45 protein-coding genes and 9 pseudogenes (2 of these 54 cut by a window edge) are annotated in these 57,671 nt (G+C 31.8%); 43 read left to right on the top strand and 11 right to left on the bottom strand.

Going from position 1 to position 57,671, the window contains the following annotated elements; translation table 11 throughout:
* The 4 genes from deoB to DYE57_RS00255 form a co-directional block, all read right to left on the bottom strand.
* Positions 1-363, bottom strand: the 5' end (the start) of a protein-coding gene (deoB, locus tag DYE57_RS00240; protein WP_115312466.1) for a phosphopentomutase. The gene continues 816 nt to the left of window position 1, outside the view; 363 of the gene's 1,179 nt are visible here — the first part of the coding sequence; its start codon is at positions 361-363; the stop codon falls past the left edge of the window.
* A gap of 29 nt (positions 364-392) precedes the next feature.
* Positions 393-1,787 (bottom strand): MFS transporter, encoded by a 1,395-nt coding sequence (locus DYE57_RS00245; protein WP_115314097.1) that lies wholly within the window; start codon positions 1,785-1,787, stop codon positions 393-395.
* Between the two features lie 6 nt (positions 1,788-1,793).
* Positions 1,794-2,501, bottom strand: a complete 708-nt coding sequence (gene deoD, locus DYE57_RS00250) for a purine-nucleoside phosphorylase (protein ID WP_115312467.1) — start codon at positions 2,499-2,501, stop codon at positions 1,794-1,796.
* A gap of 241 nt (positions 2,502-2,742) precedes the next feature.
* Positions 2,743-3,486 (bottom strand): GntR family transcriptional regulator, encoded by a 744-nt coding sequence (locus DYE57_RS00255; protein WP_232619746.1) that lies wholly within the window; start codon positions 3,484-3,486, stop codon positions 2,743-2,745.
* Between the two features lie 469 nt (positions 3,487-3,955).
* Between DYE57_RS00255 and DYE57_RS11945 the strand changes: the two genes are divergently transcribed.
* From DYE57_RS11945 to DYE57_RS00295, 11 genes and pseudogenes are all read left to right on the top strand, one after another.
* Positions 3,956-4,678: a hypothetical protein gene (locus DYE57_RS11945; protein ID WP_232619745.1), complete on the top strand. Its 723-nt coding sequence runs from the start codon at positions 3,956-3,958 to the stop codon at positions 4,676-4,678.
* The gene (locus DYE57_RS12570; RefSeq protein ID WP_256728372.1) at positions 4,627-4,761 is read left to right on the top strand and encodes a hypothetical protein; all 135 of its coding nucleotides are present in this window, start codon (positions 4,627-4,629) and stop codon (positions 4,759-4,761) included. The genes DYE57_RS11945 and DYE57_RS12570 overlap by 52 nt, the downstream gene beginning before the upstream one ends.
* A 133-nt stretch (positions 4,762-4,894) precedes the next feature.
* Positions 4,895-5,248: a hypothetical protein gene (locus DYE57_RS11950; protein WP_232619744.1), complete on the top strand. Its 354-nt coding sequence runs from the start codon at positions 4,895-4,897 to the stop codon at positions 5,246-5,248.
* A gap of 487 nt (positions 5,249-5,735) precedes the next feature.
* Positions 5,736-5,882, top strand: a complete 147-nt coding sequence (locus tag DYE57_RS11765) for a hypothetical protein (protein ID WP_165417846.1) — start codon at positions 5,736-5,738, stop codon at positions 5,880-5,882.
* Positions 5,883-6,158: 276 nt separating this feature from the next.
* Positions 6,159-7,115: a phosphotransferase gene (locus tag DYE57_RS00265; protein ID WP_115312469.1), complete on the top strand. Its 957-nt coding sequence runs from the start codon at positions 6,159-6,161 to the stop codon at positions 7,113-7,115.
* Positions 7,116-7,131: 16 nt separating this feature from the next.
* Positions 7,132-8,007, top strand: coding sequence for a T3SS effector HopA1 family protein (locus DYE57_RS00270; protein ID WP_115312470.1), 876 nt, complete (start codon positions 7,132-7,134; stop codon positions 8,005-8,007).
* Positions 8,008-8,270: 263 nt separating this feature from the next.
* Positions 8,271-9,389: a quinone oxidoreductase family protein gene (locus DYE57_RS00275; RefSeq protein ID WP_115312471.1), complete on the top strand. Its 1,119-nt coding sequence runs from the start codon at positions 8,271-8,273 to the stop codon at positions 9,387-9,389.
* Between the two features lie 216 nt (positions 9,390-9,605).
* The gene (gene bioD, locus DYE57_RS00280) at positions 9,606-10,298 is read left to right on the top strand and encodes a dethiobiotin synthase (protein ID WP_115312472.1); all 693 of its coding nucleotides are present in this window, start codon (positions 9,606-9,608) and stop codon (positions 10,296-10,298) included.
* Positions 10,270-11,625: an adenosylmethionine--8-amino-7-oxononanoate transaminase gene (bioA, locus tag DYE57_RS00285; protein ID WP_115312473.1), complete on the top strand. Its 1,356-nt coding sequence runs from the start codon at positions 10,270-10,272 to the stop codon at positions 11,623-11,625. The genes bioD and bioA overlap by 29 nt, the downstream gene beginning before the upstream one ends.
* Positions 11,626-11,638: 13 nt before the next feature.
* A pseudogene (locus DYE57_RS00290) lies at positions 11,639-12,767 on the top strand (aminotransferase class I/II-fold pyridoxal phosphate-dependent enzyme).
* Positions 12,760-13,458: a 6-carboxyhexanoate--CoA ligase gene (locus DYE57_RS00295; RefSeq protein WP_115312474.1), complete on the top strand. Its 699-nt coding sequence runs from the start codon at positions 12,760-12,762 to the stop codon at positions 13,456-13,458. Before DYE57_RS00290 ends, DYE57_RS00295 begins: the two are co-directional and overlap by 8 nt.
* A gap of 115 nt (positions 13,459-13,573) precedes the next feature.
* Here the strand turns inward: DYE57_RS00295 and DYE57_RS00300 are convergent, their stop codons facing one another.
* On the bottom strand, positions 13,574-13,891 hold the full coding sequence (locus DYE57_RS00300; protein WP_165417845.1) for a staphostatin A: 318 nt from the start codon (positions 13,889-13,891) through the stop codon (positions 13,574-13,576).
* Between the two features lie 17 nt (positions 13,892-13,908).
* Positions 13,909-15,096: pseudogene (locus DYE57_RS00305) on the bottom strand (cysteine protease staphopain).
* A gap of 490 nt (positions 15,097-15,586) precedes the next feature.
* On the opposite strand from DYE57_RS00305, the pseudogene lip reads away from it, so the two are divergent.
* From lip to DYE57_RS00405, 27 genes and pseudogenes are all read left to right on the top strand, one after another.
* Positions 15,587-17,620: pseudogene (gene lip / locus DYE57_RS12760) on the top strand (YSIRK-targeted triacylglycerol lipase).
* A gap of 251 nt (positions 17,621-17,871) precedes the next feature.
* Complete coding sequence (locus tag DYE57_RS00330; RefSeq protein ID WP_232619743.1) at positions 17,872-18,621, top strand: thioesterase II family protein; 750 nt, start codon at positions 17,872-17,874, stop codon at positions 18,619-18,621.
* Between the two features lie 319 nt (positions 18,622-18,940).
* On the top strand, positions 18,941-19,300 hold the full coding sequence (locus DYE57_RS11770; RefSeq protein WP_165417843.1) for a 4'-phosphopantetheinyl transferase family protein: 360 nt from the start codon (positions 18,941-18,943) through the stop codon (positions 19,298-19,300).
* Positions 19,293-20,876: an AMP-binding protein gene (locus DYE57_RS00340; protein ID WP_115312481.1), complete on the top strand. Its 1,584-nt coding sequence runs from the start codon at positions 19,293-19,295 to the stop codon at positions 20,874-20,876. Before DYE57_RS11770 ends, DYE57_RS00340 begins: the two co-directional genes overlap by 8 nt.
* 17 nt (positions 20,877-20,893) lie before the next feature.
* Entirely contained in the window at positions 20,894-21,157 is a 264-nt protein-coding gene (locus DYE57_RS11955; RefSeq protein WP_232619742.1) for a phosphopantetheine-binding protein, read from the top strand.
* Positions 21,138-22,052 carry a condensation domain-containing protein gene (locus tag DYE57_RS11960; RefSeq protein WP_232619741.1) on the top strand — a complete coding sequence of 305 codons (915 nt, stop codon included), beginning with the start codon at positions 21,138-21,140 and terminating at the stop codon, positions 22,050-22,052. The genes DYE57_RS11955 and DYE57_RS11960 overlap by 20 nt, the downstream gene beginning before the upstream one ends.
* Entirely contained in the window at positions 22,052-23,875 is a 1,824-nt protein-coding gene (locus DYE57_RS11965) for an amino acid adenylation domain-containing protein (RefSeq protein WP_232619740.1), read from the top strand. Before DYE57_RS11960 ends, DYE57_RS11965 begins: the two co-directional genes overlap by 1 nt.
* 39 nt (positions 23,876-23,914) lie before the next feature.
* Positions 23,915-25,309 (top strand): phosphopantetheine-binding protein, encoded by a 1,395-nt coding sequence (locus DYE57_RS11970; RefSeq protein ID WP_232619739.1) that lies wholly within the window; start codon positions 23,915-23,917, stop codon positions 25,307-25,309.
* A 212-nt stretch (positions 25,310-25,521) separates the two neighbouring features.
* The gene (locus tag DYE57_RS11975; protein WP_238994477.1) at positions 25,522-26,349 is read left to right on the top strand and encodes a condensation domain-containing protein; all 828 of its coding nucleotides are present in this window, start codon (positions 25,522-25,524) and stop codon (positions 26,347-26,349) included.
* A 51-nt stretch (positions 26,350-26,400) separates the two neighbouring features.
* The gene (locus tag DYE57_RS11980) at positions 26,401-26,799 is read left to right on the top strand and encodes an acyl carrier protein (RefSeq protein ID WP_232619737.1); all 399 of its coding nucleotides are present in this window, start codon (positions 26,401-26,403) and stop codon (positions 26,797-26,799) included.
* Between the two features lie 2 nt (positions 26,800-26,801).
* Positions 26,802-27,956, top strand: a complete 1,155-nt coding sequence (locus DYE57_RS11985; protein ID WP_232619736.1) for a Gfo/Idh/MocA family oxidoreductase — start codon at positions 26,802-26,804, stop codon at positions 27,954-27,956.
* A 146-nt stretch (positions 27,957-28,102) separates the two neighbouring features.
* Positions 28,103-28,915 (top strand): class I SAM-dependent methyltransferase, encoded by an 813-nt coding sequence (locus DYE57_RS11990; RefSeq protein ID WP_232619735.1) that lies wholly within the window; start codon positions 28,103-28,105, stop codon positions 28,913-28,915.
* Positions 28,916-28,963: 48 nt separating this feature from the next.
* Positions 28,964-29,611, top strand: a complete 648-nt coding sequence (locus DYE57_RS00355; protein WP_232619734.1) for a hypothetical protein — start codon at positions 28,964-28,966, stop codon at positions 29,609-29,611.
* A 5-nt stretch (positions 29,612-29,616) separates the two neighbouring features.
* Positions 29,617-30,114 carry a TubC N-terminal docking domain-related protein gene (locus DYE57_RS11995; RefSeq protein ID WP_238394100.1) on the top strand — a complete coding sequence of 166 codons (498 nt, stop codon included), beginning with the start codon at positions 29,617-29,619 and terminating at the stop codon, positions 30,112-30,114.
* 51 nt (positions 30,115-30,165) lie between these two features.
* On the top strand, positions 30,166-31,737 hold the full coding sequence (locus DYE57_RS12000) for a condensation domain-containing protein (protein ID WP_232619732.1): 1,572 nt from the start codon (positions 30,166-30,168) through the stop codon (positions 31,735-31,737).
* A gap of 17 nt (positions 31,738-31,754) precedes the next feature.
* Entirely contained in the window at positions 31,755-32,384 is a 630-nt protein-coding gene (locus tag DYE57_RS12005; protein ID WP_232619731.1) for a hypothetical protein, read from the top strand.
* Positions 32,385-32,460: 76 nt separating this feature from the next.
* Complete coding sequence (locus DYE57_RS12010; protein WP_232619766.1) at positions 32,461-32,787, top strand: MptD family putative ECF transporter S component; 327 nt, start codon at positions 32,461-32,463, stop codon at positions 32,785-32,787.
* Complete coding sequence (locus DYE57_RS12015; protein ID WP_232619730.1) at positions 32,768-32,971, top strand: MptD family putative ECF transporter S component; 204 nt, start codon at positions 32,768-32,770, stop codon at positions 32,969-32,971. The genes DYE57_RS12010 and DYE57_RS12015 overlap by 20 nt, the downstream gene beginning before the upstream one ends.
* Positions 32,968-33,699 carry an energy-coupling factor transporter transmembrane component T gene (locus DYE57_RS00370; RefSeq protein ID WP_115312482.1) on the top strand — a complete coding sequence of 244 codons (732 nt, stop codon included), beginning with the start codon at positions 32,968-32,970 and terminating at the stop codon, positions 33,697-33,699. Before DYE57_RS12015 ends, DYE57_RS00370 begins: the two co-directional genes overlap by 4 nt.
* Positions 33,692-34,291, top strand: coding sequence for an ABC transporter ATP-binding protein (locus DYE57_RS12020; protein ID WP_232619729.1), 600 nt, complete (start codon positions 33,692-33,694; stop codon positions 34,289-34,291). The genes DYE57_RS00370 and DYE57_RS12020 overlap by 8 nt, the downstream gene beginning before the upstream one ends.
* Before the next feature lie 39 nt (positions 34,292-34,330).
* Positions 34,331-35,146 carry an ATP-binding cassette domain-containing protein gene (locus DYE57_RS12025; protein WP_232619728.1) on the top strand — a complete coding sequence of 272 codons (816 nt, stop codon included), beginning with the start codon at positions 34,331-34,333 and terminating at the stop codon, positions 35,144-35,146.
* Between the two features lie 30 nt (positions 35,147-35,176).
* Complete coding sequence (locus tag DYE57_RS00380) at positions 35,177-36,931, top strand: ABC transporter ATP-binding protein (protein ID WP_115312483.1); 1,755 nt, start codon at positions 35,177-35,179, stop codon at positions 36,929-36,931.
* Positions 36,932-36,965: 34 nt separating this feature from the next.
* Positions 36,966-38,700: pseudogene (locus DYE57_RS00385) on the top strand (ABC transporter ATP-binding protein).
* The gene (locus tag DYE57_RS00390; RefSeq protein WP_115312484.1) at positions 38,700-39,455 is read left to right on the top strand and encodes a saccharopine dehydrogenase NADP-binding domain-containing protein; all 756 of its coding nucleotides are present in this window, start codon (positions 38,700-38,702) and stop codon (positions 39,453-39,455) included. The pseudogene DYE57_RS00385 and the gene DYE57_RS00390 overlap by 1 nt, the downstream one beginning before the upstream one ends.
* A gap of 78 nt (positions 39,456-39,533) precedes the next feature.
* A complete protein-coding gene (locus tag DYE57_RS00395) occupies positions 39,534-41,093 on the top strand; it encodes a salicylate synthase (RefSeq protein WP_232619727.1) in 1,560 nt (519 codons plus the stop codon).
* A gap of 232 nt (positions 41,094-41,325) precedes the next feature.
* A complete protein-coding gene (locus DYE57_RS00400) occupies positions 41,326-41,478 on the top strand; it encodes a beta-class phenol-soluble modulin (RefSeq protein WP_115314099.1) in 153 nt (50 codons plus the stop codon).
* 559 nt (positions 41,479-42,037) lie between these two features.
* Positions 42,038-43,331: pseudogene (locus DYE57_RS00405) on the top strand (type I restriction-modification system subunit M).
* A gap of 286 nt (positions 43,332-43,617) precedes the next feature.
* On the opposite strand, the gene DYE57_RS00410 reads toward DYE57_RS00405, so the two are convergent.
* Positions 43,618-44,013 carry a GNAT family N-acetyltransferase gene (locus DYE57_RS00410; RefSeq protein WP_306171760.1) on the bottom strand — a complete coding sequence of 132 codons (396 nt, stop codon included), beginning with the start codon at positions 44,011-44,013 and terminating at the stop codon, positions 43,618-43,620.
* A gap of 651 nt (positions 44,014-44,664) precedes the next feature.
* Between DYE57_RS00410 and DYE57_RS00415 the strand changes: the two genes are divergently transcribed.
* A complete protein-coding gene (locus tag DYE57_RS00415; protein WP_115312485.1) occupies positions 44,665-47,064 on the top strand; it encodes a polysaccharide lyase 8 family protein in 2,400 nt (799 codons plus the stop codon).
* A 343-nt stretch (positions 47,065-47,407) separates the two neighbouring features.
* Here the strand turns inward: DYE57_RS00415 and DYE57_RS00420 are convergent.
* The 3 pseudogenes from DYE57_RS00420 to DYE57_RS00430 form a co-directional block, all read right to left on the bottom strand.
* A pseudogene (locus DYE57_RS00420) lies at positions 47,408-48,004 on the bottom strand (GTP-binding protein); the annotation flags it as partial.
* Between the two features lie 3 nt (positions 48,005-48,007).
* A pseudogene (locus tag DYE57_RS00425) lies at positions 48,008-49,386 on the bottom strand (nucleoside recognition domain-containing protein).
* A pseudogene (locus DYE57_RS00430) lies at positions 49,380-50,485 on the bottom strand (NAD(P)/FAD-dependent oxidoreductase). The pseudogenes DYE57_RS00425 and DYE57_RS00430 overlap by 7 nt, the downstream one beginning before the upstream one ends.
* Positions 50,486-50,774: 289 nt before the next feature.
* Between DYE57_RS00430 and DYE57_RS00435 the strand changes: the two are divergent.
* The gene (locus DYE57_RS00435) at positions 50,775-51,731 is read left to right on the top strand and encodes a metal ABC transporter solute-binding protein, Zn/Mn family (RefSeq protein ID WP_115312487.1); all 957 of its coding nucleotides are present in this window, start codon (positions 50,775-50,777) and stop codon (positions 51,729-51,731) included.
* 150 nt (positions 51,732-51,881) lie between these two features.
* Here the strand turns inward: DYE57_RS00435 and DYE57_RS00440 are convergent, their stop codons facing one another.
* A complete protein-coding gene (locus DYE57_RS00440) occupies positions 51,882-52,877 on the bottom strand; it encodes a YeiH family protein (RefSeq protein ID WP_115312488.1) in 996 nt (331 codons plus the stop codon).
* Between the two features lie 121 nt (positions 52,878-52,998).
* On the opposite strand from DYE57_RS00440, the gene DYE57_RS00445 reads away from it, so the two are divergent.
* The 3 genes and pseudogenes from DYE57_RS00445 to DYE57_RS00455 form a co-directional block, all read left to right on the top strand.
* Entirely contained in the window at positions 52,999-53,832 is an 834-nt protein-coding gene (locus DYE57_RS00445) for a LysR substrate-binding domain-containing protein (RefSeq protein ID WP_115312489.1), read from the top strand.
* Positions 53,833-54,078: 246 nt separating this feature from the next.
* Positions 54,079-54,996 carry an FAD:protein FMN transferase gene (locus DYE57_RS00450; protein ID WP_185802521.1) on the top strand — a complete coding sequence of 306 codons (918 nt, stop codon included), beginning with the start codon at positions 54,079-54,081 and terminating at the stop codon, positions 54,994-54,996.
* A gap of 81 nt (positions 54,997-55,077) precedes the next feature.
* Positions 55,078-57,671, top strand: a pseudogene (locus DYE57_RS00455) (flavocytochrome c) (it continues 435 nt past the right edge of the window).

Raw genomic sequence — 57,671 nt, forward strand, 5'->3', positions numbered from 1 at the left:
TCGTCCAGTGATTTCTTCTATTTCATGAACAAGCTTTTCTGGAAAACCATTTGGATATACTTTAAAAGGCTGCGTAATATTTAATCCCATCATTTCCCAATGACCTGTCATCGTATCTTTACCTACTGACGCTTCACTGAGTTTTGTATAAAAGCCTTCCGGGTGCTTAACTTCAGCTATCACTGGTAACGGGGTAATATTACCTAGTCCCAATCGCTCTAAGTTCGGTAAATCTTGTTGAAATCCTTCTAATGTATGCTTTAATGTATGGCTACCTTCATCATTGAAAGCTTTGGCATCTGGTGCTTCACCTATACCTACTGAATCCATGACAATGAGATGAATACGGTTAAATGTTGTCATTTGAATCACTCCTTATTTTAATCAAATCATCATTCAGGCACTTTGATTGAGTTAGGTTCACTTGATTGGCTGTTTGATTCTGATTGAGTCCATTTATTTAAAATGATAAACAAAATAAGTCCTAAAATACTCATGATTCCAAGAATCATTAGAATTACTCCGAAATGTGTTGCAACTGAATGGTGTCCAGGTAAATTAAGTGATTTATGATCAATGAGTACTGCTGCAACGGCGATTCCTACTGATACTGCCACATTGATAATTAAGTTATAAAATCCGATAGCAACACCAGTAAGTTTAGTGTCGATAGTACGAATAGTTTCATTTAATAGTGGAGCATACATAAGTGCAAAACTTCCTGCAAATAAAATCATTGAAATGACAAAGATTGAAACATGTGTCCCTACTGTTAATGACGATAACAATAAACTGAATGCAATTAATACAATCGCCGTAATAATCGCTTGCTTAGAAGAAAGGAAATGTCCAATTTTTCCACTTAATGCGCCTATAACTACTGCAACTAAATAACCTGGAATTAATAATAGAGACGTTGTATCAAGTTTAAAGTGATAAATTTGCTGCATAATAAACGGAAATGTGAAAATATAGCCTAACTGTATTGCATACATTACAAATACAATAAACAAGTAAGACGCATAACGTTTATTTTGAAAACATGATTTATCCACGAGGGGATGCTTAGCATTTTTAATGTAAAATGTAAAGATTGCTATGACTACTAATGCAGCTACCATGTATAACCAATTGAAGTTAGTGATAAATAACATGATAGTTGTAGCGATAGTAGCGATTAAAATTAATCCAATAAAATCTAGATGTGTTCTATTTACGAAATCTTCTTTAGGTAAAAGTTTAAATAAAAATGGTAACGTAAACACTACAATTAATGCGAGTAAAAACATATTCGTCCAGTGTAAATACGTTGATATAAATCCACCTGATAATGTTCCGATGACAAGGGATAAAGAATAACTGCTTGTACTTAAACCGAGATATGTTTTTTGATCGTCTTTAGATAAATATTTTGCGACATAAATCACATATAATGTTTCGGCAGCCGCAAGTCCTGCTGTTTGAATAATACGAGCTGCTAATATGACTGCAAATTGATGTTGAAAGATATAACCAATTACAGAACCGATGATAATTAAGCACACACCATAGATGAATAGTGTACGGATACTAATAGCGTCTGATAGGGAAGAATAAACGACAGCACCTATACCAATAACTAATCCAGCTAAAGTTGTTTGCCAGCTTACCGTAGTCACTGAGATGTTTAAATCATCCGCAATGGCTACTGAAATTAATTTAAAAGAATTATCAACCACTAAACTGAATACAAATAAGAAAAGTAATATTGGTACAGCTCTTTTAACTTTGACATAATCCATATTTATCACCTCTTACGCTAAAGACAATGCGATTTCAATCATATCTGTAAAGGCACGTTCTCTTTCTTCTGGTGTTGTTACTTCATTACGAATCAGATGATCACTCACTGTGAACATACCTAAAGCTTCAACTCCTGCATATGATGCATTCATATATAAAGCTGCAGATTCCATTTCTACACCTAAAATTCCCATATGCATCCAGTGTTTTGAAGCTGTTTCATCAGCATTATAAAAAATGTCACTTGATAAAACATTACCAACATGAAAAGTTGTATAATTGTCACGTGCCTGTTGAACTGCTTTTTCTAATAAATGGTATGAAGCGATAGGTGTAAAGTGAGCTGGCAATTGATATTGATTTACATAATTAGAATCTGTGGAAGCACCTTGTGCGAAAATAACATCATATAGGTTGATATTGTCTTGCATAGCGCCACAAGAACCAACACGAATTAACCTTTTACATCCAAATGTATGAATCAATTCGTAAGAGTAAATCCCAATAGACGGCATACCCATGCCTGTCCCCATGACAGAGACTTCCTTACATTTATAAAATCCAGTGTAACCAAACATATTACGTATCATATTAAATTGTTGAACATCTTCTAAATAAGTTTCAGCCATAAACTTTGCGCGCAATGGATCTCCTGGTAATAAAACTGTTTCAGCAATATTCACGTTATTCACTGGCTTAATATGTGGTGTTGATATCATAAAAAACTCTTCCGATTATTTATATATAAATTTGTCTACTTGTATAACTAAATGTATAATATACCTTTGTGATAACGCTTACAATATTTTAAAAGTGACAACTTTTAGAATTGTTGTGAAAATACTTATACAACAATAATTAGAGCGATCTTTTTAACTGTAAAATATACAAAAAAAGGATATTCTTTATAGAATATCCTGTCTTTTTTATCATTATTTGTCTAAAAACATTTAAATTTGTCTAACTTATCTTATCTTTTTTCAAGCGTGAAACGATGATGTCAGTATTTTCCTGTGGAAGATACCATTTATTCACTAGTATCGGACTATCTGGATGACTATATATTGATTCTACAACCAGCCAACAAGACGATTTAGCGTCAAACTCATATTGATTATTTTTAAAATGAGGTCCTTTTGTAGTTGAAAACTTTAAATCTGATTGGTTCGCACTTTGGTAAATTGTTGTTTCCACAAATTGTTCCATTTCATTGAGGCTTTGTGTATTAATTTGATAGGCGTCAACTACATTTAATGGTAAGAATGTAAAACAATATGCATCTGCTTTAGAGCTTTGGTTATCTTTTTTAAAATAGTAACGTTCAAGCGCAATAACCGCAGATGGGTGATGTGGAAATAAATGATTTGTGTAGTTACTCTGAAGATCCACACGATAATTCAACGAACCTAGTGTCATAGAATAACGAGACATTTGATGAAGCGGGTGTTGTAATAGGGTCACACTTGAAGTGTGATGTGTTCTTGATTGGGCAATAATGATATGTCCTTTACCACGTACACTTTCAATAACACCGTCTTCAACGAGTAATTTAATAGCTTGTCTTAAAGTCATACGACTGACATCGAAACGTTCACAAAGCAACTTTTCTGTGGGCAAGGCTTGTTCACTAGGAAATTTACCTAATTGAATTTCTTCATATAATGTATTGTATATATTTAAGAATTTTGGCTGTGATTGAGTCAAGGAAAGACCTCCAATTCAATAACTTGTCATTGTCTATCATACAATAATATGTATGTAAATGGTATTTGGATAATAATGAAGAAAGGTATAGTTTTTTTACATAAGTATCTTCATTTGTACTCTTGAATTCAAAGAAGCTGAAGTATAAATGCACTTTTGGATGTTTCGTGTTTTAAAAAATTACTAAATGAATAGGTATGATGTTACGTTTTTAGTGGTCGGCAAGGCTTCGGTCACTATAATGGAAGATTATTTTTAGTATTAATACATTTATGTTTCTCATAAATATTTAAGAGGTATAATCTCAAAATGATTAATAGATGTGAAATGTTAATTTAATATTTAGTAATTTATATTTTTAAAATATAAAAGTTTTTAATTTGAAGAATATTGTGATACTCAAATATACGTGTATATAATAAATAAAAATCAAAGTATTTTTCATTTTAAGAAAGAGGGGTTATACAAAGTGGATAAAGGGGAATTATTGGGGAAATATATTCGTATTTTAGTAGTAATGTTAACAGTTGTTGGCTTATCTGCCTTACTTCATCTAAATGAAGCAGATGCTGTAACTAAAGGTAAAGTTATAGAGATGAAAGAGATCTCTCAACAACATCATCATGTGATACAAATTAAACCTGCTCACGTTACTCATATGCGTACGCATCGTTCAACATCATTGAAACCTACTTCAATACAATATGGTAAGCACACTCGTAAGACTTCAAATCATGTAGTAATCAATTATAGTCAGCAACACTACACTGCACAACCTAAAGGGGCAACTTTTTCAAAACAAACGCACCAATACAAAAAGCGCACAACAACTACTGTTAAATCTCAAAAGACGACCAAGCCAGTTCAACCACTTCAAAAGAAACCACATTGGTTATCTCAAGCTACTAAGATTAAAAAAGTGTCACCCACTTTAAAAGTTACTAAAGCTAAAACTTCGCGCGCATCTACAGTAACTACAAAAAAGAAAACAACAAAATCGAATGTAAAGGTTTCAGCTAAAACTGTGAAACAACCCACGCAATTAAAAGCGAAACCCAAATCATCATATTTAAAGCCTAAAAAGAATTACTATAACCAACCGCCTAAAGCTTGGTCTTCCAATGTACCGGTGGTGACAATGTGCGTGATATCGGTCAAACTACGAAAGAATCAGGTATTGATGATGCTTTAAAAATTATGAAGAAATCTGGGAATAAGGGCGTCTCAATTGGACATGCTAAGGCAAAAGATGCAAATATCGTCCATGGTATATAATTAAAATCCAACAGCTAAACAACTAACCTATGGAACAGGTACAGCGATTGGAAGGCATACGATTTTAACTGCGAACCATGTAGTTAATGATCAACGCGCACATAAACCATTAACACCAGCAGAACCCGAGAATATGAGAATTAGCATCTTGCAACAAGGTTCTAAAGTTGGACATACACTTGAAGTGTTTGGTGTTCAAATGTTACAATATGGCGATGTTTCATTGGTGTACACATATGAAGATCTTTCACAATATATGACAATACGTAAAATTGCATCAGAAAAGACTATGAAATCATTGAAATCGAATATACCTATTCATATGTATCACTATGGCAAGCCGTCTGGAAAGTATAAATATGATCCAGCGGGCACAATCTATCATTCAAAAGGTAAATATTCGATGACTGCTTGTAATGTCAATCCTATCGGTTACTATCAAATGATGGCAGAACCTGGTTCGTTTGGTGCAGCGGTATTAAAATAGCAAAAATGAAATTATAGGTGTTCACGCATTTAGAGTAGATTCAGGAGATTATAAAAAATATCATTTAAATACAATGGCAGAAATTAGAGGTAATTTACGTAAAGAAATTCTCGATAATATTTTTTGAAATTAAGCTACAGCAGTATTAAGAGTTAATAACCAAGATATGGATAAGGTAATAAGGGTAATGTTTATCTAAGTTATTAACCAAGAGCAGTAATACATGTAATTTGAAATTATTTTATGGAATTAGCTAAAAGTAAGCAATTGTAGTTGTATCACTCCATCCTAAATTATAGAGAAGCATGCACCATACTTAACTTTTATAAATCTTTAATACTTTGTTTATACTAATTACTATTTTTATATTTTAAATGTGTATAAATTAATAAATTTAATGTAAATTTACATATAAAAATTGAAATTACTCTTTTTTGGAATTATAATGAGGGCGGTTGCTATCCTATAAACCCAGGAGGTATAAAATATGGAAAACATTTTATTCAACGGATATAGTCGCTATACAACATCAGATAATATTTATAGAAGTGCAATTGAAGAAAGTGATTTAGGTGATGGACGCACATCATCCATCTCAATTTCGGTTTCTCACACAACGACTTGGAGTGCTTAACGAGATTCATCATTATTATGTGATTTAAATGATTAAGATTATAGGGTAGCAACTTTTCATTCAAATATCAGAGCGTTTTGTAAGAGGTGTTGGTCTCTAACATAATATTAATTTAAAAATGAGCTTTTTTTCATCAAAACGTTCACACAAGCCCTCAATATAACTAAAACATTATTTACTAGTACGAATCAATCATTACATACATTAACATTAATATCTTGTCTATTTTAAATGAATAGTTTAACAGTCTTCTTAGAAAGGAGCTTGAACATCTTAATGCAAAAATTTAAAGAAGGTCGTAATAGTATCAGTCTGGAAGAACATGGAAACGTACACTATTTAAATAAAGTAATTAAAGGTCCTAAAATTGATGCGCTTAGAAGATTTCATAATTGTTTAAAGTGGGAGGAGTTACGAACTAAACAAATTCGATTAAACTCCCCTGAGCTCATAGGCTACGATGAGGACGATTTATCATTAAAGTATCAATGGATTGAAAATGCTACGTCTTTAGAAGAAGAATTAGAAGGGCCATCTCCGAATTTTAAAAATAGGATTGTCGAAGCTGTAAATATGTTAGTAACATTGCATACATCTAATCTCGGTAATGTAAGTATAGATTCAGAGAGTGAACTGCCACAACATGAGTCACTACTTGATTCACTCGATAAATATGAATATGCCAGTTGTACGGGTGCAGAATTAGAGTTATTTCGACTGTTACAACAAGACTCAGAACTTATAGAAGCTATTATGCAATCATCAGAGGATAACGAAGTTTGTACGTGTCATGGTGATATACGTTTGGATCAGTTTATATATACAGATGATAAGCTTTGGATAATAGATTTTGAAGAATTTCGTAAAGGAGATCCAACCAGAGATTTGGCTGGTATTATTGGTGCGATTTACTTTGATTGCTTACTAAAGACGTTTACTGAAACAACTCAAGAAACGTCAAATGCTAAAAAGGTAGAAGCACAAATGTTGGAAAGAGGTAAAAATTACATAGCCCAGATGACACCTACGATGCAATTAGCTTATCAAACATATGCATCTAAAAAGACGATGAATAAGATACAATTTGCTAAAAATATTGGCTGGTTTCTCCTAGAACGCATTATGAGTAGAGCGAAATATTCATTTCGCTTAAGTGCCATAGATAAAGCCATATTAGGCATAGGAAGGGAAATAATAGTATTTCCAGAAAAATTAACAGAGCTATTTGAATAAAGTAGGAGGTGTGATGATGACTGGAAAAGTTAATACATTAGAAGATTTAGCACTTAAAATACAACTAGAAACAGATTTAAATAGAATTCAAATTGATAATGAAATATATGATGATGTCCTAGTGAAACAAAAAGGTAAGCTTAAGCAATGGTTATATTCCATGTTACATACAGGAAACTTGAACAATCAAGTCAAACAAACATCAAAATCATTTAATGATTTGAATCAACAAATTATAAATAAAATTAAAGACCCAGGCATTAGTGTAAAGACGCGTATTCAAAATTTCAAAGGTCAACCGTATCATGTTATTCAAGGACTGCGAATCAAAGAGGCGGAAAATGAAGACAATCATATTCTGTTACCTTGTTCCAGACCTAATTTGACTCCTGGCTTTTTTATGTTTGTACATACAAACAATGGTTTACATATAAACAAGGTTAAACGTTATTACATTTATGCAGATACGCCACACTATGCAATCAATCTATGGAGTAAATGTGTGAATCAATTAGTCAAAAACAACGTAAGTTTTTCGTCTAAAGTTTTGTCATCATCTGATAGTTATCCAAGAAATGATGCACTTGTATTCTACAGTAGTGAAGATGCAGAGAAAGTTGAAAAGATATTAATTGAAAAGGTTGAACAAGCTCCTATAAAGATGAAGCAAGGCTCTCAACTTGCGAGTCAATTAAGTTATAACCTTTATACCGCAGAAGAACCTATTCAAACGAATGATATCCAACAAAGTTTTGGTGAACATCGTTGTAGTGCTATAGCAGACGCGATTCAGGATTATTTTAATACAGGCGTAGCTTTTAAACTATTGCTTAAACAACGTTTGATTGCTAATCATATTGATATTACTGATTTATCTAAAAATATGGAGTAGTTGTCTTGAATTTGATAATGGCTTTTCACAAGTATAATTTTTTAATTCATATAACTCATAATAATTAGAGAATTACGCTTTTTGATTTTTTAGTAGATTGATTGACATATATTTAAGTAAAAAAAGTAACATTACATGGGATGTTCATTGTATATATCTATGTAGCACTACATATGATTTTAAAACGTGTGCTCTACACTCTGAAAATGTGCTATCCTCAAAATTTGAAAGCTTATTACATCATTATAGGAGTGATTTAGACTATGAAAGTATTAGCTTTAATCAATACAAATTTAGTATCAACAGAAGATGTAACTATGTTACCTGATGTCAATATTGCTGGAACACCCGTACAATGTGGTTTAATTGAATTAGAACGACCTAGTTTTAAAGAAGATGAAGCGGATAATGAACATTTCGTATTAGTAAAGGTGGATGCTTTTTCATGTAATTACAGAGATAAGGGTATTATTTTAAAAGCTACTTTAAAAATGCAGGAAGATTTAAATTTTCAAGCGCCACCATTTGCTTACTTCGGATCTGACTTTGTAGGTACTGTAGTTGCGAAAGGACGATTAGTAGAAGAATTTGAGATTGGACAACGTGTCATCCCCAATTGTGCATACCCAGAACCACCTTTTCCAGGGGTTGCAGCAGGTGCAGTGACCAATGAAGCTTCAAGAGGTTGGCTCATACTACACCGTTCTAAGCTAATTCAAATACCTGATGAGATGGATAATACTGTTGCGGCAGGGTTCTCAATAGGTGGTCAAACTTCAACGAGCATGGTGAGACGCGTGAATCTTAAAAAAAATGAACGTGCATTAGTATTAAGTGGTCGCTCCAACACATCTATGTTTATCACTAACAACTTAATCCAAAAAGGCATAGAGACAACAGTACTAAGCACAACAGACTGGACTCCTGAAGAACAAGCGCGTATTAAGCCTGCCCAGTTGTATCAAATAGATAGAAGTATGCACAATTGGGAAGACGGCGAAAATTTAGGTCAATTTGATGTCGTATTTGATCCTTATTTTGATTTACATTTAGAAAAAGCAGTCAATCAAATGAAATCAGGAGGACGATATATAACATGTGGCTTTAAAAATCAACATCCAAACTTTGCCGAGGATATTGATAAATTTACATCCAATAATCTTAAAAATATCATGAAAACAGTGATGATTAACAATCTGTCTTTAATTGGTAACTGTATTGGAACTTCAGCAGACTTAGAACATGCCATTTCAAATTACGATAAAGATAAATTTATTGTCCCCATTGACGGATGCTATTCTTCTGAAGAAGGTAGTGATTTTATTGAACGCACATATAATACAAGGGGACGTTTAGGAAAAGCGGTCATGATTTATAGTTAAACGATAAACGTGCTTATGCAATAGTAATGGAAATAATTTCATAAATAAATTCAATTCTGAAGTTGATTTAAATTTTCAACTTCAGTTTTTTATTTTGAAGACCTAACACGTTGTACTTAATCTTGCATCTGTGTATAAAAACTTGAATCACTTCTATTATAAATGTAAACTTTTAATTGATTTTAGTTTACATTTTGGGTAGGTGACGGTATTCTTATGAACATTTTTATTACTGGTACTAATACAGACATAGGGAAAACCTATGTCACTAAACATCTTTTTAAATTGTTAAAGGATAAAGGGTACCAAGTATGTATTTTTAAACCTTTTCAAACTGAAGAAATGAGTGGTGGAAGGTATCCAGATTTGGAGATATTTCGAAATGAATGTTTATTAGATTATGAAACAACGTCTTTATACACATTTAGAGATCCGGTTTCACCACATTTGGCATTCAAAATTGAAGGTCATCAGCAATTTGAGCGGCAAAGATTGCTCAATAAACTTAAGGATCTAGAAAGTCAATTCGACATCATCCTCATTGAAGGGGCCGGAGGTATTGCGGTACCTATCTATGAATGCGATGATTATTTTTATTTGACAAAAGACTTAATCAATGACACCTCTGACTTAATCGTTAGTGTTCTACCATCAAAACTAGGGGCAATTAACGATGCTGTTGTTCACCAAAATTATATTGATGAAATAATGTTGCCGCCTAACATACTGTTGATGAATCGTTATACGCATAGCTCTATTGAACAGGATAATCGACACACTATTGAAAAAGTGATGCATAAACCTGTATATACTTTTAGCAATCAAGCAACATATAAAGATTTTCAAGAAGCATTTATTCAACAAATCGTAGGAGGAAATAATGAATTATACACAAGAACTTCACGCTAAAGACGCACAATATGTTTGGCATCCATTTACGCAAATGGGTGTTTATACCAAAGATGAACCCATCATTATTGAAAGAGGGCAAGGCAGTTATTTATATGATACGAATGGCAATAAATATTTAGATGGTTATGCATCACTATGGGTTAACGTCCATGGACATAATAATAAAAAATTGAATAAAGCAATTAAAAAGCAGCTAAATCACATTGCACATTCAACACTTTTAGGTTCATCCAATATTCCGTCAATCGAACTAGCTGAAAAGTTAGTGATGATGACACCTGAGAGACTTCAAAAAGTATTTTATTCAGATACTGGCAGTGCCTCAGTTGAAATTGCTATTAAGATGGCTTATCAATATTGGAAAAATATCGATCGTCAGCAATATGCCAATAAAAATAAGTTTTTAACCTTACATAATGGCTATCATGGTGATACGATCGGCTCGGTCAGTGTTGGAGGTATCGATAGCTTTCATAAAATTTTTAAAGATTTAATCTTTGAAAATATACAAATAGAAACGCCGTGCTTATATAAAAGTCACTATACTCATGAACAAGAGATGCTAGATTCTATTTTAAGTAATATTGAATCGATTTTGGCTGAAAGAAATGATGAAATTGCAGGTTTTATTCTTGAACCATTGATTCAAGGGGCAACGGGTCTCTTCGTTCATCCACAAGGATTTTTAAAATCTGTTGAACTGTTATGTCGAAAATATAATGTTTTATTAATTTGTGATGAAGTAGCTGTAGGTTTTGGGCGTACAGGTGAAATGTTTGCCTGTCATCACGAAGATGTACAACCAGACATCATGTGTTTAGGTAAGGCGATTACAGGAGGGTATCTACCATTAGCAGCTACGTTAACATCTCAAAAGATTTATGATGCTTTTTTAAGTGATTGTCATGGTGTGAATACATTTTTTCATGGTCATACATATACTGGTAATCAGTTGGTATGTTCAATTGCTTTAGAAAATATTAAACTTTTTGAAAAGGACAATCTTATTTCGCATATTCAAACAACATCTCAAACATTAAAACATCGTTTAAATAAACTTAAATCTCATAAGAATGTAGGCGACGTTAGAGGAAGAGGACTAATGTTTGGTGTTGAGTTAGTCAAAGATAAACAGAGCAAAGAACCTTTAGATATTTCAACGGTTGAAATAATTGTGTACACTTGTAAAGACCATGGACTGATGATTAGAAATTTAGAGAATGTGATAACTTTTGTACCGATCCTAAGTATGTCGAAAAAAGAGATTAAAACAATGGTTAAAATTTTTGAAAAAGCTTTACATCAGACATTGAGTAAGAAGTGAGGGAGGTATACGCATGGATGTTAGAGCGTATTTAAGACAATTACAAGACAAGGGATTATATAGAGAGCTTAGGTCAGTTCAATCCATCCATCAGCAATACAATTGACGATAAACCTTATATTAATTTTACATCAAATGATTACTTAAGTATCGGTCAAGCCGAATATCAATCTCAAGATTTTTTAAATTTTATGAAGACTTATAGTATTAATTTATCTAGTTCAAGACTTGTGAGTGGTAATTCTGTAATTTATGATGATTTAGAACAGGATATATCTAATTATCTTAATTTTGAGGCATGCTTGATTTGTAATAGTGGCTACGATGCAAATTTAGCACTATTTTATATTTTTAAAAATGAGAATGTCATAGTCTTTTCAGATGAAAAGAATCATGCCAGTATCATCGATGGTATTAAATTGAGTGGTTTACAAAAGGTGATTTATCCCCATTTAGATTATGAAGATTTAGAAGAACATTTAGCGTGGGATACACATGAAGATGTACAAAAAGTCATTGTTTCAGACAGTGTGTTTTCAACGAGTGGCAAAACAGTAGATATTAAAAAGTTAGTTAATCTCAAGCAGCGTTATAATGCAATACTTATCATCGATGCGTCACATAGTTTAGGATTAAATATGATTGAGAATCATGACGGGATAGATATCTTAACAGCAAGTTTATCTAAAGCGTGGGGCGCACATGGCGGTGTGATATTGAGTTCAAAAGATATAAGAGACTTAATCATCAATCAAGGTCGTTCGCTCATCTACTCCAGTAGTTTGCCAATTCACAATTTGTATTTTATCAAAGAAAGTTTACAACATGTGATTGAAGATGAGTATAGAAGAGAGAAGTTGAATACGCTCAGTGAATATTTTAATCGCAAATTTAAAGTATTATTTCCCAATCAATCAACATCTGGTACACCTATTAAGAATATTGCTTGCGACAGTTTAGCTACAGGCCGAAAACGGTATGAAATGTTATATGATCACGGTATATTTGTAAGCTATCTAAGACATCCAACAGTTACCCAACCGACGTTGAGAATATCGTTATCCTACTTTCATGAAGCGGGTGATGTCGACCGACTTTTCAATTTTATTAATCAATGTGAACTAGGTGATAGCCATGTATAGTATTAAAATGCGCGCGAGCAATGAGGACATTCATATAAGTGGCGCTGAAACAATGTGTGAATTTGATGATTTAGAAAATTATTTAAAGAAATATTTTAATAAGGCTTTTTATCATGAAAATGGAACTATAGATTTTTTAAATTTAAAAATTGAAAAAGTCAAAGAACCTATTCAAATATTACGGGCGTTATCTGTTATTAAAGATTTAGATGACACTTTAGAACACACTTTAGAACAATTAGCTAAGCAAACAGGCGTTTCAGAGTATGCGCTAAACAAAGGATTTGAATATATTAAAAATGATATCAACTATAGCGGAGCGATTATCTTATCAGCACGAACAGGACACCGACTTGATAACACAGGAAAACGAGGCATTAGAGTATCTAATCTTGCATTTAAAACATGTAAACGTAATGGTGAAATATCTGAAAGAGTTAAAGACGCACGCGCACTCGCAACATGTATGAATACATTTGAGGGGGTAAAAGCAGAATTATGTGTCTCTGATGATTTGAATTACACGACAGGTTATTATGCATCTTCCAAGTTAGGTTATCATAGAATATTTAATATTAAGAAAAAGGCTACCCGGCAAGGAGGAAGAATCATTTTTGTAGATGACCACATAGATTTAAATCAATATATTACTTTTTTAGAATCAATACCTAAAGAAATTGTAGATGAATAAACATGAACCCCGAAAGTACTCCCAGCGAAGTGTACATTTTCAATGTATACTTCGCTGGGAGCTTTTTAAGTTATATATGATAATCTTAAAAAATGAAAGAGTTACAAGATATTAATTATTTCGTATACGTGATTTTAGGCGAGGTTCCTAAGCCTACTTTATTGATAGCATTGAAGATCAGTTTTTTAGAATTAATGAAACTCATCTCAATAATAATATTAAGGTTATCTGTGTTACTTAAAATAATTTTTCTTAGATCCTCGTTGATTAACGTACAAACGTAGTTAGTTGAAGCGTCTTTGTTAAACGTAATGGTCAATAAAGACGTATTGAGGCTTTCTGGGTGCCAAACACCTTCTAGTGTATTGAACCAGCAAATTTCTTGAAATTTTGAATCATTACTTATGATGTTAATTTGATCGTATTTATGCATAAGCACACTCTTCTATATTAGTAACCATAAATAGATGCATACCATTCATAATGGTCACCGTTTGAAACTGGAATAATATTGTTTTGTGCATCTTGAGTCATGAAGCCATGATCCCAATGGTTCCAAATTAAGATAACTTCTTGACCATTATTTATTTTGGCACTACCAGCAACAGCCATTGCATGACCGGCATGCATACCGTCACTTGATTCAACGCGTTTACCTAATACAGCAGTTCCTTGATTATTTGTTGTTAGTTGATCTACTTCATTATAAGAAGTCATTCTATTAAGGTATTGTGGGTTTCTACCTTGTGTTTTACAAAAATGAATCATTTCACCAGAAGTTAATCCAGTAAATTGGAAGTCGTGACCATGTAAATTTGGATGTAAATATCTCATTACTGCTTCTGCGTTATAACGATTAGTGTTATAAGTTGCATTTAAAAACGCTGACATTGTATATCCTGCACACCAACTATTATAACCTTGTGTTTCACGAATTTTAAAATTCTTTAATTGATTGACATAATCTGCATAAATTTCATTTCGTGTACTTTGGTATTTTACGGTTGGTTTTGTAACAGCTGCAGTTTGTTTAAAACTATTTAAATGGTTATTTTCAGGGGATTGTGAAGCACTTTCATATATTTTTTCATTATTGTGTGGGGTTTTAAGTACAAGTGTAGCTTTACTGCCTTTAGTAAGTATATAATAACCTTTTGAATTTGTGAAAATTGTTATTTGTTGATTTTTATATTGATTTAGTATTTTTGAAAGAAATGGAGAAACGTGAATTGAATACTTGCTTTGTTGTTTAGAAGCTTTAGAATTTGAAGGATTAGAAGATATTGTAACAACATAAACGACGTCTCCTTTTTTATTTAGAACAGGATAGTAGTAATTGCCGTCGCTTTCTTTGTTAAATTTGTAAATTTTAAAGGGTTCCCCAAGTGTATAAGATGTTGCTTTGTGATTAGACGCTTTATCTAGTAAAGCTACACGAGATAAATATTGCTCTTTAGCAAGCTTTTAAACGGCATCTGGAACATTTTTATCGCTAACAGTGACTTTAGTCGTCTGTTGATTTGTTCCGTCTTTTTGTAATAGCGAATTTGCATGAGCACTATTGAAGAATAGACCGAAAGTTAAACTTAACGTGAATGCAAGCAACATTGTAATAATATAACGCATCTTTCTTTTCATAAAAAGTACTCCTTTACTAAAGTGTATTTTGCAACTCTTTCAATTTTAATATAACATTTTTTAAAATATTTATATTTTAATAATTTTTTCAAAAATTAAAAACTTAATAAAATCAAATTAAAAAATGTATTGTAGAATTTTTGAGAGTATAAATGATATTAAATTACAAATAACGAATAATATATCTAAGCTGCGGAGTATATTGAAATAATGAGATTATAGTGATGAATCAATCATTCATTGGTTCAACCTGAAAAGTATTAGCTATAAAAGTAATCATATTGCACTGATAAAAGTTGACAATCACATTTCAATATCTCATATATACAATCATATTATTCAAGTATTAAACATTGATAAATCATTTTAATGATATATTTTACGTAATTTTAATGAAAAATACAACTAATTTAATTTTTATGTTAATATAAATATAATAGTTATGTTTTTAATCTTTATATTGGGAGCAAAAAATATAGAGGTGATTTTTTTGAAAAATAATAATGGAATTAAAAGATTCAGTATTAGAAAGTATGCAGTGGGAGCAGTATCAATTATTACAGGTGTAACAATTTTCATTGGAGGACAACAAGCTCAAGCAGCTGAAACATCTCAGCAACATGTTGATATATCTCCACAGTCGCAACAGACGTCTCAAGCAACTCATAAAGAAGTTGCTAACAAACAATCTATCACTTGATGGTGAGAGCAAAACTTCTAGCACTTCGACTCAAACGCAAGATATTTCTGAGCAACCACAAGACATAGCTAATCATCACCATAAAGAAGTGGATACATCGAGACAAGGTGACACTGCAAAACAAGTCACATCCTATCAACAAGGCGTCCTTCCGTCTCAAGTAACAAAAAAGAAATACAAAGGCAGATAAAGAGACAACTAAGCAACAAAGTGGAATATCTAACAACGGTTTCTTATGACTGCATCAACTTAGGAATTCAAAAATCAACATATCATCAAATGAGGATACATATCCTAAGACAACGAAACAAAGTAATCATGTAACGTAACACCAAAAGAATGAACAACAAGTTCTAGCGCAATATAATTAGAATCACAAGGATCAACAAGTAGCACCAACATTGAAAGACACAAACAAGATTGATAAAGCACAAAAGCAATCATCGAAAGCTACAACTCAAAACCGCACTGTATCAACGCTAAAGAAAGTGGAAGCATCTAAGCATCATACTACGCCAACTCTCAATACAAAAGAAACAACTAAACACGCAACGACATCAAAAGTTAAATCAAAACAACCACAACCATCAACATCAAAGGCACCTCGCGCACCATACAGTTAAAGCAATCTAAACATATCAATCAACTTACTGCACAAGCACAATACAAAAATAAATATCCTGTTGTATTCGTTCATGGATTTGTTGGTTTAGTAGGCGAAGATACATTTTCAATGTATCCAAATTATTGGAGTGGTACTAAATTTAACGTCAACAAAGAACTCACAAAACTGGGTTACAGAGTTCATGAAGCGAATGTTGGCGCATTCAGTAGTAACTACGACGGTGCAGTTGAACTGTATTACTATATCAAAGGCGGTCGTGTAGACTATGGCGCAGCACGTGCAGAGAAGTATGGGCACAATCGATATGGTAGAACTTATGAAGGCATTATGCCGGATTGGGAACCTGGTAAAAAGATTCATCTTGTTGGACACAGTATGGGTGGACAAACGATTCGTTTGATGGAACACTTTTTAAGAAATGGCAATCAAGAAGAAATTGGCTATCAGTGGCAACACGGCGGTACGATATCAGATTTATTCAAGGGTGGCAAAGACAATATGATATCTACTATCACAACTTTAGGTACGCCACATAATGGAACACCTGCTGCGGATAAATTAGGTTCAACGAAGTTCATCAAGGATACGATTAACCGAATTGGACAAGTTGGTGGTAGTAAAGCACTTGGGTTAGAATTAGGGTTCTCTCAGTGGGGATTCAAACAACAACCAAATGAAAGTTACGCCGATTATGCTAAACGTGTCGCAAATAGTAAAGTTTGGGAAACTGAAGACCAAGCTGTGAACGATTTAACATCTGCTGGTGCTGAAAAGTTAAACAAAACAACAACGATTAATCCTAATATTGTGTATACATCTTACACAGGCGCTGCCACACACACGGATCCATTAGGCAATGAAGTGCCAAACATCAGACAATTCCCGTTATTTGACTTAACAAGCCGAGTGATTGGTAGTGACGAAAATAAAAAGTCAGAGTGAATGATGGAATCGTATCTGTATCTTCTTCTCTACATCCGAGTGATGAAGCATTTAAAAACGTCGGCCTTACGAATTTAGCAACTGAAAAAGGTATTTGGCAAGTAAGACCAGTTAAAAAGGACTGGAATCATTTGGACTTCGTGGGATTAGATGCCACTGACTATAAACATACAGGTGAAGAATTAGGTCAGTTTTATATGAGTATGATTAACAATATGATGAAAGTTGAAGAGTTAGGTGGCGTTAGTCATAATTAAGAAATATAGAGAAAAATAGATTTTGGAGAACCATGAATTTTACAATCCGTGGTTCTTTATTTGTTTAAAAAAAAAAGAAACCTAACAATTAGTAAAAACTCTACTTAAGAACTTATATCCATATGCATATTAACCCCTTATTTAAATCAATATAAATGGAGGTTAATTGAAAAGAGTTATCAATTGGTGTATTATATTGATGTAATATTTTATTTTTATTAACAAATAACATTATAATGGGGTATTTGCCGTTGAATAAATATTTGATAAATGACAAAAACAATTGTGATAAATCAATTTTGCTATTTCCTTATGCGGGTGGAGGATCTAATATTTATAAAGATTGGACATCTGCTTTTCAAAATTTTGATGTTATTCGAATATTATATCCAGGAAGAGAAAGCCGTTTTAGTGAGTCGCCTGTCACTAATTTAAAAAAGTTAACCAATGATAATTATGAAGAAATGTTAGAAAGTTTCAATTTTAATAACCCATATTATCTATTTGGTCACAGTATGGGTACAAAAGTTGTTTATGAACTCACTTTAAGGATTCAAAACAATAACCAATTACCAAATCCTAAAGGTATTATTATTTCAGCGGGGAGAGCCCCGTGTTTTATGGAACCAAAACCTATATACCATCTTGATGAAACTGGATTTATAGAAGGATTAAAAGGTTATGGCGGTACACCTGTAGAAGTTTTGGAAAATAAGGAATTGATGACCTTGTTTTTACCAATGCTGAGAGCAGATTTTATTATTGATGAAAAATATCAAAATTTAAATCAAAAGCAATTAGAAAGTCCTATACTCGCGCTCATGGGGACAAAAGACGAACAAATGGAACTCTATGAATTATTAGAATGGGAGAACTATACAACTAAATCATTTAAATATGAGTATATAGAAGGTGGGCATATGTTTATAAATAATAATGCAGAAGAAGCCATAGTAAAAATTAAGGAATTTATCAATGATCTACAAAAAGTACATCATTGACAGTATGAACTCACTTCCAATTGAAAATGTTTTACAAGATTTAACGAAAGGGTATGTCTCTATCATTATTGTTATGTCCCAAAAGTTTGATAATAAAGAATTAAATTACAATTACTTAACAAATGATCAGATTAAAAGGCTAGAGAATATCTTATTACCAAACGATAGGAAAAATTTTTTGATTTCTCATTCCATTGTAAATTTGTTTTATTGCTCAATAAATAACTGTGAGGTAATCAATTTAAAATACATATATAGTCAATATCAAAAGCCATATATAGATAATGAATACAATATTCAGTTTAATATATCTCATACAATGGGATGTAATGTAGTAGCATTTTCACAAAATGCGTCTATTGGAATAGATGTAGAATACAAAGATAGAGATATTGATTTTCTAGATATTATAAATAAATATTTTACTATTTTTGAAAAAAATTATATCAAACAGCAGTCTACACGTTTTTTTGAATGTTGGGTTGCTAAAGAAGCGTACTTAAAATGTATGGGATGTGGATTAATCAACGGATTAATAAATACAGAAATTGATATTATCGATTCAAATCACTTTCAAATTATTAATAAAAACAGTCATAAGACGCATGTTATTCGAATTGAACATATTAATAACACGCATGTAATGGGTGTCACTAGTATGGAGGTTAAAAATGAATAAAAGACAACAACTAGAAGATTATTATGATCAGTACGTATGGAAACATCAAACATTAGATGAATTTATAGTAGAAAAAGCACAACGATATGCTAAAAATATAGCTATCATTGATGAAGATATTGAAATAACGTATGAGGATTTGATAGTGGAAATTGAAAATTATGCATGTGAAATGCAAGTAAATGGATTAAAAAAAGGAGACAAAGTTTTAGTACAACTACCTAATTGCATAGAATTTATAATTATTATATTTGCACTATTTAAAATTGGAGCGATACCTATATTAGCTTTAGCAACACATCGAAAAAATGAAATTAAAGGTATTATTCAAAAATCCGACGCAGTTGCTTATATTGCTAAAAAATATTATTTAGGCTTTTTATATGAACCATTCATTGAAGAAATAGAGATAGAAATCAATTGTAAGTTAGATAAATATATTTTGGATTCTACCAAGCATTATAAAAGTTTTTATTCAAAAAATCGTAATGATTATGTTTTTCAATTAAATGCAGAACAACACGAACGTTACAAAGAAACAGCACTCCTTTTATTATCAGGAGGAACTACTGGTATACCTAAATTGATACCACGAAGACATTGTGATTACATCTATGCTGCTGAACAGTCTGCGAAAAGAAGCTTATTAGGTGAGGATGCTATTTATTTAGTGGCATTACCTATGGCGCATAATTTTCCATTAGGTTGTCCTGGTATAATTGGTACATTTTCTGTTGGTGGTACTGTCGTCATATGTAATATAACAAGCCCAGATGAAATATTGCCGTTAATTGAAGAGCAAAAGGTTACGCATACAGCACTAGTACCATCTATAGCAAAGTTGTGTATCGATTTTCATAAACAGTATTCTGTATATGATATCAGTTCTCTTAAATTAGTTCAGGTTGGAGGAGCACCTTTAGATACTTATACTAGCACGCAAATTGAAGAACAATTAGATTGTGTATTACAACAAGTGTACGGCATAGCAGAAGGACTAATTAGTATGACATCTCCTACTGATTATAAAGACATTATTTATGAAACGCAGGGCACACCTATCTCAGAGTATGATGAGATAAAAATTGTAGATGAGCAAGATGAAGAAGTGGATGAAGGAAATTGTGGTGAACTATTAGTAAGAGGTCCATATACAATTTATAACTATTTCAATGCACCACATATGTATTGTGTTGATAAAGATTTGTACTTTAAGACCGGTGACAAAGTATGTAAACAGCATAATGGTTGCTATAGAGTTGTTGGTCGCATTAAAGAAATGATTAATAAGTCAGGTGAGAAAATTTTACCGAATGAGTTAGAAACAATACTGCTTACACATAAGCAAATTAAAGATGTAAAAGTTATTGGTCTTAAAGATGATAGGGTAGGAGAAAAGATCTGTGTTTGTGTGGATAAAAATGCGAATGTAAGCATTCATGAATTAAGAAAGTATTTAAAACAACAAGGCATAGCTGATTTCAAATTACCTGACTGTCTGAAAAAGGTAAATGATTGGCCGTTAACATCGTTAGGCAAAATTGATGTAAAAAAATTGAAAGCGCTCATTAAGTAAGAAAAGAAGGTTATAAAATGGGACAAGATACACTAAAAGATAAAATGAAAGCTCAAATGATGGACTGGATTTATGAAAAAGCAAATGACTCAAATATAGATTATAATCAAAATCTTGTGGGTTTAGGTGTTCAATCTATTGAAATCATGGAATTGGCAAGTATGTTTAGAAGAGAAGGTTTAGTGATTAAATTTTCCCAATTGATTGAGAAACCTACATTGAGTTGCTGGATAAAGTTGATAGAATCAGCGACTGTTCGGCATGAAAAAAGTAAAGCATAGAGATAAAACGGTTATTAACAATGAACCATTCCAACTTACAGATGTTCAAAGCGTATATTTAATTGGGCGTGAAGACGATCAAGAACTAGGTGGTGTAGGTTGTCATGCTTATTTTGAGTTTACAGGTCATCAATTGGATGTAGATAAGCTGAACCAAGCTTGGTATAAAGTTCAGATGAGGAACCCTATGCTTAGAGCTATACTTACAAAAGAAGGGCAGCAATACTTTTTGCAAGAACCAACTGCTAAAGATATAGAAGTAATTAATTTGGAAAAGTTTAATTCAGAAAAAATTCAATTAGAATTGAAAAAGTATAGAGACACCATATCGCATAAAAAAAGGAATGTATTTGAAGGTGATGTTGCTGGATTAACTGTCTTCTTATTACCAGATAATAAAATGCGACTCACATTTGATATTGATTTGCTTGTGGCAGACATTTTAAGTATAAGCATAATCATTAAAGAAATTTCCAGACTATATAATGGTAAAGATCCAGATAATGTTGAGGATATCACATTCGAAGAATACATAGAAAATTTAGAAATAGATAACCGTAGTATTAGAGAAAGTAAAGCGTTTTGGAACAATAAAATAAAAAATTTGAATATCAAACCTATTCAACTGCCTATCTTGAAAAATCCTAGAGATGTGCATAGGATAAAGGTGAAACGACATACAAGAAAATTGAATAAAGAAAGATGGGAGGATATTAAAGTACAAGCAGAGGCGCATCATACTACACCTTCTATTGTATTATTGACTTGTTACATGATAATTTTAGAAAAATGGAGTAATCAAGAGAACTTTTATGTAAATGTTCCATTGTTTAATAGAAAGCACATTAATAAGCAAGTAATAATATTATCGCAGATTTTACTAACTTATTATTAGTGGAACATATACCTAAACCAAACGAAAAGTTTGTTGAGACGTTAGAAAGAGTTAAACAAACTTTTATACAAAATGTTGCTCATTCTGATTACAGTGGTGTTAACGTACAAAGAGATATTTCAAAACAGCATGGCACTCAATTGAATGTAGCGCCAGTAGTATTTGCTTGTAATATTGATTATGAGCTAGAAGATGATGAAACAATAAACACATTAGGAAATATGACATATATGATATCTCAGACGCCAGGTGTATGGTTAGATTTTCAATCTTATATTAAACAAGATGAATTATTAATATGTTGGGATAAAGTTGATGCATTATTTAATGATGATATCATAACAAAAATGTTAGATGACTATTGTTTCTTACTAGAATCGCTTCGAGAAAGTGCGAGTTGGGACAACATTAGTAATGTATTTCTTCAACCTGAAGGGCAATTTGAAATTCAATCAACACTGCCAAATAAAAAATTATATGATGGGTTTTTAAAAAATGTTAAAAATCACCCAGAAAAAGTAGCCTTGATTGATAGCGGTTCAAATAATGAAGTCAGTTATAAGGAACTATTCCAAAAATCAATGGCGTTGGCCCAAACATTAAAAGATAACGGTGTGAAAAAGGGAGATTACATAGGTATTATTTTACCAAGAGGTTTACATCAAGTGGTATCAATACTAGGTATTTTACTTGCTGGAGCAGTCTATGTGCCAATTGGTATCGACCAACCTAATGCAAGAAAGAGAAAAATATATAATCAAGTCGGTATTGATGTATTAATCACTTATCATCAGTACGTAAATAAATATAATTTTGATCAAAATTATCAAACAATCATTGATATAGACACTATAATTAAAGAGACATTAAATGAAATCGTTGATATATCTGCTGACGATTCAGCATATGTAATTATGACATCCGGTTCAACAGGAATACCTAAAGGCGTAGAAATATCACATAATAATGCGATGAATACGATATTAGATATTAATGAAAAGTACGGAATTACTTCAGGAGATTGCTTGATGATGGTATCGTCCATAGAGTTTGATTTGTCTGTATACGATATGTTCGGAATTCTAAGTAGTGGAGGGACAGTCGTTTTAACAAGTAATAACAATTATAAAGATCCACATCAATGGTTAAATATTATTAAACAGTATCAAGTTACACTTTGGGATTCAGTTCCTATCCTTTTTGATATGTTGGTAACGTATGCGGAAGGAAAACAAGAAATGCTTCCATTAGAAAAAGTATTTTTATCAGGAGATTGGATAGACCTTCAATTGCCTAAACGTTTTTATAGTATTTCTCGTAGACAAAGTATAGTTATCGCAATGGGTGGCGCTACAGAAGCATCCATTTGGTCTAATTTTATAGAAGTTCCTCGTGATTTACCTGATGATTGGATTTCTATACCTTATGGTATTGCTTTAAAAGGACAATTGTATAAAATCGTAGATAAATTTGGACGCACATGCCCTGAAAATGTGATTGGTGAACTACATATTGGAGGTTACGGGGTAGCTAAAGGATATATCGGTGATACAACATTAACTAACGACAAATTTTATATAGATCAAAATTGTATCCGATGGTATAAAACTGGAGATAATGGTCGAATTTGGAATGATGGTACGATTGAATTTTTAGGAAGAAAAGATCAACAAGTTAAAATCAAAGGTCATAGAATTGAAACTGGAGAAATTGAAGCTACAATAACAGAGGTTGATGGTGTTGATAAAGTTAAAGTAATCGAAGTTAATGGAAGATTATCTGCATTTATTATTCCGAAGAAGAACAAAGTGAACAAACAATAGATAGAACTTTCTGACAATACTACATCATACTTATCGAAGATGGATAAAACGTTATATGAAGTGTTGTTGAAAATTTTCAAGAAAGCAAATGCCCTTAGTGAAGGATATTTCACATCACTTAAAGATATATTAAATCGCTTAAAGGTCAATAAGAAATATGAAACGGTTGTGACAAAATGGCTAGATAGATTAGTCAAAGAAAAATATGTGATTCAAAAAGATAACATGTTTAAATGTATATTCTTCGATTATAATCTATCTACCAAATTAGATAAAGCTGATCCGCTAATGAGTTATATCGAAAACTTGGAGTCATTTATCCCTAAATTAATTGCCGATGAGCTAAATCCAATAGAATTATTTTATAGTAGAGATAATCATTTATCTCCTACGTACTTAGCTACATTAATGCCTTGGCATAATAAAATAATACAATCTATAACCGAAAAGTTAAGAAATTTTAAAAAAGATAACTTGAATATTTTAGAGTTTGAAACTAGAAATCTAGAAGTAAGTGAAGCTATATACCAGAGTGTGGCAAACCGTGCGAGCCATTATGACTACCTTGATACATCATATATTTCTAAAGCTATATATAAAGATAAGGATAAAGGTTTCCATTTCAAAACGACGTATAATCAAATAAAGTCTATGCAGTATGATGTCATTATCTTAATTAATGCATTACATAGAAGCTATGATGTAAATCAAACGATAGCACAATTAAAACCTAAGCTTAAGGAAGGTGGACAATTCATAATTGTAGAGCCTAACATAAGTTTATTTATTGAGGAACTTACGGTAGACATCCTTAATGCATATATTGGTGATAATCAACATAAAAAAACATTGAATCAGTGGATAGATTTATTTATAGCACATGAATTTGAATGCAATAACATTCAGCAACTAGGGATTCAAATGGTTTACTCAAATATATTTCACATATCACGTACTTCAACAAATAAGACTATAATACAACAAAAATTAGTACAATTATTACCCGATTACATGATTCCATCTCATTTTATAATGTTGCATCAATTTCCGTTAAATCAAAATGGAAAAATTGATAATAATCAATTGAGAGAATTAATAGAACCAGTACATTTAAAATCTAAATCATACGAAAATCATTATTTAAATAACACTGAAGAAATGATATTAAAAATTTGGGAATCAGAATTTAATGAAAAAATCACTGATATTAATACAAATTTCTATAAAAAAGGTGGCGATTCCTTATTAGCAACATATATTGCTACGAAGATTGAGAATACATTCAATATAAATTTTACAATCAAAGATGCGATGGAAAATATAACGATAAAATCGCAAGCAAAGAAAGGTACAGCAGAAAGCCAATTGTCTATGTCTAGTGACATTACTGAATTTAAACAAGATGTGCAAATCAAAATATTCCTTTTAACTTAACCGATGTTCAATATTCATATTTTATCGGTAGAAAAAAAGAATTAAACGAGAATAATGTTTCTACGCATTGCTACTTTGAGATAGATGCTTATGACTTAAACACTAAAAAATTGGAAAGTGCTTGGAATAAATTGATTCATGAATGCAAAACGAATCTATTGAAGCTAAGAGACAGACTTTCACATCAAGTTCTTGATATCTATCAATGGCCGATGTTTAATATCAATGTTTCTTTATTGCATAATAAATTGATGAGAATTCATGTAAGTTTTGACAACTTGATATTTGACGGTTGGAGTATGTTTACTTTACTCGAACAGTGGAGTCAAATTTACTTTGATTATAAAATTGACAATCAACTCACTCATTTAAGCTTTAGAGACTATGTTTTATATTTAAACAAAATTAAAAAACTCAAATGCTATGAAGAGGATCAAGCTTATTGGTTTGGAAGAATCTCAAGGTTCTTAAAGGCACCTAATATACCGATGGCTCAATCGACGTCGCAACATTCAAATATTTTTACAAGAAGGTCTCATCATATAGATGAACATATGTGGAATCAACTGAAAGATAGAGCACAATCTCTTAACATTACGCCTACCACGTTACTCATAGGTGTATACGCTGAAGCTATTAGGCAAGTCAGCACTAATGATAACTTTTCATTAAATATAACACAGTTTAATAGAATACCTGTAAGTCCAGATATTAATAAAGTAATAGGAGATTTTACAACATTAACATTATTAGAAGTGGATCATGGTGGAGAACAGAAATTGAGTGAACGCTTAAAACGTATCCAAACTCAGCTTGTAAAAAATTTAGAGCACAATAAATATTCAGGTGTAGAATTCCAAAGGGACTTAAGACATTATTGTGAATTTGATGACTACGTTTTAATGCCTTTTGTCTTTACTAGCGGATTAGGAATACATGCTTTAAACAGTCGTAAACAATTTGGTGAGATTACTTACAATATTAGTCAAACCCCGCAAGTCTGGTTAGATAATCAAGTCATAGAACGAGATAATGGATGAGATATTTATTGGGATAGTGTTGATAGTCAACTTGGAACACACAATTTAGATATGATGTTTGAGTTCTTTGTAGAAATATTATGTCATACTTCCATAGATCAATCATATTTATACAAAGAAATAGATATAAATGATAATAAAAGAGATTTGTATTTTGAAGCAGTTAAAAGTATTGATGAAGCGGAAGAAATTAATAAATATGAAGTAACTATTCATGAGATAAATAGCATATTTGCTGATATTTTCAGTGGAACTGTACCAAGTCATTCTAGTAAATTTTTTGAAGCAGGTGGAGACTCATTTAAAGCTATAACATTAAGCAATCAAATCAGAGAAAGGTTTGGAGTTGAAATTGAACTTGCATATATTTTCACTAACCCTACCTTGAGTGAACTTGTAAGTAAAATTGAAGAAATTAAAATCACAAACGGTAGCGAAGGAGTTGTGTGAAGATGAAAAATTGTATTGTTTGTGGAAGTAGATTTGGTCAGTTTTATTTAGAAGCATTAAAGTGTATACCCAATGTTAATATTATTGGGATATTAGCTAATGGAAGTGAAAGATCAATAGCATGTGCAAATTACTATAACGTTAACTTATATAAATCGGTAGAGGAGTTACCAGAGAATATAGACTTTGCTTGTGTTGCTATTAAATCAGAAGTTCAAGGTGGCCAAGGAAATCTAATAGCTGAACGAATGTTGGAAAAAGGCATCGATGTCATCTTTGAACAACCAATCTCTGAAAAAGAATATGCATTTTTATTTTCACTAGATAATAAAGAGCAAAGGTACTTTGCTATATGTAACCTTTATAGTCATCTACCAAGTGTTAAAAATTTAATTGAAAACTATAGAATGATAAAAAAAGAACAAAAAGTAAAATATATCAATATAGACTTTGCTACACAATTGTCATTTCCAGTAGCACAAATATTATCCAAGCTACTTCCGGAATCTGTAAATGCTCATTTTACTATGTTAGAACAAAATGCAGGACCTTATCAGTTTGCTACAGCAATAATCAAAGGTATTCAACTCAATTTAAATGCCCATAATATAGTTGTTGAACAAGAAAAAGAGCGATTTATGAAGATACTTTTTAGTATAAAAATAGGCTTTGAAGGTGGAGAGTTAAATCTAGTAGACCCTCATGGGTTTGCTTATTGGAGGCCGTTTATTTATTTTCCAGATCGATATAACATTCCATCAAGTCTTTATGACAAACCACCGACTGGTATGACATATCAATATATACTCTCTACATACGATGAGCCTGAATTCACACAACAATCTATCTTTACGGAATTGTGGCCACGTATTATTGCCGAGGAAATAAATATATATTTGGAAATTAATCAGTCTGATTTGCATCATTTCAATACAATAGCGCAAAGTCAGATTAACACTGCACTGATATGGAAGAAAATAATGCAATCATTCGGATATCCATTACTGGTTGCTATTGATTGTTATAAGGTATTCGATGTGAAACATTTAGTACAACATCACTCGAAAAATGAAAATACGATTGATTGTATGACGAGGTTGGAAAATGTCTGTGCACAATCAATGCTTTATGTATTGTGTCGCCATCTAGATAGATAACATCAAGTGTATAAGTACGAAGAAGTCATTGAGCATTTAAACGTTAAAAAAAGTACCACAATATTATTAAACGATGGCTTAGTTATTTAGTTAATAAGAATTACATTATTAAGACAAATGCAGGAAATTATCTATTTGAAACGCAGTTGATATCAGAGTCTGCAATCCTTAAAGTATGGCAAACACTTGAATTAAATTGGAATCCAAAGGTAATGCCAACATCTGTAATTAAATATTTTAAATCACATTTTGAGCATATAGCTGGGATATTAACAGGAAAAACTTCGGCTAATTTATTATTATTTGAGCATGGGAATAATACAATAGCAGATGATTTGTATCAAAATACTGCTATTGCACGATTTATCAATGAGCAAATTGAAAAATACATCAATCATCTTACCGAAAATGAATCATTATCAATTTTAGAGTTAGGAGCCGGTACAGGTGCTACTACTTTAAAGATAGTAGATAGGTTAGGAAAATCATATAAGGGAGAATATATTTTTACGGATATTTCACATTATTTCATTGTATCGGCAAAAGAAAGATTTCAGCAATACCCTTTTATGAAGTACAGTATTGTGGACATAGATCATACATATGAGAAATCGCTTATAAGTAATAAAAAATTTGATGTTATTATCGCAGTGGGTGTGATGAATAATTCCCAAGATATTAAATGTTTACTTAACCAATTGCATCAAAAATTAACTGAAAAAGGAAAATTATTGATTGGTGAAGCATACGGTGAATCTTCAGTCATTCTTATGACTCAGGCTTTTATGATGAAAGAACCTAAAGATGTGAGAAAACTTAAAAGTATGACCTTTTTGAATTTAGAAGATTGGTACAACATTTTTGAAGAAACTGGCTTTAAGTTGTTGCGTAAAGACCCTTTTCAAATTGATGAATTAGCTCAATTTAAACAAGCGCTTTTTATATTAGAAAAGAGGTAAGTGTGTATAAAATTGGTCACTTGCATTACAAAGTTAAAAGTCTAACGAATGCTATCAATACAATTAAATAAACTTGGTTTTAACGTAGAAAAAGCCAGTGCCAACTCCAAAAATGCATTTATTTGGTTTGAAACAGGTCCTTATATCGAACTTATAGAGATGAATAATGTTTTAATACCTTTTGCTTATATATTTAGATGGTTATATGGCAAAGCAATGAAAGAACGATGGAAAAAATGGTGTGGTAAAAAAGAAGGTTTTGTAGACTTTGCAATCGAACCTATTATTGAACATTTAAAATCCATCAATAGATTTACTCAAAATCAAGAGATACTACGTAATTTCGGTATTCATTCAAGTAAAGTCATTACTTGGAGTAGAAAGAATTTAAATGATGAGAAAATTTATTTTAGTTACCTACCAATACTACCGGTATCTTTACCATTTGTAGTATCAGATTATAGTGTAGTTCAAAGACCTAAGTGTATTTTACATAAGAACAACTTAGTGAAAGTAGAAAAAGTGAACTTTATATGTAAAGGGCCAGAATATACTAAGTTAAAGAAAATATTATCAAATGATTCATGCATACAACTCGTTGTAGGAAGTGTTTCGAAAGTTGACCAAGTCATTTTAAAAAATAAAAACGGAGAGCTTTATCAGTTAACTAACCAAATGACTATAGAAAAGAAGTGAATAGCTTGAAAATAGAAGATAAATTAATTGCTCTATATCGTAGTGGTGTAAATGTATGGATTGAAGATAATCAGTTGCATTATAAAAGTATAAACAACCAGTTACTAAGCGAAGATTTAATGTTCCTAAAAGAGAACAAGAGAAATATTATGATGCTTCTAAAATCAAATAGTAAGTATGAATTATTTAATAATGCCACTCAGTTTCCACTAAAAGATATTCAAAGTGCATATATGATAGGTAAGAAAAGTGATTTTGGAGAAGTCTCTAGTCATGTGTATTTTGAAGTTTATTTTCCGCAATTAGAAGAATATAAAGTTAATCAGGTGTGGAACAAATTAATAGCAAAGCACGAAGCACTAAGAACAGTCATTGATTCATGGGAAACTCAACACATATTAGATGAAAATAGAAATTACCAAGTGTTATTTAATGAGGGTGAACATCAGTGCAATGACACACGCTATAAATTAATGAATAAATCTTATAATCCATCTATATGACCATTATTTGATATAGAAGTAAGCCAATTAAATGATCAATCGCTCTTACATTTGTCTTTTGACTTTTTAATCCTTGATTGGACAAGCATCTGGATTTTATTGAAAGAATTTGAAATAGAGTATTTTAACGATGATAGCAACGTCGAATTACAGCAAAGTCAAAGTCTAAAAGAGATTTATAAAAACAATGAATTGAAAAAAGCAAGGTCTAAATATTTGTACGATCAATCCTATTGGATGAATAAAATGGAGAGTCTGGGCAATTACCCTCAATTACCAATAAAAATGAAAGAAGTTAAAAATGAATTTTCAAGAAAAACATTTTCACTTCAGAAGGCAACTTGGGACAGTATCAAAGAAGTTTCACACATTCATGGTTTAACTTATAACACGATAGCTTTGACAGCTTTTGCATGTGTCATAAATAAATGGGCGCAACAGAGAAAATTTGTAGTGAACTTAACTACCATGAATAGAAAGGCTAAAAATGAAAACATAGACTATGTTATTGGAGATTTCACATCAACTAATTTATTGTCGGTAAATATAGATGAGGACGCATCATTTTTAAATAATGCTAAAACGTTACAAGATGATTTGTTTAGAGATCTTCAACATAGTGACTTTTTAGGTGTACAAGTAATAAGAGAATTAAGGAAATCTAATCCTAATTGTATCTTCCCAATTGTCTTTACAAGTTCATTAGGAATGACTGGTATGAATTATGACTATATGAAACTTGGACATACAGGTATCAGTCAGTCTCCACAAGTGTTTATGGATTGTCAAATCATGGAATTAAATGGTGAATTACATGTCAATATTGATACAAGGATAGGTGTGTTTAACGAAGCATTTATAGATGCTTTTACAAATGATTATCAACAATGTTTATTAGATATTGCTGAAAATAATAAATTCATGCAAACATTGAAGCCTTGGTATTTTGTTGAACGTAGCTCACAACAATTTAATGAAATAATTCAGAATAGTAACAACAATTCGGATGAGTTGCATCTTAAGAAAGTGAAGATTGACTACAATATTTTGCCAGAGACATTGGTGCAAAATATTGTTGAACAATGTAAGAAAATGATGCAAGTAGATATATTAAATGATGATGATAATTTCTATAGACATGGTGCAGATTCGTTAATATTAGCAAGGCTTTCGACAACCATTATCAATATTTGTAAAGAACATCAGCTAACTCATTTGAATTTTGATAATTTGTTAAGAGTTTTATTAGCGGAACCTACAATAAGTAGAATTTTAGAAGAGCTTAATAATACCTTATTATCAGAACATGCACATGACCTCGAAAAAGACCGTTCCGTTGGGGAGTTAACATTATTTAAAGAAGAAGGACAAGTGCTTAAAGTATTTTTTCATGCAGGTCTAGGGACAATGAATTGCCTAAGATACGTGCTTGAAGAACTCAAACACACTGACCATGATGCTATCGCAGGCGTTACAATTTTGAACCAACAACAGTACTGTCGCATAGAAAGAAGTCAGTTAGTTAAAATAATCAGTGAATCATATGCTGAATTGATTGTAGATTCAGGATACGAAGATGTGCATTTAGTGGGATACTGCTCTCTGGTGGACTTATTGCGTTAGAAGTAGCGAGCATACTTATGCTCAGTGATGACATTAATGTTGAGCATGTTACATTAATTGATACGTCTCCATCACCTATATCGAAAATAGACTATATGGTTTCTGAAATGTCTTTTATACAAAATTATTTTATAACAATTAAAGATGTACTACCCAATATTGATTACAGTAAGTTAAATCAAAGTATTAAAGCAATGTACATTGATAAAAGTACACATGCAGATTATGACTTACTCAAGTTTATTAGTAAACAGTATGGATGTAATGATTCTATGAGAATGGAATTAGAATACTTTTTCAAAACATTGACGTTTGAGGAACGATTTGAAAAATATGCTAAAGTCATCGGAACTCAACAAGGACAACAGGATGAAATGAACAAAGAATTTTTAATATCTACCTATAAAACACAAATGGCTAGTTGGGAAGGCGCACACATGGTACCGACGACTTATATTGGAGATGTAACATATCTCAAAGCAGAAAACCAAGCAGGATTTGATTTACTTCCAATTCAAGATAGTCATGATTTTTGGAAACAATGTTGTATCGGTAATTTTGAAGAAAGATATATACCTGGAAATCACTATGATTGTGTAGAAGATGTTGAAAATGCAACATATGTTGCACGTTTACTAAGAAAATAAAGGAGATTTATATATGCAAAAATAAACAATTAGAAATTTAATTACAGTAGGTATTTTCACAGCCATTTATTTAGTTATATTTTTTGTAACATTTATGATTGGATATATTCCATTTTTAATTCTAGGTCTCATTTGTCCAATTATTTGTGGCATTCCTTTTATCTTATATGTTATGAAAATAGATAAATTTGGCATGGTGACATTAACAGGGACAATCCTAGGACTTGCTTTTACAGTAATGGGGAGTGGTCTGATTATGATTCCAGCTGGCTTTATTTTTGGTTTGCTCGCAGATTTTATGATGAAAGCAGGTCATTATAAAAAATGGAAACATATCTCATGGGGGGTATGCATGCTTCTCACTATGGATGATGGGATTTGCAATGCGTATGTATATTGCTAGAGATCAATGCTTTAAAGAAATTAGAAAGTCGTATGGACAAGACTATGTCAATGTTTTGAGATCCATTACACCACTTTGGATGTTACCAGTAATGTTTATTTTAACTATTATAGGTGGTCTTATAGGTGCTTATTTAGGTAAGAAAATGTTTAATAAACACTTTAAAAAGGCGGGACTTGTGTGAAGCCCACTATCAATGGATTAGTTGATCGTAGAAATATACTTGCAAAATTAGATCCTAGAACAAAGATTTTACTAACTATCACAATCAGTACAATTCTAATATCAAATGGTAGTTCACAGAATATTATAAGACTCTTGTTAACGTTATTTTCACTTATTCTTTTGTTGAGTATTAATAGAAAAAGTCAGTTTTTAAAATGTGTAGGAATTTTTATTGCATTATTTTTAATACAAGAATGGGTAATACCACAATCTCACGGTATGCTGAAATTCATCCTTCTAGGTTTGATTGGAATATTTATGAATATGTTGCCAGGATTCATTGTTGGATACTATACCTTGTGTTCTACGAAAGTAAATGAATTTATAGCTGTAATGGAGAAAATGAAATTTCCACGTAGCATAATTATTCCAATAACAGTCATTTTTAGATTCTTTCCAACTATTGGAGAAGAACACAAACATATTAATGATGCTATGAAAATGCGAGGAATAACATTTACTCATCATTTCTTAAAAGTTATTGAATATCGTTTAATACCACTTATTATTTCAGTAGTTAAGATTGGCAATGATTTATCTTTTATAGCGATGACAAGAGGAATAGATTCTCCCCATGCAAGAACAAATGTTTGTACTGTCAAATTTAAACTACTCAATAAGCTGTTATGTTTAGTGTTGCTGGTATTGTGGATGGTTTATTTCAAGGAGAAGTTGTTTAATGATTAAATTTCAAAATGTAACATTCAACTATGTTTCATCAGAACAGCCAGCGATTAAAGATATAACATTTCATATTCATCCAGGAGAACTAGCAGTATTTTGTGGTAAATCTGGGAGTGGCAAGTCAACAATTAGTAAATTAATCAATGGATTAATACTTAAAGTACAAAATGGTAATATTTCAGGACAAGTTTACCTAGATGGTCGCAATATTTCAGATATTAATATGTTTCAATTATCCCAAATCGTTGGTAGCGTGTTTCAAAATCCTAAAACACAATTTTATAACGTCGACACGACAAGTGAGTTGGCATTCAATTTAGAAAATCAAGGCATAGACAGTACAATCATTGTCGATAAAATTAAAACGATAATGACAGAATTTGAGATTGAACATTTGTTAAATCGTAATATTTTTGAGTTATCTGGTGGAGAGAAACAAATCATTGCGTGTGCAACGGTGCTAATTACAAATCCAGATATTGTTGTGTCAGACGAACCTTCATCTAATTTAGATATGTATAGTATCAAAAAATTGAGAGAAATGATTAGCTATTTAAAGCAAAAAGGGAAAACGATTGTTCTTATCGAACATTGATTAGATTAGATCATCGATATTGCTAATCATGTTTACTATATGGCGAATGGTAAAATTCATTCGGATTATGATGTCAAAGACTTTATATTACTTAGCAGTCAGACATACGAACGTATGGGAATTAGATATGGTCAAAGCGAAACATTAAAGCATCATGTAACTTTGAAAAAGGATGTTATGGAACTAAATCATTTTATATTTACCTATAACAAAATGAGTAAACACGAACAATTAGATATAGAATCAATCAAGATACCTACTAATGAAGTGGTGGCAATCATTGGAAATAATGGAAGTGGCAAATCGACTTTTGCCCAATGTTTAAGCGGACTGCTAAAACGCTTCAAAGGTCAGGTGTTGTGTGATAACGAAAAATATCATCGCAAGCAGTTGTTAAGGCAGAGTTATATGGTCTTCCAAGATGTAAATACTCAACTTTTTACAGAATGCTTAGATCAAGAGTTGAGATTACAAAATATTCAAGTTTCAGAAACACAGAGTGATGCTTTGTTAAATCATATACATTTATTAGATAAAAAATTTGAACATCCATTAGCTCTTTCTGGAGTAGAAAAGCAAAGGATGGCTATTGCTACTGCGTTGTTAAGTGGTAAAGAAATGATTGTTTTTGATGAACCTACTTCAGGATTAGATTTATATCACATGCAAGAAATAGCAAAGCTCATCAGTGATTTACATGCTAAAGGCAAAAAAATATTCATTATTACACATGATAAATCATTAATATTAGAACTCTGTACATATGTTTTACATTTTTCTGAGGGAAGAATTGTAAATCATTATGCCTTAGATAATCAAGGTTTAGAACATTTAAATCCCTATTTTAACATATAAAATAAGCGAGATGAAAGGAGTAAATTGCTTATGGACACCGAAGAACATTGGATTAAATCATTAATTGAATTTAGTAGAAAAAGTAAATTCAAGATTATTGTATCAGTATTGTTATCCGTTATCAGTGTATTTTCTGGCTTGGTGCCTTATTGGTCAGTCTACAAAATTGTTTTAATGGTGGTTGAGGGACATCACACGATGAATCAAATGTTGGTTTATATCTTGATAGCATTGTGCGCATATCTTATTCAAGTTATTGGTTATGGAGGCTCAACGATGTTATCACATGTTACTGCATATGATATTTTATCCAATATCAGAAAGCAATTAGCACAGAAATTAATGCGCTTACCTTTAGGTGTTATTGAGTCTAAGAAAATTGGTGAATTGAAAAATATATATGTAGATAAAGTTGAAACAATTGAATTGCCATTAGCACATATGATTCCAGAAGTGATAGGTAATGTATTGTTATCCATTTCAATATTCGTATTTATTGTTATGATTGATTGGCTCATGGCTTGTGCCATGTTAGTGACAGTACCTATCTCATTTTTTGCTTTTAAAAAATTGATGACTGGATTTAATGAAACGTATGCTAAACAAATGGCTTCGAATAATTACATGAATAGTGCTATTGTCGAATACATAGAAGGAATAGAAATCATTAAAACATTTAACCAATCACAAAGCTCGTACAGAAAATATAAAGACGCAGTTAATGTATATAAAACTCACACTTTAAATTGGTTTAAAAACACATGGATTTACATGAATCTAGGCGCAAGTATTCTTCCTTCAACATTTTTAGGTGTGCTTCCTATTGGGATGTACTTGATCTCTATCAACCAACTTAATGATGCTGAACTTTTCTTGTGTTTAGTACTGTCATTGGGTGTAGTTGCACCTATCAAGAATTTTACAAATTACGTAAATCAATTGAAGTCTATCCAAAGTGCGATTGTCGAAGTTCAACATGTATTAAATTTAGAGGAATTGGAAGTATCTAATCATTGGAACGTGTATCAAAGTAATGAAATTGTCTTTAAAGATGTTGGATTCTCATATACGAATGACTGTAAAGATTTAGTGTTTGAACATTTATCTTTTGTGATACCTGAACAAACTTTCACAGCCATTGTAGGTGCATCAGGTAGTGGAAAGTCAACTATTGCCAAATTGATTTCTCGTTTTTGGGATGTGACATCAGGTGAAATTGATATCGGTGGTGTAAATATCAAAGATATTGAACCCAAGCAACTGAATGAGTTAGTAGGATTTGTAGGACAAGAAAACTTTTTATTAAATCTTTCTTTTAAAGACAATATCAAACTTGGGAATCCTCAAGCTACAGATGCGGAAGTCATTCATGCAGCTAAATTAGCACAATGTCATAGTTTTATTGAAAAATTACCTGAGGGGTATGATACGTTTGTCGGAGCAGTCGGTAATAAATTATCCGGAGGGGAAAAGCAACGTGTAACTATTGCGAGAATGATATTAAAAGACGCACCAATTATTATATTAGACGAAGCTACAGCTTACGTTGATCCAGATAATGAACAAAAAATTCAAGCTGCTTTAAAAGCCTTGACGCAAAATAAAACACTCATCGTTATTGCACATCGCTTATCAACAATTAAACAAGCAAATCAAATTATTGTGTTAGGTCAACATCAAATTCTTGAAAAAGGGACTCATCAAACATTAATGGAATTAGACGGTAACTACAAACATATGTGGAACATGCATATGGTAGCAAAAGATTGGGGTGTATCTTCTTAAATTTTAATAAATTCTTATGTAGAGGAGAATCAATATGTTTCAAATTACAATGAAGATTTTAAAATGGGCCTCACCGTATAAAAGAAGAATGATATTAGGATTTGTCATGTCATTGATTAATTCTATTTTTATTGCATTCCCTATCTTTTTATCAGCACAAGTATTTAACCGCATTTTATCATATCATCAAATTGTCATGTATGAAATTTTGGATGTCATAGGTTTGATGATTATCTTAGTATTAGCAAGATTTATCACGGCATATTTAAAAAATAAATTACAAGAAAGCATTGCCTATGAAATGAGTGCACATGAGAGATTAAATATTGGAGATAAATTAAAAAATGTTAGACTAGGTTATTTTGATGATCATCAAACGAATGAGTTAGCCACAATTGTGACAACTGATTTGACATTTTTAGAAAATTACGCAATGAAGATGATAGATATCGTTATTAATGGATATATATTAATTATGGTGTTGATACTATCACTTTTAGTTGTGTCTTGGCAAGTAGCCATTTTAGCGATGATAGGCGTTATTTTATCATTATTTAGCATTCGATTATTAGAGAAAAAGAGTCAACAAAATGCACCTTATTATCACCATGTTCAAAATCAGCTTGTAGAGAAAGTATTAGAAATAATCCGAGGAATTCAATTCATTAAATCATTTTCAAAAGAAAACACAAGTCTCAAAAGTTTTAATCAAGCTGTTGATGAAAGTAAGCGTGTGAATTCTAAAATTGAGCTACAATATATTCCGTTTAATTTGTTGCATTTACTGAGTTTGAAAATCGCTTCTATTTTAATTGTACTAGCATCTTGTCTCTTATATATCAATCATAGTATCGATTTGCCGACGTTGATTATGATTGCCATTTTTTCTTTTGTTATTTTTGACAGTGTAGAAAATGTGAATAACGCCGCTCACGTACTTGAAATGATTGATATGACATTGAATGATATTGAAGAAATTAACAACGCTTCATTGTTAGATGAAAAAGGTAAGTATATCGTCATTGAAAATGATGATATCGAATTCGATCATGTATGTTTTTCATATGGTGATAAACAAGTCATAAATGATGTGACATTTAGAGTTGATTCACAAACATCTACGGCGATTATTGGACCATCAGGTAGTGGTAAATCAACATTATGTCATTTACTTCTAAGATTTTATGACATCAAAGAAGGTAGTATTCGAATAGGTGGTGTCGATATTAGAGAGATGACACTAAATGCATTGATGTCACATATGAGTGCTGTATTTCAAAAGGTGTATTTATTTAATGATACCATCGAGAACAATATATTATTTGGTAAGCCAGATGCAACCAAAGAAGAAATCATTCAAGCAGCAAAGCAAGCTTGTTGCCACGACCTTCATCATGGCACTACCTGATGGGTATCAAACAATGGTAAACGAGAAAGGTAATAATTTATCTGGAGGGGAAAAGCAAAGAATTTCGATTGCTAGAGCAATTTTAAAAGATGCACCGATTATTATTTTAGACGAAGCAACTGCAAGTATTGATCCAGAAAATGAACACTTAATACAAAGTGCGATTGATGAATTAAGTAAAGGTAAAACGGTAATAACGATTGCGCATAAGATAGGAACAATTAAAAATGCCAATCAGATTATTGTACTCAAAGATGGTAAAATTATTCAAAAAGGTAATCATGACTCATTAGTACAAGCACCTGGAACCTACCAAGACTTTATAACAATTAAAAGCCAAACAGAAGGTTGGGGACTTTAATGCAATATAAACAGATTGGTATATTAGGTGGTAATGGTGTTATAGGGTACGCACTAACAGAAGCATTAAGTGAGTTAAACGATATTCAAATTAAAGTTGGTACACGAACAGATTATTTTAAGAAACTTAATCTAGCTCATGTGAAATATGAAAAGTTGTACTTGGATAACTCAGAAAAATTAAAAAATTTTATGAGTGGATGTGAGATTATTGTTAACTGTACCGGTTATTTTGATCAAAAAATCATTAAAAGCTGTTTAGAATGTCATGCTCATTATTTAGATACTTCGGGAATATGTGGCTTAGAACAAGAAGTTCAACAATTAGATGATAATTTAAAAAAACAACGTTTGAGTGTTATACAATTTGTTGGTGTCAACCTTGGTTTGACTGAAGTGTTAATCGCATATTGTAAAAAATTGTATACTGTTGATAAGTTAGAAATGTTCTTTTCAGGTACAGGTAATTTATCAAAGTCAGCATTACTAGAAATCATTAAAACGTCAGAGCCTCCCTATTCATATAGTCAAAAGTATTTGAAAAATGGAACAAAAACGAAGTTAGATTATATGATCAAGACATTAAATTTACAGCCTTTTATGAAAGCGTTTTATTGCGTACCGCTTATTAGTTGTCATTTTATCAATTGCGTGCAACAACTACAGGTACCAAAAGCTTATTTTTTTAATGTGTTTCGTGACCAAATTATCATTTCTCAAATGGCAGAAGCAAAATTTTTATATCAAAATAATTAAACGAATAAAGCTATCGAAAGACTTGCAACAGCATTTAAAAACTATGGTAATAGTAAAAGCACCTACACTTTAATAAAAGTGATAATTAATAATAACACAGAATTGACGTTTCAAAGTAATATAGATTGGAATGCATTAACGGTTATAACTCTATACAGTACAGTAAGCTTAATTTTACAATCACGCATTAAATCACATGGACTCAAACCACTATATGAAGCTATCAATGTGAAAGAATTAATTAGCGAATTAAAGAAAAATGCCACAGTCACAATAGAAAAAATCCGAGAGGTGAGTACATTGAATGATGATTTATATTATTTTATATCTGAATTGCATTATCAAGAAAAAACATATGATTTAAAAACATATAATTTAGAATCTTTGAAATACAATATATGTAATTATTCTAAATCTACATTACAAAATGATTATTTGATGTATGAAATGAATGGTACGACATATATAGGTATTGATCAAGCGTTATCTTTTAAAGTGAGTAACACAGCATTGACCATTGAAAGTAAGGATGGCAATTTCAAAATCCAAGAAGACGTTTTTACTATCAATAAGACATTACAAGCGATACACAAAAGATGTGACAACCAAAATATCAATTTTTTTGGTTACGTTAATTACAATTTAGCTAAATATTTGTATTTAGAACTTCAATCTGAACAAGAGAAAGAATTATTATACTTTTTTGTGCCATCAATAGAAGTGAAAATTCATAATAATCACATGGTTATTCGATACTTAGAGAGTAATCCATTTAGTGAATTAGATAAAGTGTATGAAGATGTAACACTAAAGAATTCACCACTTCCCAATGATACAGAGCAATCTTTAATCAATCAAAAATGTGATATGTATAAAAATAATGTCATTAAAGCAGTAGAAGATATCAAAAATAACATGTATTCTAAAGTGATTCTTTCAAGAAGAATTGTGATATCAGATAGAATTCATATGATTCGTAGTTATTTTTTAGGATTAAGAGTAAATAATCCAGCTCGGTCATATTTGTTTGATATCAACTCTATGAAATTATTTGGATTTTCTCCAGAGACCATCTTACAAGTAGATAACGACAATAAGGTACTCACATTCCCTTTGGCGGGTACGAGAAAAAATCAAGCGCATTTAAAAAAAGAATTATTGACTGATATCAAAGAAGTGGGAGAACATGCTGTTTCAGTTAAACTAGCCATTGACGAACTTAAAGAAGTTTGTCAAAAAGATACTGTAAAAGTGGATGAATTTATGCATATTTATGAAAGAGGATCTGTGCAACACTTGGGGTCTAGAGTCTCTGGTATACTAAAAAACAATAATTATTGGAATGCATTGTTATCTCTATATCCTGCTGTTACGGCTTCAGGCATTCCTAGAAAAGAAAGTGTTCAAGCTATAGAGAAATATGAGGATGAAGAACGAGATTTATATAGTGGTGGTGTGTTTTTAATTCATCAAGATATAGGGTTTGACGTTGCATTAATATTAAGAAGTATCTTCCAAAATGAGAATGAGACACATGCCCAAGTAGGAGCAGGAATTGTTGAGAAGTCTAAACCTGATAGAGAATTTGAAGAAACGTGTGAAAAATTAAGTTCAGTTCTTCAGTCATTGAGTATGTAAGAGTTACTAAGAATCAATAACGAAATATATGATACTTGAAGCCATTAAAATTTCTATTTCTTAAGATTAGTTAGTAAATCAATATAAGTTACAAATGATGAATATTTAAATTTGTTACAAAATTTATAATGTAATAAAAATGATAATGTTACAATTTAAGTAACTTTGTTGTATTGTAAAATATTCAGTGCTATTTTAATAGATGACTTTAATTGGGGAGGTGATTACAATGATGGACCATCTTTCAAAATTAGGTGATGCTATCGTAAACACAATCACAGCAGCTCAATCTGGAGACGGTGCTGAATTAGCTAAAAGTATCATACACATCGTAACAAATGCTGGTGGAATTATTGGAGATATTATACATGCTTTAGGTTTATAAACCTATAACAAGTTACATAATATTTTCATTGATTTAACATTTTAAAAGGGGTTAGGTAACCATTATAAGGTTTACTTAACCTCTTTTTTATTTGATACACGCTATCATTCAGTTATTTATACATCATTTTGAAACAATTTAAAATTAGAAAAATAATGTAATCACATTCATATGATGGTTAGTAGCTATCTTAATCATAAAGTTTATCTTCATACATGTAGTGGGCTACTATGCTATACATAAAGAATAGTTTAGAAAATCATTTTGAGAATAGATATATAAATGTGCAAAGATAGTTATGCTTAATTTCACAATTAAGGATTAAACTGTTTAATTTTCATTGTATCACTGAAAAACTTTAATTGGATACTAATTTTGTTTAAGTTAAGAGAATGTTTCCACTTAACTTATTTTATTTTGTAATATAAAATTATAAATAAAATAAGTGTACAACAATTTAAATTGTGTATTGAAACGAAATTAACGGAGGTAATACGCAGTGACGACATCTGAGAAATAGCGACAACAATAAGCGGAATTACAAAAGAAACTATAGTCCATTGCCAACGATTTAAGAGGCAACATGGATGCGAATGAATTTAAAAATTATATCTTAGGTTTAATTTTTTATCGATTTTTAAGCGAAAAGATAGAGACACAATCTGAACGATTATTAGTCGAAGACAATATGACGTATGAAGAAGCAATGAATCATGATGCCTATCGACCTATTGTTGAGAAAGAGTTGATTCAACGTATTGGTTTCGTCATCGAGCCTGAACATTTATTTAGCCATCTTAAACAAAATTGAAAATCATACTTTTGGAATTGATATGCTTGGCGATGCTTACGAGTATCTGATAGGATAATTTGCTGTTAGTGCTGGTAAAAAGGCAGGAGAGTTTTATACACCACAACAAGTTTCAACCATTCTCGCTAAAATTGTAATGGTAGGAAAAGAAGATTTAAGAAGTGTTTATGACCCAACGTGTGGTTCAGGATCGTTACTTTTACGTGCTGGTCGTGAAGCAAAAGTTCGTAATTATTATGGTCAAGAGTACAAATAGTACAACGTATAATTTGGCAAGAATGAACATGTTACTGCACGATGTGAACTTTAAAGCATTTCAAATTGAGAATGGTGACACACTTGAAGCGCCAGCATTTGAAGGTCAAACATTTGACGCCGTGGTTGCGAATCCACCTTATAGCGCGAAATGGAATGCGGCTCCACAGTTATTAAAGGATGAACGCTTCAGTGATTACGGTAAGTTAGCGCCTAAATCCAAGGTAGACTTCGCTTTTATCCAACACATGATTTATCATTTAGACGATGAAGGTACAATAGCTATTGTCCTGCTACATGGTGTTTTATTCCGTGGTGCTGCAGAAGGAACCATCCGTCAATATCTAATTCAAGAGAAGAACTATTTAGATGACGTTATCGGTTTGCCAGCCAATTTATTCTTCGGTACAAGCATTCCAACGTGTATCTTAGTATTTAAGAAATGCCGTCAAAAAGGTGATGCTATCGTGTTTATTGACACATCTCAATCTTTTGAAAAAGGAAAAATCAAAACCATCTTACAGACGAAGATGTCAGCAAAATTGTAGAGACATATAATAAAAGAGAAACTATTGATAAATACAGTTATATCGCAACATTAGAAGAAATCAGAGACAATGATTTCAATCTTAATATTTCAAGATATGTAGATACATTCGAAGAGGAAGATCCCATTGATTTAGATGAAGTCCAACAGCAATTGAAAGACATCGATAAAGAAATTGTCAAAGTTCAAGCAGAGATTAATGTGTACCTCAAAGAACTAGGCGTATTGAAAAATGACTAAATCAACTAACACACTTGAGGTAAACTTTCTGGAATTTGGTGGAGCGTTGGTATCGCCGGTCTAGTTTATACAATACTTGGCATCGTGATTACTAATAAAGGAGAAGACTATGCCGTTCCGTTTTCAATTGAAATATTTAAATAATATTGCAGTTAGTAAGTTTATTTTATAATTTACGAATAATAAATTGCTAGACTTGTATAATAACAACGAGTTCCTATACGGGGGCTCGTTTATTATTTTATCTTTGATACATAGAGCTACAATTCTTTTTTAAACACATAGCTCACTTTGTTGTATGACATTTTATCTTCATAAAAACGGTGTGCATGTTTTTTTGAAGACCAGAAGATAGTGCGATAGCTTCATATCCTTTTTCTTTTGAGAGTGATTCAATGTGCGTTAATAAATGTTCACCGTAACCGAGAGAGCGATAGTTATCATCAGTGACAAGGTCACATATCCAAATAAAGCGTTCATAATATAAAGTTGTCATTGATTGAAAGCCGATAACAGATGCAAGATTATCTCCAATATATAAACCATACATTTCATAATTATCTTTTTCCATCGCTTCTGTAACTAACTCAATATAGTCTTCTAAAGATAAATGTGTTCTTAGCTTTGACATCAGTGGATAAGCCTCTTTAATTTGGTTTTCATGGATCTTCAAAATTTCCAATTTATTTTACACTCCCGTAGTTTTATATTTTAAAGTTATCTTAATATTACTAATTACCATTTTAAAGAATTTATGAACTTTCACTGATATCTTTTCATCTTAACAATAACGTTTAATGACATTTTCAAAAGTTTATTTATATTCGCTTATATCGTTTCAAAAAACTTTTTATTTAATCAAAATCCGAAAATCTTTTTTAAAATAAAATTTGTTTAAGCAATTATTATTTTTAAAAGAGCTATTTTTACGATATAAAGTGTATAATTAGTCTATAGTGACGTTTGCTAGCGCTATTGCAAAGTTATATATGAAACGTTTTAATGCACCAAACTTTAAAAATAAGCAATTCAATTAAGGAGGTTATGATTTTTATTATTCTGTCGCTTAGTATAAATATATATTGACTATGTATATAGCATAATTAAAGCGTTACTTATGCGCTCATCTATATTTAGATGAAACAATTGAGTAAATCTCAAACAATTTTAGCAGATTAAACACATGCAACAAAGGCAGATACGTCTAAATTAATTAAAGATTTAGACCTAACACGTGTATTGTACAGCAAGATATTTCAACAAGTTAATTGAACAAGATCCTCATCATATTAAATTTAGAAAGATAAATCATCAATGTTAAGGAGATGCCTCAATGTTAATTAAATTACGAAAATGTACAAAGTTATGTATCATTATTCTTTTCTCAGTATACATGAGTTGTATTAATGCTAATTTAAGCAAGGCAGCTGAAAATCAAGTGAGAACAACTCAAAATCTTGACTATCAACAACTCAAACAACTATGGAAGTCTGTGAATTATGGATATGAGTATTATGACGGCAATGATAAATCAATGAAAAAGCAATATGATTATATTGAACAAGATGCTAAAAGATTATTGGCAGAAATGGAAACAAGTCCTTCAAGATCTTATTTATGGAAAGGTGCTAAAGATATACAAAATAATTCTAGTCATATGACAAAAAGCTATCAGAATATTGAGCGAATTGCAGAAGCTATGAATCATCCGCAAACATCTTTAAATACAACAGAAAACAAGAAGAAAGTAAAGGATGCGATAGCGTGGATGCATGCGCATGTGTATGGTGTGAATTCTGAAGAGAATATGAAACGATTGACTTCAAATCAAAAAGAAGCAGGTTCTAATAAAAAGACCACTTTGAAATGGTGGGATTTTGAAATAGGCTCACCGGAGGCTTTAACAGATACTCTCATATTAATGGACAAAGACTTTACATTTAAAGAAAAGAAAAAATATATTGCGCCTATTAACAAATACGTACCGAAAAGTAATGAAGTCTTAGCTTCTGTAGGTAAACCTGAAAAAGCAAAAGGGAGTAATCTTGTAGATATTTCTAAAGTGAAATTGACTGAAAGTTTAATTGAAGAAGATAAAAATATGATGAAATCTTCTGTAGATTCTTTTAATAAAGTCTTTGATTATGTTCAAGATTATGCGACAGGTAAGGAACGAAATGGTTTCTTCCGAGATGGCTCATATATCGATCATCAAGATGTTCCTTATACAGGGGCATATGGTGTAGTTTTATTAGAAGGCATTTCTCAAATGTTACCTATCGTATACGCGACACCTTTTGATGTGAACAATGAACAGCTACAGGTGTTAGATTATTGGATAGATGAAGCGTTTATGCCACTGATTCATAAAGGCGAATTCATGGATTTTGTAAGAGGTAGAGCAATTAGTCGTGAAAATGAAACAAGTCATTCAACGGCCACAACGGTTATGAAATCATTATTAAGAATGAGTGATGTTATGCATGATCAAACCTTAAAAAACAAATATAAGCAATATGTTAAAACGTCAGTTTTATCAGATGATAGCTATCATCCAAATGATCATTTGAAATCTTATGCAGATATACATAATATGAAAAAATTAATAGAAGATAGTTCGATTACTACTAAAAATAAACCGCAACAATTAAAAATTTATGACGAAATGAAGCGTGTTGTTTATCATAATTCAAATTTAAACTATACATTTGGACTTAGCTTAACATCTAATAAAGTGGCTCGTTACGAGTCGATTAATAACGAAAATTTAAAAGGTTGGCATACGGGTGCAGGCATGTATTATTTATATAATAATGACGTTAAACATTATCGTGATGACTTTTGGGCAACATCTAATATGCATTATTTAGCAGGGACAACAACATTAAATGATGAACCAACCGGAAATAAAAAAAGTGAAAAAACGTTTGTAGGTGGAACAAAGTATAACGATAAGTTCGCTAGTATTGGAATGGACTTTGAAAACCAACAGCATACATTAACCGCAAACAAATCATGGTTTATATTAGACGACAAAATTGTTTTTATGGGTAGTGGTATTGTGAATAAAGATAAAGTCCATGACGCCAATACAACTATTGAGAATCGTAAAGCAAATGGGTACACACTATTTCACAATAATCATCCACTAGATAATGCTAAAAATAAAGCAACAACGTCAATCTTTTTAGAAGCAAAGGATACTCAAAATAATATTGGATATCGTTTTTTAGACGCACCTAAATTGACTATAAGCAAAAATGAACGTTCCGGTATGTGGAAAGATATTAATGAGAGTCAAAGTAAAGATGAACATAAAAATACGTATTATGAAATTGTGCAACCCCACTCAAATACAAACAACACATATGCGTATGTTTTGTATCCAGGAATAGCTCAATCGGAATTTAAAAATAAAAAAGATGATATTAGTATCATAAAACAAGACGAACAATTCCATGTTGTTAAAGATAACGTGAATCATGTATGGGGCATTGTGAATTATGCCAATGAACCTCAAACGTTTGAGATAGATGGAAATAAAGTTGAAATCAAAGGTAAAGGCATGTTTATGATTAAAAAGAATAACGACGGCATATTAGAAGGTACGTACAACAACCCTGAAGTATCTCATTCGGCCATTGATTTAAAATCTAAAATAAGTATTAAAGGTTATAATATTTTGACTAAAGACGTTCCAAACCAAGATACACATTTTGAATTAAAAAAATAGATTTGATATTATCCCACTTTATCCATTCAGAAAATGCACTAAAAAGGCTAGAACACTCATAAAAATGGGTGTCCTAGCCACAAGACAAAATAAGTATGAAAATACAATAATAGATACATTGAGCATCACATTGCACTTCTAAGGTAATTTAACAATAAAAAAATTTAATTGTCAATGGAATATAAAATTCTTTATTTAAAATTAATAATATTAATAAAATGTATATTAAGTATTTATTAATATTTTAATTACCTGTATTTAAGAATTAAGTTCTTATAATTATTTTTTGAAAATTCACTAAATATTTGCAATATAATTTATCTGTATCGAGTTTTCAAGCTAATTAAAGTTTGAGCTCAATATGAGTCAAATCTTTACCAATGACTATTAGATATAATGGAACATCTGAGTTCATGTAAATAGGTGATAACTCGATTTCACCTTGTGTATACTGAACTAAATAGATATGCTCAGCATTGGTAAAATGGACAAATCTTTTAACACGATATACATTTTGAGGCAGTTGGTCTAATGTATCAATAAATGATTCTTTCGTTTCTAATTTTGGCATATCAATGAAACGATGTTCAATCCTGCCATGTAAAGTCCCTCTATTTTTCGTTACTATATTTTTCACTTCAAGCAAAGATTTTAAAGATAATTCACCATATTGTCCCACTTGAATATTTGCATCACCATTTATTCTCTCAAGTTTGCTTAATAGGCGAGCAGTATCTTCCACGTTAGTTAAATCCATTTTATTGATAAATAATGTAGAACAATGACTTAACTGTTCAAAAAATAACGTTTGTATATCTTGTGGGTAGGAGTCAATATGTTGATACATTTGAGCAACAATCAGGCCAATTATACTTCTAATTGTCGTAATAGGAGCGAGTACAGGTGTCAAACAAGCATCGACAACTGCTAAAGGTTCCGCTCCCTAAGAAGCCACCAATGATAATAATTTCCATAATATAACTCCTAACTGTGAAAGAGATGTGATACCTAAGTCATAGTACCTAGTAAAATGATACAACAAGTGGACGTGACCATTTGTCTAATGATTAATTTCAATCCTTCTAGCCATCCCAATTGACGAATGATCATGGTCATAATGACTGAACATACTGTAAATGTTGAACTCAAGAATACAAGTAACCATACGGTTAAACTTTGAATGAATAAGCTTCCATTCATGTTAAACAACAACATGTCATCTTTACGTATGATTGAAAATAAAATGCCTGGAGATAGCTGTGTAGGTATATCTAGTAACTAGTAAGGGTGTAAATATTTTAGATAATAATTCTAAAATCAGTGTCAGAGATAAAATACTTACTACGAGACATATACCTATAAAAATTGGTAAGGCTTGTAATGTAAACATTTGTATACTTCCCCACATCTTCTTGAGCAACAAATGTAATGGTGGTCATTGTATTTGTTGTGATTGTCTTAACGACCGTCGTGCATTCATTAGAGAATCACGTTTTACCCATAATTTGTTATGAATTAAACCACCAATGAACACCATGATTAAATAAGGTAGAAATAACCATGAACGATGTGTAGCATTGAATATAGATAATGTGGCACCGATTTGATAGCTACACGATGTACCAAAGCTAATCAAACTCACACATTGAACTTTCGTGCACAATTTACATTGATGACCTGCTTGAAACACTGCCGCTGCATTGCAACCAAATCCCTTTAATAGTGGTACAATATCAGAACCTCTGAGACCAAGATGCATCATCGTTGGTTCAATAGACCATACAATATATTGCTTAAGATGACTTAAGTCTATCAATGCGGTGGATAAACTAATCATAATGACAACGGGTAATGCCCATACAAAGGAGTAAGTTCCTAAAGAAATGTCACCATAGTCATCAAAAAGTATGTGTTGTAACCATCCATTTTGAAATACATAAGATTGTGAAAGTAGCGCAATCCATCGTGAAACATAATGTTGCTGTAACCAATCTGAAATATGATAGGACACATAAATAGGTAGGGCGAACATGAATATGATGAGTAACCAGCTATAGAACATATCCAAGGATCGAGGTCGCAAGGCTTTACTTTCTGATATAAATAATTGTAGTTTTTCAATGATTTCTGAACTGAGAAGTGGTGATGATGGTGTGTAGCTTCCTTAAGAGAAATATCTAAATGATGCTTCACGATATAATTTCTTAACAAATATTGTTGGTTGGTAGTTAATTTCTTATAACCGACAATTGAGATGTAATGTGTATCATTTGGTATAGGAGACCACTGCCCGGTGTGTATATTGAATGTTATATTTAGCATGTGCAATCGACTTCACAGCAACTATAATCATCTAAGAACATATTACTCTTTTTATAAGTCTCAATTAAAGCAGATTTCTCAGGTAAGCCTTCCCGACTTCTTAAAATGCTAGCTAATACAGCAAAGCGTGCTCTAAATTTATAAATATAGCAGAGAATAGCTTCATCATGACATACGGTAGCACCGATTAAAAAGATATTAGGATAACGCGTGGACTCATCTAATTCAGTTAGTTGTACGCCTTGATGCCGTATTTTAAATAATTGTTGTATTAAAGGATTTTGAGTGACATCAAAACTTGTAGCAATAATTGGTTCTGAAAGTGATGTAGCGGTATATCCATTTTCAAAATGAATATAATACTCACCTTCATGAAACAAAATTTGTTTCGCGCGATAGACAACATTCATTTCGATATGCGCACCTTGACGTACAGCATCATGTAAACGTCGATGAGTAAAAGGAGATAAGTGTTTACTTGGATCTGCGTATGCTTCATTTAATCCTGTTGATGTTGTATAAATAGAAACGTTTGCGCCATCTTTACTGAGATGAATCGCTGCATCAAAGGCACTTTCATTGCCACCTATAATTGTCAAATCATTACCTTTTAATTGAGTAAAATCATCGACTTCACTATAATGATGACCATAATTAAATGGTTGATATGGAAAGGAAAAGTCTCCAGTCGCGACAAGAATATAATCTGCCGTATAAGTATCATTGTTGGTGATTATTTTATACACACCATTCTCATGTGTAACACGTGAAACATTTGTATTTATTGTTATGTCTAAATCATAATAATGTGCGACTAGCGCTAAGTAATCTGCATACGTCTCTCCAAATAAATGTTCTTCACTAAACGTAAATGCAGGTGATGTATCTTTGGCAATAGCATTCATATCAGGCATTCCAAATTCGTTTGATGTAAAGAAGGTGTAATTGTTTGAGTAGACTTAGGCCAATGAGAGAATGAATCTCCAATAGTACCTTTTTCGATAATTAATACATCTTCAAAGTCAAAGTCTTTTAATGTAATAGCCATACCAATGCCTGCTGCTCCAGCTCCAATAATAATGACACGACGATGCATCACGTGACACTTCCTTTCTATACTTTAAGCGCTTTAAATCGAAATTATTACGATTTAAAAGTATACCTATATTTTATGTCATTTTCAAATATAAAATTAAAAAGATGGTGTTTATCGAGGTATTTTTTACAAGTCATTCCTTTTATGCATCTTAATTATATTGAGCATAAATGATTCATAATCGATAACTTTTGTTTTTTTCAGACTTTTTGAGTTTATATATAACTGTTGACAATTATAAAAATTAATGCAAATATTAAAGCGTAATAATTTCGATTTAGGAGATGTACACATGTATAAAAAAGGTTTCATTTTATTATTTGTAGCGATTTTAACTTTATCACTGGCAGCTTGTGGTAAAAGTGATAGTGATCAATCGTCAAATCATAAGGGTAAATTAGAAATTAAAACGACAGTGTATCCGTTAAAATCATTTGTGCAACAAATTGGCGGTAAACATGTTGATGTTAAATCTGTTTATCCAAATGGTGTCGATCCACATACATATGATCCGAGTCAAAAACAAATGGTAGATATTGGCAAATCAGATTTATTCTTATATACAGGTGATAACTTAGATCCTGTGGCTAAGAAAATCGCTAAAGCAATCAATGATAAAGACAAAACATTATCATTAGAATCATCTTTAGATAAGAAAGATTTATTGAAAGGTGAAGAAGATGAGCATGAGCACGAATATGGTGAAGAACATGAACATCATCACCATGGTAAATATGATCCACACATTTGGTTAGATTCAGTCGTCAGCCAAAAATTTGCTAAAGCAATTAGAGATGAGTTAGTAAAAAAAGATAGTAAACATCAATCTTACTACGAAGATAGCTACAAAAAATTAGTGAAAGAGTTAAAAGGCTTAGATAAAGACATGAAACAAGCAGTGAAAGGTAATGAAGGTAAAACGGTATATATTTCACATGATTCTATTGGTTATTTAGCAGATCGTTATAACTTTAAACAAGAAGGCATTGAAAATATGAATGCTGAAGAACCCAGCCAAAAAGATTTAACAAATATTGTTAAACAGATTAAAGAAGATAAAGTGAAAAATATCTTAGCAGAAGAAAATGTCTCTAATAAAATTGCAGATACGGTGAGAAAAGAGACAAATGCGAAAATAATCAAGTTCTATAATATGGGCTCACATACTAAGCAACAAGATAAAAATACTTACCAATCATTCATGAAAGAAAATATCAAAGCAATCGAAAAGGCACTTGAAAACGAATAATAAGCAATGCGATATGTGAATGAGAGGAATAGCTACTAAGGGTACTTGTTACAGCATGTTTTATCTAAACAAAGAAGGCAGTTTCTAAAACATAGAAATTGCCTTCTTTGTTATTTTAAAATCTTTGAGTAGTTCATAATTAATAGTACTTTAACTATAAAATGCATAAATAATTAAGAAAGTGATCGTAGATAAACATATAGGTGTGAATATAATAACAATTAATGGTTTGAACGCTCGAGATAATACATCTTTTATAGCAACGTTCAAGCCTAATGCTACCATGGCCATTAGTATACATATCGTCGTTATAATATTTAATACATACATTACCATATGAGGAATATGAATAAATGTATTTGCACATGCTATAATAATGAAACCAATTAAAAAGTAAGGCACATCAATGCGTTGTTTACTAGTATTTGAAGCATTTTTATAGTTAATCATCATCATCAGAATAATACTTAGAGGAATAAGTAGGAATACACGACCTAACTTTCCTAATAAAGCGAGTTTCATCGCTTCTGAGCCGCCGACGCCTGCAGTTAAAACGACATGCGCAATTTCATGGAGACTGACACCTGTCCAGGCACCATATGTTGAAGCGGGAAGTTTAAAGATTGTTTCAATAGCTGTATAAATAAGAGCGAAGCCTGTTCCCACTATTGCAATTATACCGACACTTATCGCAGTATCTTTTTCCTTAGATTTTAGAATTGGAGCTGTTGCCCCAATTGCTGCAGCGCCACATATCCCAGTACCAATACCTAATAGTAAGGTAATACCGGTATCTCCTTTAATCAATTGATTGAACATGATTGTCACACTTATCGCAAAGATGGCAACTCCAATATCAATTAATAATAGTTTCCAACCTTTACCTAAAACATCGTTCATATTAAGTTTTAAACCATATAAAATAATCGCAAATTTTAGTAAACGCTTTGAAGTGAATGTAATTCCTGAACGAGCCTCTTCTGGGTAACCAAAAATTTGACGGTAAATCATTGCTAAAATAATGGCAATTGATAATGCACCAAAAGTACTTAAAATTGGAAGCTTGGCGAGTAACAAGCTAATTGTTGCAATCATACATGTAAAAAGTAGTCCTTTAGTGAAACGTATTTGTGCGGTCGATTTCATATTTATATACACCTCAGTATAAAATTTTAGCATTGCGTTGTTATAACATTAAATAAATATAAAGTATAATGGTTATAACGAAAAAAATATGACTGCGAATTGCAATAAAGGAATGAAGACTATGGATCCATACAAGGTTTTAATTGAAGTAGTGAAGACAGAAAGTTTTACGAAAGCAGCAGGAAATCTCTACACATCTCAACCTTCAGTGAGTCGAGATATTAAGCGTTTAGAAACGAAGTATGATGTTAAGATTTTCGAATTTAAATCACCTTATTTAAGTTTAACTAGTGAAGGAGAAAAGTTACTTCAATATGCATTACAACGTGAGAGTATTGAACAAGCATTATGGCAAAACTTGAAGGTAGGATCACAAATTATTGCAGGCACACTTACATTAGGAAGTAGTTATACTTATGGAGAATATTTACTATCAAATCAATTGACGAAACTTACGCAATTATATCCTGATTTACATATACATTTACGTATTAATAATTCAGACACTGTTATCAATGATATCAAACATAATATTATCGATATAGGTATTGTAGAAAAGGAAATTCGGGATAATGCAGTTGAATGTCAGAAAATTAAAGAAGATGAAATGGTCTGTATTTATAAAAAGTCCATAGAACCTAAAATGGATGTGTGTTTTGTCAGAGAAAAAGGTTCTGGAACACGGTTCTATCAAGAAGTAGGTTTGTCTCAATTAAACTACAATCCATATCTTATTGAAATCAACAATATTAAAGTGATTAAACAAATGACACAAGCTGGCAATGGTTTCACGATTATCTCTAAATCTGCAATTCAACAGGAAGATTATGAGACATTGGTTGTGAAACCATTAAACGTTTATCGAAACTATTATCTAGTTAAATATATCGATAAATATGTTGATAAAAATATTGATATAGTTATTCAGACCGTCTTGACTGATGAAATAGGTTAGGTGAAGCTAATCAAATATGTTAAATTTTATATATTGTTTAAATATATATATTGTATATATTTTATAATTAATTTATAATAAAATTTGATTTAATTGTGAACATTTATATGTGTATAAACCAATTCATTGAAATTATGTTAGTGTAAATTTGGAAGTTGAAGTTATCGTTCATTCAGTGCGAATTAGCTTTAATTTTTACCTTGAGAATTAGCGTTGCTAAATAAATGGGAAAGGGGGAAACAGAGTGTGAAGACGCTAATAATTAAAGAGATGGGGACGGTGATTCGTTTAACAATAGAAAGTAATCAATCAGATGAATTACTAAAAGAAGCCGAACAGAAAATCTATACATGGGAACGTCAATTTAGCGCTAATGATTCTGCATCAGATTTAATGTCTATCAATCAACACGCCGGAAAGTTACCTGTAAAGGTAATTCCAGAGATATTTAAGATAATCCGCTACAGTTATGATGTTACGCTATCATCGAAGGCGAAGATGAATATTTTGATAGGACCATTAGTTAAATTATGGAAAATTGGTTTTAAAAATGCACGCAAACCTACAGAAAAAGAAATTCAACAAACATTTACCTTAACGAATCCTTGTAATCTAGTACTATATCCAGAGACTCATGAGGTATATTTAACGCAATCAGGTATGAAGATTGATCTGGGGGCTATTGTGAAAGGTTACTTTGCCGATCAATTGCAACAATTCTTTATGAATCAAGGTGTTACTGCAGCTATCATCGATTTAGGCGGTAACGTAATAAAGATAGGTAGACAGCCTGAAACGTCAGAGTGTTGGCATGTAGGTGTTCGTAATCCTTTTCATAAAGATGATGATCCGCTTATAGTATTAAATATTAATCATCAATCTGTCGTAACCTCAGGTATTTATGAACGATATTTTATAGAAAATTATCAGTTGTATCATCATATATTAGATTCTAGAACAGGCTATCCAGTAGACAATGACATTGCTAGCGTAACGATTGTATCTGATCATGCGATTGATGGTGAAATTTGGACAACGATTTGTAGTTTTGGTCAAGCACGACAAAATATTGAAGTATTAAACCAGATTGAAGGTGTCGAAGGCTTAATTATAAGAAGGAACCAAGATATGCTGATGACGTCTAAAATGCAAATATATTTATAAACTGTGGATTCATACTCTATACGAGTATTTTATTTTTAATTATTTATGTGAATTATTTCACAAATAATAGGAGGATTTGCTGTGAGTAAAGAATTATTTGATACGTTTAAATTAAAATGTGGTGCTGAATTAAAGAATAGAGTATTAATGGCACCAATGACCATTCAGGCTGCTTATTTTGATGGAAGTGTTACATCAGAAGTGATTGACTATTATCAATTTAGAGCTGGTGGTGCATCTGCAATTATTGTAGAAAGCTGTTTCGTTGAAGACCATGGACGTGGATTTCCAGGAGCGATAGGAATATATACTGATGAGAAAATATCTGGTCTTAAATGGTTATCACAGACTATTCAATCGAAAGGATCTAAAGCTATTTTGCAACTTTATCATGCCGGGCGTATGGCTAACCCTAAGTTTAATGGTGGCGAACAGCCAATATCTGCGAGTCCAATTGCAGCATTGAGACCTGATGCTGTGCCACCCCGTGAAATGACCCGTGTTCAAATTAAACAGATGATTGAAGACTTTGGAGAAGCGACAAGACGTGCGATTGAAGCGGGATTTGATGGCGTGGAAATCCATGGTGCTAATACCTATTTATTACAACAATTCTTTTCACCTCACTCTAATCGAAGACAAGATGAATGGGGCGGTAGTCGTGAAAAACGGACGTATTTTCCGGTAGAAATATTGAAAAAGGTTCAAAGTGTTGTTAATGAGCATGGCGTGCAGGATTTTATTATTGGTTATCGTTTCTCTCCAGAAGAAATTGAAGAACGGGGAATCCATTTTGAGGATACGATGTACTTACTTAACACATTAGCTGAATATGAGCCTGATTACTTCCATATTTCAGTAAATAGTTATAAACGTACATCTATTGTGAATCAAGAGGACACAGAGCCACTTATTCAAAAATATCGCAGATCACAAAGTACACAACTAGCGAAGATTCCACTTATTGGTGTTGGTAGCATTGCGCAACGTGAAGATGCTGTTGACGCACTTGAGATAGGATATGACTTGTTAAGTATCGGCTTATTTAGTAGAGCCTGATTGAACATCCAAAATTTCACGCCATGAAAAAGTAGATCAGTTTGTGGATAATCATGATCAGAAAGTACTCCATATTCCGTCTCCTCTTTGGAAAGTAATGGATTTCATGATTTTAGATAAAGAAGAGGAACATCATAAATATGAAAGATTAAAAGCACTTCAAAATAAAAAAGTAAAATTTAAAAAAGGTAAGTACCATGTCTTTGCGAAAGGACATAATGGTAACTTACCGATGAAAGTTGAACTATCAGAAGATAAAATCGTTAGTATTGAAGTAGATGATAGTGGAGAATCAGAAGGTATTGCTAATCTTGTATTTGAACGTTTACCACAAGATATCATTAACGGTCAAACACTTAATGTAGATGTGATTTCAGGAGCTACAGTGACAAGTGAAGGGATAGTCCAAGGTATTGCAGATGCGATTGAACAAGCAGGAGAAAATCCAGATATTTTACGTGCGCGTCCAAAACCAGTTGTGCAATGGTCCAATGAAGTGATTGAAGAAACAACAGATGTTGTGGTGATTGGAACAGGGGGTGCAGGTTTAAGCGCAGCATCAACAATATTAGATGGGGGGCAAAGAGGTGATTATGTTAGAAAAATTTGCTGCCATAGGCGGTAATATTATTCGTACTGGTGGTCAAGTCAATGCAGTAGAACCAGATTGGCAAGGAAGTTTCCCTACTTTAGCTGGAGAAAAAGAAACGCTTACACAGATACTCAATCATAATGAAAGTGATATCGACGATGCTTATCTTGAAGATTTCCGTACGTTAAAATCTCAAATTCAAGCGTATCTTGAAGATGTAACTGACAAAGGTAATCATCTTTTTGATTCAATAGAATTACATCGTATTCAAACATATTTAGGAGGCAGACGTAAAGATCGTAATAATGTGGAAATTTCAGGTAATTATGACTTAGTTAAAACGTTAACAGACAATGTGCTAGACTCTGTTCATTGGTTGACTGAAAAAGGCGTTCACTTCGATCGCTCATTTGTTGATATGCCAGTTGGTGCCTTATGGCGTCGTGGACACAAACCTATGAAAGCACAAGGTTTAGAATACATTGAAAGTTTAAGAGACTACCTGAGACAACATCATGGACGTATTTTCACAGAAACAACCGCAGAAAAATTAATTAAAGATGGCAATCAAATCATTGGCATTGAAGCACGAAAAGCCAATGGTGCTAAGGTGAAAATTCATACACGTCATGGTGTCGTGTTAGCTACAGGTGGATTCGGTGCCAATACAAAAATGTTACAACAATATAATACGTATTGGGATAACATTCCAGATGACATTAAAACTACCAACTCTCCTGCAATGACAGGTGATGGTATTCGCTTAGGTGTTCAAGCCGGTGCAGAACTTGTGGGTATGGGTTTCTCACAAATGATGCCAATTTCAGATCCTAAAACAGGTGCTTTATTCACTGGTTCAATTGTTACACCGTCAAACTTTGTCTTTGTAAATAAAGAAGGGCACCGTTTTGTTAATGAATTTGAAAGTAGAGATGTATTATCAAAAGCGGCTTTAGAGCAAAAAGATGGTATGCTCTACATTATTGCTGATGAGAATATTAAGGCATTAGCAATGAACACATCT

The organism is Staphylococcus saccharolyticus (assembly GCF_900458815.1).
In the GTDB taxonomy this organism is placed as follows: Bacteria; Bacillota; Bacilli; order Staphylococcales; family Staphylococcaceae; genus Staphylococcus; species Staphylococcus saccharolyticus.

Coding starts and splice junctions, on each gene's coding strand:
- deoD (WP_115312467.1), bottom strand. CDS start 2,501: ATGATATCAACACCACATATTAAGCCAGTGAATAACGTGAATATTGCT.
- DYE57_RS11950 (WP_232619744.1), top strand. CDS start 4,895: ATGAGAATTAGCATCTTGCAACAAGGTTCTAAAGTTGGACATACACTT.
- DYE57_RS11765 (WP_165417846.1), top strand. CDS start 5,736: ATGGAAAACATTTTATTCAACGGATATAGTCGCTATACAACATCAGAT.
- DYE57_RS00265 (WP_115312469.1), top strand. CDS start 6,159: ATGCAAAAATTTAAAGAAGGTCGTAATAGTATCAGTCTGGAAGAACAT.
- DYE57_RS00270 (WP_115312470.1), top strand. CDS start 7,132: ATGACTGGAAAAGTTAATACATTAGAAGATTTAGCACTTAAAATACAA.
- DYE57_RS00275 (WP_115312471.1), top strand. CDS start 8,271: ATGAAAGTATTAGCTTTAATCAATACAAATTTAGTATCAACAGAAGAT.
- bioD (WP_115312472.1), top strand. CDS start 9,606: ATGAACATTTTTATTACTGGTACTAATACAGACATAGGGAAAACCTAT.
- bioA (WP_115312473.1), top strand. CDS start 10,270: ATGAATTATACACAAGAACTTCACGCTAAAGACGCACAATATGTTTGG.
- DYE57_RS00295 (WP_115312474.1), top strand. CDS start 12,760: ATGTATAGTATTAAAATGCGCGCGAGCAATGAGGACATTCATATAAGT.
- DYE57_RS00300 (WP_165417845.1), bottom strand. CDS start 13,891: ATGCATAAATACGATCAAATTAACATCATAAGTAATGATTCAAAATTT.
- DYE57_RS11770 (WP_165417843.1), top strand. CDS start 18,941: ATGGGATGTAATGTAGTAGCATTTTCACAAAATGCGTCTATTGGAATA.
- DYE57_RS00340 (WP_115312481.1), top strand. CDS start 19,293: ATGAATAAAAGACAACAACTAGAAGATTATTATGATCAGTACGTATGG.
- DYE57_RS11955 (WP_232619742.1), top strand. CDS start 20,894: ATGGGACAAGATACACTAAAAGATAAAATGAAAGCTCAAATGATGGAC.
- DYE57_RS11960 (WP_232619741.1), top strand. CDS start 21,138: ATGAAAAAAGTAAAGCATAGAGATAAAACGGTTATTAACAATGAACCA.
- DYE57_RS11970 (WP_232619739.1), top strand. CDS start 23,915: ATGGATAAAACGTTATATGAAGTGTTGTTGAAAATTTTCAAGAAAGCA.
- DYE57_RS11975 (WP_238994477.1), top strand. CDS start 25,522: ATGTTTAATATCAATGTTTCTTTATTGCATAATAAATTGATGAGAATT.
- DYE57_RS11980 (WP_232619737.1), top strand. CDS start 26,401: ATGATGTTTGAGTTCTTTGTAGAAATATTATGTCATACTTCCATAGAT.
- DYE57_RS11985 (WP_232619736.1), top strand. CDS start 26,802: ATGAAAAATTGTATTGTTTGTGGAAGTAGATTTGGTCAGTTTTATTTA.
- DYE57_RS00355 (WP_232619734.1), top strand. CDS start 28,964: ATGCTATCAATACAATTAAATAAACTTGGTTTTAACGTAGAAAAAGCC.
- DYE57_RS12005 (WP_232619731.1), top strand. CDS start 31,755: ATGCTCAGTGATGACATTAATGTTGAGCATGTTACATTAATTGATACG.
- DYE57_RS12015 (WP_232619730.1), top strand. CDS start 32,768: ATGCGTATGTATATTGCTAGAGATCAATGCTTTAAAGAAATTAGAAAG.
- DYE57_RS12020 (WP_232619729.1), top strand. CDS start 33,692: ATGATTAAATTTCAAAATGTAACATTCAACTATGTTTCATCAGAACAG.
- DYE57_RS12025 (WP_232619728.1), top strand. CDS start 34,331: ATGGCGAATGGTAAAATTCATTCGGATTATGATGTCAAAGACTTTATA.
- DYE57_RS00380 (WP_115312483.1), top strand. CDS start 35,177: ATGGACACCGAAGAACATTGGATTAAATCATTAATTGAATTTAGTAGA.
- DYE57_RS00390 (WP_115312484.1), top strand. CDS start 38,700: ATGCAATATAAACAGATTGGTATATTAGGTGGTAATGGTGTTATAGGG.
- DYE57_RS00400 (WP_115314099.1), top strand. CDS start 41,326: ATGGACCATCTTTCAAAATTAGGTGATGCTATCGTAAACACAATCACA.
- DYE57_RS00415 (WP_115312485.1), top strand. CDS start 44,665: ATGTTAATTAAATTACGAAAATGTACAAAGTTATGTATCATTATTCTT.
- DYE57_RS00435 (WP_115312487.1), top strand. CDS start 50,775: ATGTATAAAAAAGGTTTCATTTTATTATTTGTAGCGATTTTAACTTTA.
- DYE57_RS00440 (WP_115312488.1), bottom strand. CDS start 52,877: ATGAAATCGACCGCACAAATACGTTTCACTAAAGGACTACTTTTTACA.
- DYE57_RS00445 (WP_115312489.1), top strand. CDS start 52,999: ATGGATCCATACAAGGTTTTAATTGAAGTAGTGAAGACAGAAAGTTTT.